Origin of the sequence: Micromonospora sp. NPDC048169 (assembly GCF_040652815.1) — a bacterium.
Lineage (GTDB): Bacteria > Actinomycetota > Actinomycetes > Mycobacteriales > Micromonosporaceae > Micromonospora.
Genome location: NZ_JBEZMS010000006.1, coordinates 168458 through 215354 on the forward strand (window position 1 = coordinate 168458; position 46897 = coordinate 215354).

The following is a 46897-nucleotide window of genomic DNA, read 5'->3' on the forward strand; positions in this document are numbered from 1 at the left end:
TGCTGCTGTCCGCCCTCGGCGCGGGGCTGGTCCTGGTCTACCGGTCGTACGCCCAGTTCTTCCGGCAGCACCGCACCCTCAGCGACCTGTACGACCTGACCCGTGCCGTGGTGGAGAGCGGGCAGAGCGGAACGCTCGCCGACGCCCTCCTCGGCCGGGTGCGGTCACTCATGCAGGCCGAGTACGCCACACTCTGGCTCCCGGCCCAGGGCCGGCACCCGGAGACGCTGCTGACCGCACGGGTCGACGACCCCGGCCTGCTCGACGAGGCACGTACGCCCCAGGCGTTGCGGGAGAAGGTGCGGTCGGCCCGTCGTACCGTGGCCGTCGGGCACGGCGTGACGACGGACGACGAGTTCCGCGCGGACCTCGCGGAGCGGCGGATCAAGGACGCGGTTGCCGTGCCGCTGCGGTCCGGGCCGGTGGTGATCGGCACCCTGGAGGTGGCCAACCGGCTCGGCGACGGCAACCACTTCACCCCGGCCGACATAGCGGTCTTCGAGACGGTGGCCGCCCACGCCGCGGTGGCCCTGGAGAACACCCGCCTGGTCGACCGGCTGCGGCACGACGCCGAGCACGACACGCTCACCAAGTTGCCCAACCGCCGGCGGATGACGGCGGCGGTGGCGGAGGCGGTCCGGATCGCGGCGCCCGGTGAGGTGGTGGCGCTGCTGCTGTTCGACGTCGACCGGCTCCGCGAGGTGAACGAGTCGCTTGGCCACGCGGCGGGCGACAAGGTGCTGGTCGAGGTGGCCGAGCGGCTGCGCGCCTGCGCGCCCTCCTCGGCGCTCGTCGGCCGGGCCGGCGGGGACGAGTTCCTGGTGACGCTCCGGCTGGAGAGCACCGAGGCGGCGCTGGACCTCGCCGCCCAGCTCCGGGAACAGATCCGCGACGAGATGGTCTTCGACGCGCTCACCCTGGACGTGGACACGGTCGTCGGCGTGGCCGTCCACCCCGACCACGGCAGTGACGCGGTGGCGCTGCTGCAACGCGTCGACCTGGCCGCCACCGCGGCCAAGTCGGTGCCGGGCAGCGTGCAGCTCTACAGTCCGGCGCTGGAGTCCCGGTCGCTGCGCCGGCTCGGCCTCGCCGGGGACCTGCAACGGGCGCTGGACGAGGGCGAGCTGGAGGTCTACTTCCAGCCCAAGGTCACGCTGCGGGACCGCCGCCTGGTGGGCGTGGAGTGCCTGGCCCGCTGGGAGCACCCGGCGCACGGCACGGTGGCGCCGGACGACTTCGTGGCGGTGGCCGAACACACCGGCCAGCTCGGCCGGCTCACCGAGTTCGTGCTCCGGGAGAGCCTGCGGCGCAGCCGCGACTGGAGCCACGGCGAACAGCCGCTGTCCGTCGCGGTCAACCTCGCCGCGCGTACGCTCACCGACCAGCACTTCCCGGCGCTGGTACGCGATCTGCTGGCCGAGTACGGCGTGCCGCCGCAGCAGCTGACGCTCGAGGTCACCGAGGCGGGCGTCCTGGACGGCACCGAACGTCCCATACCCACCCTGCGCAGCCTGCGGGACCTCGGTGTCCGGCTCTCGGTGGACGACTTCGGCACCGGTAACTCGTCGCTGGCGCAACTGCGCCGGCTGCCGGTGCACGAGGTGAAGGTGGACCGGTCGTTCGTGCAGGGCATGGCGACCGATCCGGGCGACCTGGCGATCGTCAACGCGGTGGTGACGCTGTCCCAGCAGTTCGGCCTGGCGGTGGTGGCCGAGGGTGTGGAGAGCGAGCTGACCCTGGAGCTGCTCCAGGACATCGGCTGTGAGATCGGCCAGGGCTTCCTGTTCAGCCGCCCGCTGCCGTACGAGCGGCTGGAGGCCTGGTTCGGTGCCCAGGTCGACCCGGAGACGGTGGTGGCGGGGGAGCTGCCGCGCCTGCGAGTGGTGCCCTGACCAGGGCGGACACTCACCTGGGGGATCCGATTTCACCTCCGCGACGCGGTCGTGTACTGTTTCCCCTGCGCGACACCCCCCAGGGGTGATCGGGCAGGCCCCCTTAGCTCAGTCGGCAGAGCGTCTCCATGGTAAGGAGAAGGTCTACGGTTCGATTCCGTAAGGGGGCTCAGAGGGTCCGGCTGGACCCGCCACGGCGGTGTAGCTCAGATGGCAGAGCAAGCGGCTCATAATCGCTGTGTCGCCGGTTCAAGTCCGGCCACCGCTACTCTCGTCCTCCGGGCCCAGCCCGGTGGCCGGTGGGATGGGCGCCACAGGCGCCCACTTTGCATGTCCGCGTCGTCAGCACGTAGGCTGACACGCCGTAGTTGTTATCCGTGAGCGAGGAAGGCACTCCGCCGTGGCGAAGGCGACCGATGTCCGGCCGAAGATCACTTTGGCGTGTGTGGAGTGCAAGGAGCGCAACTACATCACGCGCAAGAACCGCCGTAACGACCCGGACCGCATCGAGCTGAAGAAGTTCTGCCCCCGGGACGGCAAGCACACCGTCCACCGCGAGACCCGCTGATCGCGGCCGGCGCAGCCGGCACCGCACCAGCTTCTCGAACGCCGATCCACCTGACGGGTGGCCTCCGGGCCGCCCGACCGGGCGGATCGGCGTTCGTGTTTTCCGTGTAGGTTCGGCGGCATGTCCCTGGACCCGTCCTTCGTCGGCCGTACGTACCCGCCGACCGCCCCCTACCAGGTGGGCCGAGAAAAGATCCGCGAGTTCGCCACCGCCGTCGGCGCGACCGACCCGGCCCACCACGACCCGGAGGCGGCGCGGGCGCTCGGTCACCGCGACGTGGTGGCGCCGCCGACGTTCCCGGTGGTCGTCACCATGGCGGCCAACCGGCAGATCGTCGAGGATCCGGCGCTCGGTGTCGACTACAGCCGCGTGGTGCACGGCGACCAGCGGTTCGCGTACACCCGGCCGGTGGTGGCCGGGGACGAGCTGGTGTGCGTGAACACCATCGAGGAGGTCACCAGCCGGGGCGGGCACGGCTTCCTGACCACCCGCACGGACGTGAGCACCGTGGACGGTGAGCCGGTGGTCGCCGTCTGGTCCAAGATCGTCGTACGCGGGGAGGGCTGAGGACATGGAGCTGCCCACCCAGACGTACCGGGTGACCCGCGCGGATCTGGTCCGCTACGCGGGCGCCTCGGGCGACTTCAACCCGATCCACTGGAACGACCGCACCGCCACCGGCGTCGGGCTGCCGGGCGTCATCGCCCACGGCATGTTCACCATGGCCCTGGTCGGCCGGGCGGTGGCCGGCTGGGCCGGCGCGCCGGACGCGGTGGTCGACTTCGGCGTCCGGTTCACCCGCCCGGTGGTCGTCCCGGACACCGACGAGGGCACCGAGATCGAGGTGTCGGCGGTGGTCAAGGAGGTCACCGAAGACGGTCTGACCAGGCTGGACGTCACCGCCACCTGCCATGGTGAGAAGGTGCTGTCGCAGGCCCGGGCACTGATCCGCACGACGCGCTGAGGGTCCGCCCGACGCGCGAGGGGTAGACCGGTTGGGAAAGTCGCACGACTACCCGTACACTGGTCCGCCGTGGGGCAAGTGACCCCCGCTCGGCACAGCGTGTCCGGGTGGAGGTGAGTTGCCGCACAGGGGTGTAGCTCAATTGGCAGAGCAGCGGTCTCCAAAACCGCAGGCTGCAGGTTCAAGTCCTGTCACCCCTGCGCCTCAGGCCTGACCGTTCCGTGGGTCGCGCCGCCCTCACCGGCGGCGCTCGGCCCGTGGTGGTGGCATCGGTGGGGTGGCTCCGAGGCGTTCGGGACCTCCCGGCCGGTCCGCCGGCCGCGGCCCGTCGCGGGACGGTTGGTCCGGCCGGCGTGACCAACACGCCGCGCACGCCGCCCGGCGTGCGACCCCATATCCCGCACGGAGGGCGAAGTGGCCAAGAGCAAGCGCCGCGGCGAGGACGACGGCGACGAGCGTCTGGACGACGACGCGACCGTCGACGGCGTAGCCGACGACGACGTGGCCGACGACGACGCCACCGACGCGGACGAACCGGTCTCCCGGGGTGGCACCGCGACCCGTAAGCGGGCGCAGGCCGAGCCGGCCGAGGGCCGGAAGACCCGCAAGGACACCGAGCGGATCGGGCTGTTCGCCCGCATCGCGCGGTTCTTCCGCGAGGTCGTGGCAGAGCTGCGTAAGGTCATCTGGCCGACCCGCAAGGAGCTGCTGACCTACACGGCTGTGGTGGTCACCTTCGTCGCGGTGATGCTGGCGATCGTGGCCGGCCTGGACTACGGCTTCGCCAAGGCGGTGCTGTGGGTCTTCGGCGAGCCCAGCTGACCTGCGGACAGCGATACTGACGGAAGTGAGCGAGCGTGCCTGAGTACGACGAGACCGCCGGAACCCCGGACGAGCAGTCCACGGTGGCGACGGCGGCCAACAACGAGTCGGTCGAGGCCGCCAGCGAGCCGGAGTTCCCGACCACCGAGCCGGCCCCGGACGAGGACTTCGACCCGGTCGCCGAGCTGCGCCAGAAGCTGCGCTACGCGCCCGGCGACTGGTACGTGGTGCACTCGTACGCCGGCTACGAGAACAAGGTCAAGACCAACCTCGAGACCCGGATCACCTCCCTCGACATGGAGGACTTCATCTACCAGGTCGAGGTGCCGACCCGGGAAGAGGTCGAGGTCAAGAACGGCAAGCGGTCGCAGGTGCAGGCGAAGGTCTTTCCGGGCTACATCCTGGTCCGGATGGAGCTGACCGCCGAGTCCTACTCCTGCGTCCGGAACACCCCGGGGGTCACCGGCTTCGTCGGCGCGACCGACCGGGCCGACCGGCCGGCGCCGCTGAGCCTCGACGAGGTGCTCAAGTGGCTGGCTCCGGCGGTCGAGACCGAGCAGAAGAAGGCCAAGCCCGAGGTCAAGGTCCTCGACTTCGAGGTCGGCGACTCGGTCACCGTCACCGACGGCGCGTTCGCGTCGCTGCCGGCGACGATCAGCGAGATCAACGCCGACCAGCAGAAGCTCAAGGTGCTGGTGTCGATCTTCGGCCGGGAGACGCCGGTCGAGCTGAACTTCAACCAGGTCGCCAAGATCTGACGTACGTCGGCACCGGCGGCCCGCCCTCTCGGGGGTGGCCGCCGGTGCGCCGTTTCGCCGCCCGCCGACCTCGGCGCGGAGGGTGGCCGACGGCTGCGCTACCCTAGAACGTCGGCTGTCCGCACCGTGCTGACCGTGCGCGCCCGCGGACCGGCGAGAATCCCAGTTCCAAGCCCCAGGAAGAGACATGCCTCCGAAGAAGAAGCTCGTCAAGACGTTCACGCTTCAGCTCCCGGCGGGCCAGGCCACCCCGGCGCCGCCGGTCGGCCCCGCGCTCGGCCAGCACGGCGTGAACATCATGGAGTTCTGCAAGTCCTACAACGCGCAGACCGAGTCTCAGCGGGGCGACATCGTCCCCGCCGAGATCAGCGTCTACGAGGACCGCACGTTCACCTTCGTGCTGAAGACCCCGCCCGCCGCCCGGCTGCTGATCAAGGCCGCCGGTGTGCAGAAGGGCTCGGGCGTCCCGCACAAGGAGAAGGTCGGCTCGGTCACCCGCGCCCAGCTGCGCGAGATCGCCGAGAAGAAGATGGCGGATCTCAACGCCAACGACATCGACCAGGCCGAGAAGATCATCGCCGGCACCGCCCGGTCGATGGGCCTGACCGTCGCCGACTGACCTCGCTCCACCGCTCCACCCGATCTTTCTGTTCGTGGGAGGGCCGCGCACGCCGCGCGCCCGCCAGAGACCACAGGAGTCACCAGAAATGCAGCGCAGCAAGAGCTACCGCAAGGCCGCCGACGTCATCGACCGGTCGAAGCTCTACACCCCGGTCGAGGCCGTCAAGCTGGCCAAGGAGACCACCAACACCAAGTTCGACGCCACGGTCGAGGTCGCGATGCGCCTCGGCGTCGACCCCCGCAAGGCGGACCAGATGGTCCGCGGCACGGTCAACCTGCCGCACGGCACCGGTAAGACCGCCCGCGTGATCGTCTTCGCCGCCGGCGCGAAGGCCGAGGAGGCCGTCGCCGCGGGTGCGGACGAGGTGGGCACCGACGAGCTGGTCGCCCGTATCCAGGGTGGTTGGCTGGACTTCGACGCGGCGATCGCCACGCCCGACCAGATGGCCAAGATCGGCCGGATCGCGCGGATCCTGGGCCCGCGCGGTCTGATGCCGAACCCGAAGACCGGCACCGTGACCATGGACGTCACCAAGGCCGTCTCGGACATCAAGGGCGGCAAGATCACCTTCCGGGTGGACAAGCACTCCAACCTGCACCTGATCATCGGCAAGGCCTCCTTTTCGGAGAACCAGCTGGTGGACAACTACGCGGCGGTGCTGGACGAGGTGCTGCGGGCCAAGCCGTCCGCGGCCAAGGGCACCTACCTCAAGAAGGTCACCCTCACCACCACCATGGGCCCGGGCGTCCCGGTCGACCCGAAGGTCGTGAAGAACTTCCAGGAGGGCTCGGCCGAGGGCTGAGCACGCGTACTCCCGAACGGGGCCCCGCCACCACGCTGTGGCGGGGCCCCGTTCGTCCGTCCGGTGTGGCACTGTCGGCCGCATGAGGTTCGATGGCGTCTGGCTCCGCTACCACAGGCGCGGCCCGTGGGTGCTGCGGCAGGTCGACGTCGCGATCGGCCCGGGCGAGGCGGCTGTGGTGCTCGGCCGCAACGGCGCCGGCAAGTCCACGATCCTCCAGCTCGCCGCCGGGGTGCTGCGCCCGGGCCGGGGCCGAGTCGCCGACCGGCCGGCGGTCGTCGGCTGGGTGCCGGAGCGCTTCCCCGCCGACCAGCCGTTCACCGTCGGGGCCTACCTGTCCGGGATGGGCCGCGTCGCCGGCCTGTCCGGCGCCGCCGTCGACCGCGCGGTGCGCCACTGGGTGGAGCGGCTCGGCCTGACTCGCTTCCACGACGTGCGCCTGCCGCGGCTGTCCAAGGGCACCGCGCAGAAGGTCGGCCTGGCGCAGGCGCTGCTGCGCCCGCCCGGCCTGCTGGTGCTCGACGAGCCCTGGGAGGGGCTGGACGCCACCGCCCGCGAGTCGGTCCCCGAGATCATCGGCGAGGTGCTGGCCGACGGCGGCACGGTGCTGGTCAGCGACCACCGGGGTGAGACGGTCCGGCTGCCCGGCGCCCGGCACCTGTCGGTCGCCGACGGCTCGGTGACCGAGGCGGCGTCGTCGGGCGGCGCGGCCGTCGCCGTGGTCGAGCTGGCGGTGCCGGCCGCCGGGCTGTCCGCCGCCGTCGCCCGCCTGCGCGCCGACGGCCACCAGATCCTTCGGGTACGCGAACACGCCGTCCCGCCTCCCGCCACGCCCCCGGCGCCGGAGGTGGCCCGGTGATCGCGCTGACGCGGCTGCGGCTGACCGGCTTCGTGCGTACCGGACGGGCGCTGGCGCCGGTGCTGGCGGGTCTGCTCGTCCTCGGCGTCCTCTACGGCGGCGGCCGGGCGGAGCCGGCGGAGGCCTACGGCGTCTCCGCGGTGGTGCTGTTCCCGGTGCTGGCCTGGCAGACCAAGATCCTGCTGGACGTGGAACCCGACGTGCAGCGCCGGATGGCCCGGGTGGTGGCCGGGCCGGCCCGGGAACGGGCCGCCGGGCTGCTCGCGGCGCTGGTGGCGGGGCTCGTCGTGGTGCTCGTCGCGCTGGCGCTGCCGTGGCCGCTCGGTGGGTTGACCACGGCGGTCGAGCCGGGGGAGCGGCCGGTGCTCGTCGGGGTGGCCCTGGGGCTCTGGGCGCACCTGCTCGCGCTGCCGGCTGCGGTGGCGCTCGGCGCGCTCGCCAGCCGGGCGGTGACCCGCAGCGCCGGCTACGGGGTGGCGGTGCTGGTCACCGGCGCGGTCGGGGTCGTGGTGCTCGGGCTCTCCGGCTCGCTCGTGCCGTGGCTGGCCCCGCCGGTCATGGCGACCGCGCGGGCGGTCACCGGGCCGGTGGCGGCCGGCGAGGGGCTGCTGCTCACCGGCTGGGCGGCGCTCTGGGCGGCGGTGGCGTTGACCGGCTACGCCTGGGCACGGCGCACCCGGGCCTGAGCCGGGGTGACCGGGAGCACCCCGGGCGATTTGGTGCTGCGGCGCACGTCGCGTAACCTGGTGCGGTAGTTCCACCCAAAGACCGCTGGTCACCGTGCTCCGGCACGGTCGAAGGTCCCGCGACGACGGGCGACCCGCGCAGGGCGGTAAGCGAAACTCGGTGTCACGCACGGTCCGCCGACTGTGCCCGTGTCCCCGGCCCTCGCCCCGTGCGCCCTGCGCCGGGGCTTTTTCGTTGTCGTGATGCCTCCGCCGCCGTCGCCGAGCCCCGGCTCGCCGTCGGCGTACCAGCTCCGAGCAACGAGAGAGGAGGGACATGGCGGACAAGCCGATCCGGGCCGACAAGGCCACGGCCGTCGCCGAGCTGACCGAGAGCTTCCGCAACGCGGGAGCGACCGTGCTGACCGAGTACCGCGGGCTCACGGTCTCGCAGCTCACCCAGCTGCGGCGCTCGCTCGGCAAGGAGACCAGCTACACGGTCGCGAAGAACACGCTGGCCAAGCGTGCCGCGACCGATGCGGGCATCTCCGGCCTCGACGAGCTGTTCTCCGGTCCTACCGCGCTGACTTTCGTTTCGGGCGACGTCGTCGAGGCGGCGAAGGGGCTTCGTGACTTCGCGAAGGCCAACCCGAAGCTCGTCATCAAGGGCGGTGTCTTCGAGGGCAAGGCCATTTCCGCGGCCGAGGTCACGAAGCTCGCCGACCTGGAGTCCCGCGAGGTGCTGCTGGCCAAGCTGGCCGGCGCCATGAAGGGCAACCTGAGCAAGGCCGCGGCCCTGTTCCAGGCTCCGCTCTCCAAGGCCGCCCGCGCGGCGGCCGCCCTGGCGGACAAGAAGCGCGAGCAGGAGGGCGCCGAGGCGGCCTGAGGCCCTCCCGGCGCACCACGTTCTTAGTTTTCATTGCGAGAAAGGACGCCAGACATGGCGAAGCTCAGCACCGAAGAGCTGCTCGACGCGTTCAAGGAGATGACGCTGATCGAGCTCTCCGAGTTCGTGAAGCAGTTCGAGGACACCTTCGAGGTCACCGCCGCCGCTCCGGTCGCCGTGGCCGGCCCGGCCGGTCCGGGTGCCCCGGCCGCCGAGGCCGAGCCGGAGAAGGACGAGTTCGACGTCATCCTCGACGCCGACGGTGGCAAGAAGATCCAGGTCATCAAGGTCGTGCGTGAGCTGACCGGCCTGGGCCTCAAGGAGGCCAAGGACCTGGTCGAGGCCGCTCCGAAGGCCGTTCTGGAGAAGGCCAACAAGGAGACCGCCGAGAAGGCCAAGGCCAAGCTCGAGGGTGAGGGCGCCAAGGTCACCCTCAAGTGACCTTGCTCCACCTGACGCGCGTCCGGCTCACGTGAGCCGGGGCACACCGCGTCGCGGCGGGCGGTGATCCGGGAGACCGGGTCACCGCCCGCCGTGTTGGTGCCACCCGCGGGCGAACGGCGTGAGCAGGGCGTACAGCGTCCTCTCATCGGCCGGTCAGCGACGTCTGCCGGTAGCCCGTCGGTGGGAAAGACACCCCGAGCGGTAACCGGCCCTTGACGCGGCACCGGCCTGCCAGGCACGCTGAACATCAGCAAGACCTTCCGCGCTTGCAACGGCCGCCTCTCGGGTAAGGGCAACGGCAGCACCGCCGCCGCGGCACCCGAGCGGACCGGCAGGAGCGTCGCGTTCCGAGCGGCCCGGTCGACCCGGTTTTCCGAGGTCCCAGGGCTTGTTCCGCGACGACCTGCGGGTTGGGCTGGACAGCGGTTAGCCTCTCGGCTACACTGCTAGTTTGCGCTGCCTTCCGACTTGACCCCTGCTCGGAAATGTCCGATTGTGGATATTTCTGGTGGGGTCATTGGAGTGCACGCGTACCAGCCGTTCTGCAGCACCGGTCCTCGGAAGGACGCATCTTGGCAGCTTCCCGCCCTGCGAAGACCAGTCGTACGTCGAGCGCATTCGCGCCCCGCCGAGTTTCTTTCGGTCGGATCACCGAACACCTCGAGGTCCCCAACCTCCTCGCCATCCAGAACGAGTCCTTCGACTGGCTCGTCGGCAACGAGGCTTGGCAGGGCCGGTCGGCGGACGACCCGCACGCACGCTCGGGTCTCGCGGAGATCCTCGACGAGATCAGTCCCATTGAGGACTTCTCCGGCACCATGTCGCTCTCCTTCTCGGCTCCGCGCTTCGACGAGGTCAAGGCCTCGATCGAGGAGTGCAAGGAGAAGGACCTGACCTACTGCGCGCCGCTGTTCGTGACCGCGGAGTTCACCAACAACACCACTGGCGAGATCAAGAGCCAGACGGTGTTCATGGGTGACTTCCCGATGATGACGCCGAAGGGCACCTTCATCATCAACGGCACCGAGCGCGTCGTGGTCAGCCAGCTCGTCCGCTCGCCGGGCGTGTACTTCGACAAGCAGCCGGACAAGACCTCCGACCGCGACCTCTCCAGCGTCAAGGTCATCCCGAGCCGGGGTGCCTGGCTGGAGTTCGACATCGACAAGCGCGACACGGTCGGCGTTCGCATCGACCGCAAGCGCCGCCAGGCCGTCACCGTCCTGCTCAAGGCCATCGGGTGGTCCGCCGAGCGCATCCGTGAGAAGTTCGGCTGGTCCGAGCTCATGATGACCACGCTCGAGAAGGACCACATCGCCGGCCAGGACGAGGCCCTGCTCGACATCTACCGGAAGCTCCGCCCTGGCGAGCCGCCGACCCGTGAGAACGCCCAGACCCTGCTCGACAACCTCTTCTTCAACCCGAAGCGGTACGACGTCGCCAAGGTCGGGCGCTACAAGTTCAACAAGAAGCTCGAGCTGGACGTGCCGATCACCACCGGCACGCTCACCGAGGACGACATCGTCGCCACCGTGGAATACCTCTGCCGGCTGCACGCCGGTGAGGAGGGCTACGAGGCCGACGACATCGACCACTTCGGCAACCGTCGCCTGCGTACCGTGGGCGAGCTGATCCAGAACCAGGTCCGGGTGGGTCTCTCCCGGATGGAGCGGGTCGTCCGCGAGCGGATGACCACCCAGGACGTCGAGGCGATCACGCCGCAGACCCTGATCAACATCCGCCCGGTGGTGGCGGCGATCAAGGAGTTCTTCGGTACGTCGCAGCTGTCCCAGTTCATGGACCAGACCAACCCGCTGGCGGGCCTGACCCACCGGCGCCGGCTGAGCGCGCTCGGCCCGGGTGGTCTGTCCCGCGAGCGGGCCGGCTTCGAGGTCCGGGACGTGCACCCGTCCCACTACGGCCGGATGTGCCCGATCGAGACGCCGGAAGGCCCGAACATCGGCCTGATCGGCGCGCTGTCCACGTTCGCCCGGGTCAACCCGTTCGGCTTCATCGAGACGCCGTACCGGAAGGTCATCGACGGCCGGGTCACCGACCAGATCGACTACCTGACCGCGGACGAGGAGGACCGGTTCGTCAAGGCGCAGGCAAACGCCCCGCTGAAGTCGGACGGCACCTTCGCCGAGGATCGCGTCCTGGTCCGCCGTAAGGGCGGCGAGACCGAGGACGTCGCGCCGGGCGCCGTGGACTACATGGACGTGTCGCCGCGGCAGATGACCTCGGTCGCCACCGCGATGATCCCGTTCCTGGAGCACGACGACGCCAACCGCGCGCTCATGGGCGCGAACATGCAGCGTCAGGCGGTGCCGCTGGTCAAGGCCGAGGCCCCGCTGGTCGGTACGGGCATGGAGTACCGCGCCGCGGTGGACGCCGGCGACGTGGTCGTCGCCGAGGTCGGCGGTGTGGTCGAGGACCTGTGCGCGGACTACATCACGGTCCACCAGGACGACGGCCACCGCCGGACGTACCTGCTGCACAAGTTCCGCCGCTCCAACGCCGGCTCCTGCGTCAACCAGAAGCCGGTCGTCTTCGAGGGCGACCGCGTCGAGGCCGGCCAGGTCATCGCCGACGGTCCGTGCACCGACGAGGGCGAGATGGCGCTCGGGCGCAACCTGCTCGTGGCGTTCATGTGCTGGGAGGGCCACAACTACGAGGACGCGATCATCCTGTCGCAGCGCCTCGTGCAGCAGGACGTGCTCACCTCGATCCACATCGAGGAGCACGAGGTCGACGCCCGGGACACCAAGCTCGGCCCGGAGGAGATCACCCGCGACATCCCGAACGTCAGCGAGGAGATGCTCGCCGACCTCGACGAGCGCGGCATCATCCGGATCGGCGCCGAGGTCGTCCCCGGTGACATCCTGGTCGGCAAGGTCACCCCGAAGGGTGAGACCGAGCTGACCCCCGAGGAGCGGCTGCTCCGCGCGATCTTCGGTGAGAAGGCGCGCGAGGTCCGCGACACCTCGCTGAAGGTGCCGCACGGCGAGACCGGAACGGTCATCGGTGTGCGTACCTTCTCCCGCGAGGACGGCGACGAGCTGCCCCCGGGCGTGAACGAGCTGGTCCGGGTCTACGTGGCCCAGAAGCGCAAGATCCAGGACGGTGACAAGCTCGCGGGCCGCCACGGCAACAAGGGCGTCATCTCCAAGATCCTGCCGATCGAGGACATGCCGTTCCTGGAGGACGGCACCCCGGTCGACATCGTGCTGAACCCGCTCGGTGTGCCGTCCCGGATGAACATCGGCCAGGTCCTGGAGACCCACCTCGGGTGGGTGGCCAAGACCGGCTGGAGCGTGGACGGCGACGACGCCGAGTGGAAGCGCCAGCTCCGCTCGATCAACGCGCACGAGTCCGAGCCGGACACCAACGTGGCCACTCCGGTCTTCGACGGTGCCCGCGAGGAGGAGATCTCCGGTCTGCTGGCGTCGACCCTGCCCAACCGGGACGGCAACCAGCTCATCGGCGGCAGCGGCAAGGCGCAGCTGTTCGACGGTCGTTCCGGCGAGCCGCTGCCCGACCCGATCGCGGTCGGCTACGTCTACATCCTGAAGCTCAACCACCTGGTCGACGACAAGATCCACGCCCGGTCGACCGGCCCGTACTCGATGATCACGCAGCAGCCGCTGGGCGGTAAGGCGCAGTTCGGTGGCCAGCGCTTCGGTGAGATGGAGTGCTGGGCCATGCAGGCGTACGGCGCCGCCTACGCCCTGCAGGAGCTGCTGACCATCAAGTCCGACGACGTCCTGGGCCGGGTCAAGGTCTACGAGGCGATCGTCAAGGGCGAGAACATCCCCGAGCCGGGCATCCCGGAGTCGTTCAAGGTGCTGCTCAAGGAGCTGCAGTCGCTGTGCCTCAACGTCGAGGTGCTCTCCAGCGACGGTGTGGCCCTGGAGATGCGCGAGACCGACGACGAGGTGTTCCGGGCGGCGGAGGAGCTGGGCATCGACCTGTCCCGGCGCGAGCCGAGCTCGGTCGAAGAGGTCTGAGGTGGTGATCCGGGGCAGGGTGACCCTGCCCCGGATCCCACTCGTTAGCTAGCAGTACAGACGACGACATAGGGGACATAGTGCTCGACGTCAACTTCTTCGACGAGCTGCGCATCGGCCTCGCCACCGCTGACGACATCCGTCAGTGGTCCCACGGCGAGGTAAAGAAGCCCGAGACCATCAACTACCGCACCCTCAAGCCGGAGAAGGACGGGCTCTTCTGCGAGAAGATCTTCGGTCCGCAGCGGGACTGGGAGTGCTACTGCGGTAAGTACAAGCGGGTCCGATTCAAGGGCATCATCTGCGAGCGCTGTGGCGTCGAGGTGACCCGCTCCAAGGTTCGCCGGGAGCGGATGGGTCACATCGAGCTGGCCGCTCCGGTGACCCACATCTGGTACTTCAAGGGCGTGCCGAGCCGGCTGGGTTACCTGCTGGACCTCGCCCCGAAGGACCTCGAAAAGATCATCTACTTCGCCTCGTACGTCGTGACGAGCGTGGACGCCGAAGCGCGTCACCGCGACCTCTCGACCATCGAGAACGAGATCCTGGCCGAGAAGCGGCAGGCGGAGAACAGCCGCGACTCGGAGATCGAGAAGCGGGCCGCCAAGCTGGAGGCCGACCTGGCCGAGCTGGAGGCCGAGGGCGCGAAGGCGGACGTCCGGCGCAAGGTCAAGGAGGGCGGAGAGCGCGAGATGCGCCAGATCCGCGACCGGGCCCAGCGCGAGATCGACCGCCTCGACGAGGTCCTCGACACCTTCCGCAAGCTGGAGCCGAAGCAGCTGGTCACCGACGAGCTGCTCTACCGCGAGCTGCGCGACCGCTTCGGTGAGTACTTCACCGGCAGCATGGGCGCCGAGGCGATCAAGGCCCTGGTCCAGAACATGGACCTGGAGGCCGAGGCGGAGAACCTGCGCGAGACGATCCGCTCCGGCAAGGGCCAGCGGAAGATCCGGGCGCTCAAGCGGCTCAAGGTCGTCGCGGCGTTCCAGAACACCCGCAACTCGCCGCTCGGCATGGTGCTGGACTGCGTCCCGGTCATCCCGCCGGACCTGCGCCCGATGGTGCAGCTCGACGGTGGCCGCTTCGCGACCTCCGACCTGAACGACCTGTACCGGCGTGTGATCAACCGGAACAACCGCCTCAAGCGGCTGATCGACCTCGGCGCGCCCGAGATCATCGTCAACAACGAGAAGCGGATGCTCCAGGAGGCCGTCGACGCGCTGTTCGACAACGGCCGTCGTGGTCGTCCGGTCACCGGCCCGGGTAACCGGCCGCTGAAGTCGCTGTCCGACATGCTCAAGGGCAAGCAGGGCCGGTTCCGCCAGAACCTGCTGGGTAAGCGCGTCGACTACTCCGGCCGTTCGGTCATCGTGGTCGGCCCGAAGCTCAAGCTGCACCAGTGCGGCCTGCCCAAGCAGATGGCGCTGGAGCTGTTCAAGCCGTTCGTGATGAAGCGGCTGGTCGACCTCAACCACGCCCAGAACATCAAGTCCGCCAAGCGGATGGTCGAGCGGCAGCGGCCGGTCGTGTGGGACGTGCTGGAAGAGGTCATCGGCGAGCACCCGGTGCTGCTGAACCGTGCGCCGACCCTGCACCGTCTGGGCATCCAGGCCTTCGAGCCGCAGCTGGTCGAGGGCAAGGCCATCCAGATCCACCCGCTGGTCTGCACCGCGTTCAACGCCGACTTCGACGGTGACCAGATGGCGGTGCACGTGCCGCTGTCCGCCGAGGCCCAGGCCGAGGCGCGGATCCTGATGCTGTCGTCGAACAACATCCTCAAGCCGGCCGACGGCAAGCCGGTCACCATGCCCACCCAGGACATGGTCATCGGTCTCTACCACCTCACCCACCTCACCCCGGGTGGCAAGGGCGAGGGCCGGGCGTTCAGCTCGGACGCCGAGGCGCGGATGGCGTACGACAACGGCGAGCTGCACCTGCAGGCGCCGGTCCGGATCCGGCTGCGCGACGTGGTCGGCGTGGACAACGGCGCCGGCGCCGAGCCGTGGACCGCCCCCGAGGGGTGGACCGAGGGCGAGCCGGTGACCGTGGAGACCACGCTGGGCCGGGTCCTGTTCAACGAGACGCTGCCCCCGGGCTACCGCTTCGTGAACTACGAGATCCGCAAGGGCCAGCTCTCCGCGATCGTCAACGACCTCGCCGAGCGGTTCCCGAAGGTGGCCCTGGCGGCCACCCTGGACGGGCTCAAGGAGGCCGGTTTCCACTGGGCCACCTGGTCCGGCGTCACCATCGGCATGGAGGACGTCATCGCTCCGCCGCGCAAGCGGGAGATCCTGGAGCGGTACGAGAAGGAAGCCGACCGGATCGACAAGCAGTACCAGCGTGGTCTGATGACCGCCGAGGAGCGCCGCGGCGAGCTCATCGAGATCTGGACCAAGGCGACAAACGAGGTCGCCAAGGAGATGGACACCGCGCTGCCGCAGGAGAACCCGCTGTGGAAGATGATCAACTCGGGTGCCCGCGGTAACCTGCTCCAGCTCCGGCAGATCGCGGCGATCCGTGGTCTGGTGGCCAACCCCAAGGGCGAGATCATCCCGCGACCCATCAAGGCGTCGTACCGGGAGGGTCTGTCCGTGCTGGAGTACTTCATCTCCACGCACGGTGCCCGCAAGGGTCTCGCGGACACCGCCCTGCGTACCGCCGACTCGGGTTACCTGACCCGGCGTCTGGTGGACGTCTCGCAGGACGTCATCATCCGCGAGGAGGACTGCGGCACCGACCGCGCCATCCCGATGCAGGTCGGCGAGCGCATCGACGGCAAGCTGGTCGTGCACGAGCACGCCGAGACCAGCGTGCACGCCCGGACGCTGGCCGACGACATCAAGGGGCCGGACGGCACCGTGGTGGCGCACCGCGGCCAGGACATCAACTCGATCCTGGTGGACGCGATCGTCGCCGCCGGGACCGAGACGGTGCGGGTGCGCAGCGTGCTCACCTGCGAGTCGAAGCTGGGCGTCTGCGGTGCGTGCTACGGCCGCTCGCTGCCGACCGGCAAGACCGTGGACGTCGGCGAGGCGGTCGGCATCATCGCCGCCCAGTCGATCGGTGAGCCGGGTACGCAGCTGACGATGCGTACCTTCCACACCGGTGGTGTCGCGGGTGAGGACATCACCCAGGGTCTGCCCCGTGTCCAGGAGATCTTCGAGGCCCGGGTGCCGAAGGGTAAGGCGCCCATCGCCGACACCCCCGGCCGCATCCGGATCGAGGACGGCGAGCGGTCCCGCAAGATCGTGGTCATCCCGGACGACGGCAGCGACGAGATCGTCTACGACAAGATCTCGAAGCGGGTCCGGCTCCGGGCGCACGACGGCGACCACGTCGAGGTCGGCGAGAAGCTCACCGAGGGCACCATCGACCCGCACGAGCTGCTGCGCATCCTCGGCCCGCGCGCGGTCCAGGTCCACCTGACCCAGGAGGTCCAGGAGGTCTACCGCTCGCAGGGTGTGCTCATCCACGACAAGCACATCGAGATCATCATCCGCCAGATGCTCAAGCGGGTGACCGTGATCGACTCCGGCTCGACCGAGTTCCTGCCGGGCGTGCTTGTCGACCGGGCGCTGTTCGAGTCGGAGAACCGCCGGCTCGTCGGCGAGGGTGGCGAGCCCGCCGCCGGTCGCCCGGTGCTGATGGGTATCACCAAGGCCTCGCTGGCCACGGATTCCTGGCTGTCGGCGGCCTCCTTCCAGGAGACCACCCGGGTGCTGACGGACGCGGCGATCCACGCCCGCAGCGACTCGCTGATCGGCCTCAAGGAGAACGTGATCATCGGTAAGCTCATCCCGGCCGGTACGGGCATCAGCAAGTACCGCAACGTCCGGGTCGAGCCGACCGAGGAGGCGAAGGCCAAGGTCTACTCGATGACCGGCTACCCGGAGACCGACTACGGCTTCGGGCCGGCCAGCGGCCAGGCGGTTCCGCTGGACGACTTCGACTTCGGGTCGTACCGCTAAGCAATAGGAAACGACGAGGCCCCCGGCATCCGCCGGGGGCCTCGCCGCGTCCGCGGTGCCGGGACCGGTGCGCGGGATCCGGGGCATGATGGAGGGCATGACGACAGTGCCCGGGCCGGCGCCTGCCGTGCCGCAGGCGTACCGCCATCCGCACGATCCGGAGCCGGTCCGCTCCACCAAGGCCCGCGCCGTCTTCGCGCTCGGGCTGATCGGTGCGCTCACCGGGTTCTTCATCGGCGGCGCGGTGCCGGCGACCATCGCGCTCATGCTGGCCCGGCAGGCCCGCCGGGAGGCGTACGCCTCGGGTGGTTACCTCACCGGCGCGGACTGGCTGCGGCGCGGCGAGCAGATGGCGCGGACCGGCCTGGTGCTCACCGCCGCCGCGGTGGTCGCCGCGGTGGTGATCGGTGTGGTCCGGCACGCGGACGCCTCGTTCGGCCACGACTTCGCGCCGAACTTCGACTGACCCGGTGGGGGAGCGGGCCCGCGCCCGCCCACCCGGCCGTGATCGGCGACGGTAGCCTGGCCGGTGTCCGCCGCGCGGCGGGCGCGTGTGGACAGGAGGATCCCGTGACGGAACCGGCTGCGCCGGGAGGCGACCCGAACCGCCCCGGGCCGTACCCGCCGGGTCCCGCGTCCGCGCCCGCGCACCAACCGGCGTTCGGGGCGTACCCGGGGAGTCCGCCGGCGCACGGTGGCGGGTGGGCGGCGCCGGGGAGCGCGCCCGGCCACGGCGGCTGGGGTCCGCACGGCGGGCCGGCGCTTCCGCCGCCGCCGGCCGAGGCGCCCCGGCCGCCGAAGCGGGTCGACGCGGTGCCGGGTACGCCGTTCGGCGTGGTCCACCTCGACGTGCCGCCGGTCACCTCGGGCCTGGCCATCGGGTCGCTCGTCGCCGGGATCGCCGCGATCGGGGTGTCGCTGCTGGTGCTGTGTTTCGGCCTGGCCGGCCGAAATGTCGGCGGCGCCTGGGCGGCGGGCGCGTTCACGGTGCTCGGCGGGTTGATCGGCGTCGGTGCGGTGGTGGCCGGCCTGCTCGCCCGGCGGCAGGTCCGGCGGCAGCCGCCGCCACCGGCGGTCCGGTTCACCGGCGCCGGCCTGGCCGTGGCCGGGATCTCCTGCGGCGCGGCGGGCCTGTTGTTCGGCCTGATCGGGCTCGCGCTGGCTCTGGTGGTGCAGATCACCTGAGGTCGTGTCCGCGACGCCTGCGGCCGGTGGCCGGGGTTGAGCGGTATGTCCGGGTGCCCGAAGGCCGGGCGGTCCCGGGGCCGCCCGGCCGCGCGACGGACGAGCCGGTACACTTGTCACTGTAGGTGCCCATCACCGGCGCATCGGCGACCCGGAGGTCGGCGGCGGACCGCACAGCGGTCCTTCTCCGACCCATCCGTTTTGACCGGCGCGGCTGTGGTAGGTACTCTTTCCCCTTGTGCCCGGGCCCGCCCGGGCAATGCGTGCGTGCGCTGGAACCGGTCAGCCGGTGATCGCGCGATCGCACCACCAAGACCGAAGATCCGGTACGACGCCTCAGCGGCCGACACCGGGCCGTGACTCGGGCGACACGCCCGACCGCGGGTGCTGGGGTGCCGTCAGGCGGCCCTGGTTGGAATGTAGGAGAGCCGCCCATCCGGACGGCTGGAGCAGACGGCGCGGTCGCCTCGCAGCGGCCGAAGGGAGCGGAGAAACCCGGTGCCCACCATTCAGCAGTTGGTCCGAAAGGGCCGTCAGGCCAAGACGACCAAGACCAAGACCCCGGCGCTCAAGGGGTCTCCCCAGCGGCGCGGCGTGTGCACCCGCGTGTACACCACCACCCCGAAGAAGCCGAACTCGGCGCTGCGCAAGGTCGCTCGTGTCAAGCTCAGCAGCCAGATCGAGGTGACCGCCTACATCCCGGGCGTCGGCCACAACCTTCAGGAGCACTCGATCGTGCTCGTGCGCGGCGGTCGTGTGAAGGACCTGCCCGGCGTGCGGTACAAGATCGTGCGCGGCTCGCTGGACACCCAGGGTGTCCGCAACCGCAAGCAGGCTCGCAGCCGTTACGGCGCGAAGAAGGAGAAGAGCTGACATGCCGCGTAAGGGACCCGCTCCGCGGAAGCCGCTGGTCGCTGACCCGGTGTACAACTCGCCGCTGGTCACCCAGCTGGTGAACAAGATCCTGCTGCGCGGCAAGCGTCAGCTCGCCGAGCGCATCGTGTACGCCGCCCTGGAGGGCTGCCGCGAGAAGTCCGGCACCGACCCGGTCGTCACGCTCAAGCGCGCGATGGACAACGTCAAGCCGACCCTCGAGGTGCGCAGCCGCCGTGTCGGTGGCGCCACCTACCAGGTTCCGGTCGAGGTCCGGCCGTCCCGCGCGACCACGCTCGGTCTGCGCTGGCTGGTGACCTACTCCCGGGCCCGGCGCGAGAAGACCATGGTCGAGCGGCTGATGAACGAGCTGCTGGACGCGAGCAACGGCCTCGGCGCCGCCGTCAAGCGGCGTGAGGACACGCACAAGATGGCCGAGTCGAACAAGGCCTTCGCGCACTACCGCTGGTAACACCTGAGGTTCCGGCGCCCACCGGCGCCGGAACCGCCACCAGTTGTGTCGAGACGACGATAAGTAGGGATTGAAGTGGCCGCCGCAGACGCGCTCGCCAACGTACGCAACATCGGCATCATGGCCCACATCGATGCCGGTAAGACCACCACCACCGAGCGAATCCTGTTCTACACCGGCATCACGTACAAGATCGGTGAGGTCCACGAGGGCGCCGCCGTCATGGACTGGATGGAGCAGGAGCAGGAGCGCGGTATCACCATCACTTCCGCCGCCACCAAGTGCGAGTGGAAGGGCCACACGATCCAGATCATCGACACGCCCGGCCACGTCGACTTCACGGTCGAGGTCGAGCGGTCGCTGCGTGTTCTGGACGGTGCGGTCGCGGTCTACGACGGCGTGGCCGGCGTGGAGCCCCAGACGGAGAACGTCTGGCGGCAGGCGGACAAGTACAACGTCCCCCGGATGTGCTTCGTCAACAAGCTCGACCGGACCGGTGCCGACTTCTTCCGCTGCGTGCAGATGATGATCGACCGGCTCAACGCCACCCCGCTGGTCCTGCAGATCCCGATCGGCGCCGAGTCCGACTTCATCGGCGTGGTCGACCTGGTCGAGATGCGCGCGCTCACCTGGCGCGGCGAGACCCAGAAGGGTGAGGACTACGCGGTCGAGGAGATCCCGGCCGACCTCGCCGACTCCGCCGCCGAGTGGCGCGAGAAGCTGATGGAGACCCTCGCCGACGTCGACGACTCGGTGATGGAGAAGTACCTCGAGGGCGAGGAGATCTCGGTCGACGAGATCAAGGCCGCCATCCGCCGGGCCACCATCGCCGGCAAGGCCAACCCGGTCCTCACCGGTACCGCCTTCAAGAACAAGGGCATCCAGCCGATGCTGGACGCGGTCGTCGCGTACCTGCCCTCGCCGCTGGACATCCCGGCGATCGAGGGTACGGCCACCGACGGCGAGACCCCGCTGCAGCGGAAGCCCGCGGTCTCCGAGCCGTTCTCCGGCCTGGCCTTCAAGATCCAGACCGACAAGCACCTCGGCAAGCTGACGTACGTCCGGATCTACTCCGGCACGCTCGAGTCCGGTTCTCAGGTGATCAACTCCACCAAGGACCGCAAGGAGCGGATCGGCAAGATCTACCAGATGCACGCCAACAAGCGGGAGGAGCGCAGCTCCGCCCAGGCCGGCGACATCATCGCGGTGCAGGGTCTGAAGCAGACCACCACCGGTGACACCCTGTGCGACCCGGCGAACCCGGTCATCCTGGAGTCGATGACCTTCCCGGAGCCGGTCATCGAGGTGGCCATCGAGCCGAAGACCAAGGCCGACCAGGAGAAGCTCAGCACCGCCATCCAGCGGCTGGCCGAGGAGGACCCGACCTTCCGCGTCAAGCTGGACGACCAGACCGGTCAGACGGTCATCTCCGGCATGGGCGAGCTGCACCTGGACATCCTGGTCGACCGGATGCGCCGCGAGTTCAACGTCGAGGCGAACATCGGCAAGCCGCAGGTGGCGTACCGCGAGACCATCCGCCGCAAGGTGGAGAAGGTCGAGTACACCCACAAGAAGCAGACCGGTGGTTCCGGCCAGTACGCCCGCGTGATCATCAGCGTGGAGCCGCTGCCGCTCGGCAACGACGCCCCGACCTACGAGTTCGCCAACGCGGTGACCGGTGGCCGCATCCCCCGGGAGTTCATCCCCTCGGTGGACGCGGGTGCGCAGGACGCCATGCAGTACGGCATCCTCGCCGGCTTCCCCCTGGTGGGCGTCAAGCTCACCCTGGTGGACGGCCAGTACCACGAGGTCGACTCGTCGGAGATGGCGTTCAAGATCGCCGGCTCGATGGCGATGAAGGAGGCGGCCCGCAAGGCCGACCCCGCTCTCCTCGAGCCGATGATGGCCGTTGAAGTCACCACTCCTGAGGAGAACATGGGTGACGTCATCGGCGACCTCAACTCCCGGCGTGGCATCATCCAGGCGATGGAGGAGCGCAGCGGCGCTCGCGTCGTCCGGGCTCTGGTGCCGCTGTCGGAGATGTTCGGCTACGTCGGCGACCTGCGGTCGAAGACCCAGGGCCGGGCTAGCTACAGCATGCAGTTCGACTCCTACGCCGAGGTTCCGAACTCGGTGGCCAAGGAGATCATCGCCAAGGCGACGGGTGAGTGACACTCACCCTCGGCTGATCCGATGACACGGGGGCGGTCGCGGGAGGGTTCTCCCGCCCGCGGCCACCTCGATCGGATTGCGTGAGACCGGGCCTGTAGGCTTCATCGCCGCAGAACCCACAAAAGCTCTCCGGCCTTCCGGCCGGAAAGGCTGTCGACAGAGTCCTAAGCGCCGAACGGCGCGCCGGGGCGAACGAACCAAGAAAGTCCACAGGAGGACCCAGTGGCGAAGGCGAAGTTCGAGCGGACTAAGCCGCACGTCAACATCGGCACCATTGGTCACATCGACCACGGTAAGACGACGCTGACGGCGGCCATCACCAAGGTCCTGCACGACCAGTACCCGGACCTGAACCCGTACACGCCGTTCGACGAGATCGACAAGGCGCCGGAGGAGAAGGCCCGCGGCATCACGATCTCCATCGCGCACGTCGAGTACCAGACCGAGGCGCGTCACTACGCGCACGTCGACTGCCCCGGTCACGCCGACTACATCAAGAACATGATCACCGGTGCCGCGCAGATGGACGGCGCGATCCTGGTGGTGGCGGCGACCGACGGCCCGATGCCGCAGACCCGCGAGCACGTGCTGCTGGCCCGTCAGGTCGGTGTGCCGTACATCGTCGTGGCGCTCAACAAGAGCGACATGGTCGACGACGAGGAGCTCCTGGAGCTCGTCGAGCTCGAGGTCCGCGAGCTGCTCTCCTCGCAGGAGTACCCGGGTGACGACCTGCCGGTCGTGCGGGTCTCGGCGCTGAAGGCCCTGGAGGGCGACCCGGAGTGGACCGGGAAGCTCCTGGACCTGATGAACGCCGTGGACACCGCGATCCCGCAGCCGGAGCGCGAGACCGAGAAGCCGTTCCTCATGCCCATCGAGGACGTCTTCACGATCACCGGCCGCGGCACCGTGGTCACCGGTCGCGCCGAGCGCGGCATCCTCAAGCCGAACGAGGAGGTGGAGATCGTCGGCATCCGTGAGAAGTCGATGAAGACCACCTGCACCGGCATCGAGATGTTCCGCAAGCTGCTCGACGAGGCCCGCGCGGGTGAGAACGTCGGTCTGCTGCTGCGTGGCATCAAGCGCGAGGACGTCGAGCGCGGCATGGTCGTCATCAAGCCGGGCACCACGACCCCGCACACGGAGTTCGAGGCGACGGTCTACATCCTCTCCAAGGAGGAGGGCGGCCGGCACACCCCGTTCTTCCAGAACTACCGCCCGCAGTTCTACTTCCGGACCACGGACGTCACCGGCGTCGTCACGCTGCCCGAGGGCACCGAGATGGTCATGCCGGGCGACAACACCTCGATGACGGTGAAGCTGATCCAGCCCATCGCCATGGAGGAGAACCTGAAGTTCGCGATCCGCGAGGGTGGTCGTACGGTTGGCGCGGGTCGCGTCACCAAGATCATCAAGTGAGCTGGGTAACCCCGATTAGCGTCGCCGCCGGTAGTGCGGCATACTAGTCAGGTTGCGTAACGACAGTCGGTCGCCTGCGTCCGGTTAACGCTGGACCTCCGGGAGTCAGACTGTCTCGCGTAGGGTGGTTGATCGCCATCGGCGGTCAACCACCCTCGCGCGGCGTCCAGGTCGCGGTCCCCGCGATCGGCGCCATGACCCACCGCGTGGTCAGAGAATCGCTCCGGAGTCCCGGGGCGGAGCCTGGCCCACGGGCGCGACACGCCCGACCGCGGGGGTCGGCGGAAGTGGGCCTGTGCCAGCCGGTGCAGGCGCCCGCAACACAGCGGCATCGAGAGAAGGAACAGAAGCCACCATGGCGGGACAGAAGATCCGCATCCGGCTCAAGGCCTATGACCACGAGGTCGTCGACTCCTCGGCTCGGAAGATCGTCGAGACGGTGACGCGTACCGGGGCGCAGGTCGCTGGCCCGGTGCCGCTGCCCACGGAGATCAACCGTTTCTGCGTCATCCGCTCGCCGCACAAGTACAAGGACTCGCGCGAGCACTTCGAGATGCGTACGCACAAGCGTCTGATCGACATCATCGACCCGACCCCGAAGACGGTCGACTCGCTCATGCGCCTCGACCTGCCGGCTGGCGTCGACATCGAGATCAAGCTGTAGGGACCGGACAAATGGACAGGCAAGTCAAGGGGATCCTGGGCGCCAAGCTCGGCATGACCCAGGTCTGGGACAACAACAAGGTTGTGCCCGTGACCGTGGTTCAGGCCGGCCCGTGCGTCGTGAGCCAGGTTCGTAGCGCCGACAAGGACGGCTACTCCGCGGTCCAGCTGGCGTACGGGGTCATCGACCCGCGCAAGGTCAAGAAGCCGCTCGCCGGGCACTACGCCAAGGCGGACGTCGCGCCGCGCCGGCACATCGTCGAGCTGCGCACCTCCGACGCCGCGGACTACGCGCCGGGCCACGAGGTCACGGTCGAGGAGTTCCCGGCCGGCGTCGTGATCGACGTGACCGGAAAGACCAAGGGCAAGGGCTACGCCGGCCCGATGAAGCGGCACGGCTTCCACGGCCTGCGCGCCAGCCACGGTGTCGAGCGCAAGCACCGCTCGCCCGGCTCGATCGGCGCCTGCGCGACCCCGGGTCGCGTCTTCAAGGGCACCCGGATGGCGGGCCGGATGGGTGGCGTGCGCTACACCGTCCAGAACCTGACCGTCCAGGCGGTCGACACCGAGAACAACCTCCTGCTCGTCCGCGGTGCCATCCCCGGCCCGAAGGGCGCGCTGGTCCTGGTCCGCACCGCGGCCAAGGCGAAGGTGAAGAAGGGCGGTGCGGCCAAGTGACCACCGTTGACGTCATCAACGTCGAAGGCGCCAAGAGCGGCTCCGTCGAGCTGCCGGCCGACATCTTCGACGCGCAGGCCAACATCGCCCTGATGCACCAGGTCGTGGTGGCCCAGCTCGCGGCGGCCCGTCAGGGTACGCACAAGACGAAGACCCGCGGCGAGGTCTCCGGTGGAGGCAAGAAGCCGTACAAGCAGAAGGGCACCGGTCGTGCCCGCCAGGGCTCGACCCGCGCGCCGCAGTTCGCCGGCGGTGGCGTGGTCCACGGCCCGGTGCCGCGCGACTACAGCCAGCGCACCCCGAAGAAGATGAAGGCCGCCGCCCTGCGTGGCGCCCTCTCCGACCGGGCCCGCGCCGGCCAGGTGCACGTCGTCGAGGCGTTCGTCTCCGGCGAGAAGCCGTCCACCAAGGCGGCCCTGGCCACGCTGACCAAGCTCACCGAGGCCCGTCGGGTCCTGGTCGTGCTGAGCAGCACCGACGAGCTGAACTGGGTGTCGCTGCGGAACCTGCGCAACGCGCGGGACAGCCGGGTGCACCTGATCGAGGCCGGCCAGCTCAACACCTACGACGTGCTGGTGGCCGACGACGTGGTCTTCACGAAGGAGGCCCTGGACGAGTTCCTGGGCGTGCCCGCCGAGACCACCGAGGAGGATGGCAAGTGAGCACGATCGCCGATCCGCGTGACGTCATCGTCGCGCCGGTCGTCTCGGAGAAGAGCTACAGCGAGCTGAACCGCAACTGGTACACCTTCCTGGTGCACCCGGACGCCAACAAGACCGAGATCAAGATCGCTATCCAGCAGATCTTCAACGTCCGCGTCCTGACGGTCAACACGCTCAACCGCGAGGGCAAGCGCAAGCGGACCCGTACCGGGTTCGGCAAGCGCAAGGACACCAAGCGCGCGATGGTGAAGCTGGCTGACGGTGACCGTATCGAGGCCTTCGGCGGCCCGGTCAGCTGAGGGGTGTAGACAATGGCTATCCGTAAGTACAAGCCGACGACGCCGGGCCGGCGTGGCTCGAGCGTTGCCGACTTCGCCGAGATCACCCGGTCGACGCCGGAGAAGTCGCTGCTGGCTCCGCTGCCGAAGAAGGGCGGACGCAACGCCCACGGCCGGATCACCACGCGGCACCACGGTGGCGGCCACAAGCGCCAGTACCGTCTGATCGACTTCAAGCGGGTCGACAAGGACGGCGTGCCGGCGAAGGTCGCTCACATCGAGTACGACCCGAACCGCACCGCGCGCATCGCGCTGCTGCACTACGCCGACGGCGAGAAGCGCTACATCATCGCGCCGAAGGACCTGAAGCAGGGCGACCGCGTCGAGTCCGGTCCGGGCGCCGACATCAAGCCGGGCAACAACCTGCCGCTGCGCAACATCCCGGTCGGTACCACCATCCACAACGTGGAGCTGCGCCCGGGCGGCGGCGCCAAGCTGGCCCGCTCGGCCGGCGTCGGCATCCAGCTGCTCGGCCGTGAGGGCGCGTACGCGACCCTGCGTATGCCGTCCGGTGAGATCCGGCGTGTGGACGTGCGCTGCCGCGCCAGCATCGGCGAGATCGGCAACGCCGACCAGTCGAACATCAACTGGGGTAAGGCCGGCCGGATGCGGTGGAAGGGCAAGCGCCCGACCGTCCGTGGTGTCGCCATGAACCCGGTCGACCACCCGCACGGTGGTGGTGAGGGTAAGACCTCCGGTGGTCGCCACCCGGTCAACCCGCAGGGTAAGCCCGAGGGCCGCACCCGTCGTAAGGGCCAGCCGAGCGACCGGCTGATCGTCCGCCGCCGCTACGCCACGCGTAAGCGCGGCTGAGGGAGATAAGACATGCCTCGCAGCCTGAAGAAGGGCCCGTTCGTCGACGACCACCTGCTCAAGAAGGTGGAGACGCAGAACGACAAGGGCTCGAAGAACGTCATCAAGACCTGGTCGCGCCGCTCGACGATCATCCCGGAGATGCTGGGTCACACGATCGCCGTGCACGACGGACGTAAGCACGTCCCGGTCTTCGTGACCGAGGCCATGGTCGGGCACAAGCTCGGCGAGTTCGCGCTGACCCGCACGTTCAAGGGTCACGAGAAGGACGACCGGAAGAGCCGCCGGCGCTGACGCCGCGGGCATACGGATAGAGGAACAAGGGGTTACAGCGATGCCAGGAAAGGGCGACGCTCCGGTGCTTCCGGGCGCGCGGGCGGTTGCGCGGCACGTGCGCATCTCGCCGATGAAGGCGCGCCGGGTGGTCAACCTCGTCCGCGGCCTGCCCGCGAAGGAGGCGCTCACGGTGCTGCAGTTCGCGCCGCAGGCTGCGAGCGAGCAGGTGTACAAGGTGCTCGCGAGCGCGATCGCCAACGCGGAGAACAACGAGCGGCTGGACCCCGACGCGCTGCTCGTCAGCGAGGCGTTCGTCGACGAGGGCCCGACCATGAAGCGGTTCCGGCCGCGGGCGCAGGGCCGGGCGTACCGGATCCGCAAGCGCACGTGCCACATCACCGTGGCGGTCGAGGCGGTCGCGGCGGCCACGCCGAAGAAGTCGGCTAAGAAGGCCGCTCCGGCCAAGCCGGCGGCTGAGGAGCAGAGCACGACGGAGGGTGCCGAGTAATGGGTCAGAAGGTTCACCCGACCGGGTTCCGGCTCGGCATCTCGACCGACTGGAAGTCCCGCTGGTTCGCGGACAAGCTCTACAAGGACTACATCGGCGAGGACGTCAAGATCCGCCGGATGATGTCCAAGGGCCTTGAGCGCGCCGGCATCTCCAAGGTCGACATCGAGCGCACCCGCGACCGGGTCCGCGTCGACATCCACACCGCCCGGCCGGGCATCGTCATCGGCCGTAAGGGTGCGGAGGCCGACCGGATCCGCGGCGAGCTGGAGAAGCTCACCGGCAAGCAGGTCCAGCTGAACATCATCGAGGTCAAGAACCCCGAGTCGGACGCGCAGCTGGTCGCCCAGGGCGTCGCCGAGCAGCTCTCCAGCCGGGTCAGCTTCCGTCGGGCCATGCGCAAGGCGATGCAGTCCGCGATGAAGAACCCGGCCTGCAAGGGCATCCGGGTTCAGGTCTCGGGCCGTCTCGGCGGCGCCGAGATGAGCCGGACCGAGTTCTACCGCGAGGGCCGGGTTCCGCTGCACACGCTGCGGGCCAACATCGAGTACGGCTTCTTCGAGGCCCGTACCACCTTCGGCCGGATCGGCGTGAAGGTCTGGATCTACAAGGGCGACGCCGTCCCGGGCCGCGAGGCCCCGGCCGAGGCCGCCCCGTCGCGCGGCCCGCGCCGTGACCGTGGCGACCGGCCGGACCGGCCGCGCCGTGGCCGCTCGGGCTCGTCCGGTACGACCGCCGGTGGCACCGAGGCCGGCCGGGCTGCCGCGACCACCATCGCGCAGCAGGCGGAGACGCCGGCCGGTGACCCGGTCGACGCCGGCGCCGTGGCGGCAGCCGCGACCCAGCCGGCAGAACAGCAGCAGGAGGGCTGACAGATGCTGATGCCGCGCAAGCCCCCGAAGGGCTTCCGCAAGCCGCACCACCCGGACCGCAGTGGCGCGTCCAAGGGTGGTAACCGGGTGGTGTTCGGCGAGTTCGGGATCCAGGCTCTCGAGCCGGCGTACGTGACCAACCGCCAGATCGAGTCGGCGCGTATCGCGATGACCCGCCACATCAAGCGTGGTGGCAAGGTCTGGATCACGATCTTCCCGGACCAGGCCCTCACCAAGAAGCCGGCCGAGACCCGGATGGGTTCCGGTAAGGGTTCGCCCGAGTGGTGGGTCGCCAACGTCAAGCCGGGGCGGGTCCTCTTCGAGATGTCCTTCCCCAACGAGCAGATCGCGCGAGAGGCGATGCGTCGCGCGATCCACAAGCTCCCGATGAAGTGCCGCATTGTTACGCGCGAAGTGGGTGAATCCTGATGGCAGCGGGCGTCAAGTCCTCCGAGCTGCGTGAGCTCTCCGAAGAGGAGCTGGTCACGAAGCTGCGCGAGGCGAAGGCGGAGCTGTTCAACCTCCGCGTGCAGGCCGCAACCGGGCAGCTGGACAACAACCGGCGGCTGCAGGTCATCCGTCGGGAGATCGCCCGGATCTACACGATCATGCGTGAGCGTGAGCTGGGTCTCTCGGCCGCGCCGACTGAGGTGACTGCATCATGAGTGAGAACACCACCGCCCCCGCGCGGGCCCGCCGCAAGGTTCGTGAGGGCCTCGTGGTCAGCGACAAGATGGACAAGACCGTCGTGGTCGAGGTCGAGGACCGGGTCAAGCACGCGCTGTACGGCAAGATCATGCGTCGTACGCGCAAGCTGAAGGTCCACGACGAGCAGAACGCGGCCGGCATCGGCGACCGTGTCCTGATCATGGAGACCCGGCCGCTGTCCGCCACCAAGCGCTGGCGGATCGTGGAGATCCTCGAGAAGGCCAAGTAGCGAAGGCTCGAGCTCGGCCGGTCTCGGTCGGGCGCAGGTTCCGCCAGGCTCCGGCCGCCCCGAGCGGCCGGAGAACCGGCAGACATAGGAGATAGACGTGATTCAGCAGGAGTCGCGACTGCGCGTCGCCGACAACACGGGTGCCCGGGAGATCCTGTGCATCCGGGTGCTCGGCGGCTCCGGTCGGCGCTACGCGAGCATCGGCGACGTCATCGTGGCCACCGTCAAGGACGCGATCCCCGGTGCCGGTGTGAAGAAGGGCGACGTCGTCAAGGCCGTCGTCGTTCGGACCGCCAAGGAGAAGCGGCGGCCGGACGGGTCGTACATCCGCTTCGACGAGAACGCCGCCGTCATCATCAAGGACGGTGGGGACCCGCGCGGTACCCGCATCTTCGGCCCGGTGGGCCGGGAGCTGCGGGACAAGCGGTTCATGAAGATCATCTCTCTCGCGCCGGAGGTGTTGTGACCGTGAAGGTCAAGAAGGGCGACACGGTCGTCGTCATCGCCGGCAAGGACAAGGGTGCCAAGGGCAAGGTCATCGCGGCCTACCCGCGGCAGGACAAGGTCCTGGTCGAGGGCGTGAACCGGGTCAAGAAGCACACCCGCATCAGCACCACCCAGCGTGGCGCCAAGACCGGTGGCATCGTCACCCAGGAGGCCCCGATCCACGTCTCGAACGTGATGGTCCTGGACTCCGACGGCAAGCCGACCCGCGTCGGCTACCGGATCGACGACAACGGCCAGAAGGTCCGCATCGCGCGTAGCACCGGTAAGGACCTCTGATGACCACGGCTACCGAAACCAAGACCCTGCCGCGCCTCAAGGAGCGGTACCGCAACGAGATCGTGGGCGAGCTGCAGAAGCAGTTCGAGTTCGCCAACCCGATGCAGGTGCCGCGGCTGGTCAAGATCGTCGTCAACATGGGTGTCGGCGAGGCCGCTCGCGACGCCAAGCTGATCGACGGGGCCGTCCGCGACCTGGCCACCATCACCGGCCAGAAGCCGCAGGTCCGGCGGGCCACCAAGTCCATCGCGCAGTTCAAGCTCCGCGAGGGCATGCCGATCGGCGCGAAGGTCACCCTCCGCGGCGACCGGATGTGGGAGTTCCTGGACCGGCTGCTCTCGATCGCGCTGCCGCGTATCCGTGACTTCCGCGGCCTGGACGGGCGCAAGCTCGACGGGCACGGCAACTACACGTTCGGTCTGACCGAGCAGTCGGTGTTCCACGAGATCGACCAGGACAAGATCGATCGCCAGCGGGGCATGGACATCACGGTGGTCACGACCGCCACGACCGACGACGAGGGCCGGGCGCTGCTCAAGCTCCTGGGCTTCCCGTTCAAGGAGAACTGAGATGGCCAAGAAGGCGCTGATCCTCAAGGCGGCCGCGAAGCCGAAGTTCTCGGTTCGCGCGTACACCCGCTGCCAGCGGTGCGGGCGTCCGAAGGCGGTCTACCGCAAGTTCGGTCTCTGCCGGGTGTGCATCCGGGAGATGGCCCACCGCGGTGAGCTGCCCGGCGTGTCCAAGGCTTCCTGGTAATAGCCCGGCGCGCTCCGGCGCGTCAGCTGAACTGTCTCTTCGCCGTAGGCCCCGGGCCTGGCCCGGGGAACCCCGGCGAGAAAGGTTGACGAGTTTTCATGACGATGACCGACCCGATCGCAGACATGCTCACGCGTCTGCGTAACGCCAACCAGGCGTACCACGACCGGGTGACGATGCCGTACTCGAAGATCAAGGCGAACATCGCCGAGGTCCTCAAGGCCGAGGGCTACATCGCCACCTGGTCGGTCGAGGAGCCCGAGGAGGGCGCCGTCGGCAAGCGACTGGTCGTCGAGCTGAAGTACGGCCAGAACCGCGAGCGGAGCCTGGCCGGCATCAAGCGCGTGTCCAAGCCCGGCCTCCGGGTGTACGCCAAGTCGGACGGGCTCCCGCGGGTGCTCGGTGGACTGGGCGTGGCGATCATTTCGACGTCCCAGGGGCTGCTCACCGACCGGCAGGCCCGCAAGCGGAGCGTTGGCGGGGAAGTCCTCGCCTTCGTCTGGTAACGGGAGACAGGTAGAAATGTCGCGTATTGGACGTAAGTCGATCCCGGTACCTGCCGGCGTCGACATCACGATCGACGGCCGGACCGTCAAGGTCAAGGGCCCCAAGGGCGAGCTGAGCCACGTGCTGGCCGAGCCGATCACGGCGGAGCGGGGCGAGGACGGCGAGCTGCACGTCAACCGGCCCAACGACGAGCGCAAGGCCAAGGAGCTGCACGGCCTGAGCCGTACGCTGGTGGCCAACATGATCGTCGGGGTCACCGAGGGCTACCGCAAGAGCCTGGAGATCGCCGGCACCGGTTACCGCGTGACCGCCAAGGGCAAGGACCTGGAGTTCGCGCTCGGGTTCTCGCACCCGGTCCTCGTGCCGGCGCCGGACGGCATCACCTTCACCGTCGAGAAGCCGACGCTGTTCCACGTCGCCGGCATCGACAAGCAGCAGGTCGGTGAGGTCGCCGCCAACATCCGGAAGATCCGTCCGCCGGAGCCCTACAAGGGCAAGGGCGTGAAGTACCAGGGCGAGGTCATCCGCCGCAAGGCTGGAAAGGCAGGTAAGAAGTGAGCGCCACGCTGCTCAAGCGCCGCCGCGGCGTCGCCGCCAAGCGTGCCGTCGGGCGTGCGCGTCGGCACTTCCGGGTCCGCAAGAACGTCAGCGGCACCGCCGACCGTCCCCGCCTCGTCGTCACCCGCTCCCTGCGGCACATGGTGGCCCAGGTCGTGGACGACACCAAGGGTCACACCCTGGCGTCGGCCTCGACCATGGACGCCTCGCTGCGCGGCGCCGAGGGCGACAAGAGCGCCCTGGCCGGCAAGGTCGGCGCCCTGCTCGCCGAGCGTGCCAAGGCCGCCGGCGTCTCGAAGGTCGTCTTCGACCGCGGTGGCAACCGGTACGCGGGGCGTGTCGCCGCGCTCGCCGACGCCGCCCGCGAAGCCGGGCTCGAGTTCTAGAAACCCCGTCACGAGAGAGAAGGAAGGCTGCTGATGCCAGGTCAACAGCGCCGTGGCGGCGGGTCCGGTGGCAACGAGGGTGGTCGCCGCGACAACCGCCGTGAGGGCGGCCGCGGAAACGCGCCCGTCGAGAAGACCCCGCACCTCGAGCGGGTCGTCGCGATCAACCGCGTCGCCAAGGTCGTGAAGGGTGGTCGTCGCTTCAGCTTCACCGCCCTCGTGATCGTGGGCGACGGCGACGGCACCGTCGGTGTGGGCTACGGAAAGGCCAAGGAGGTGCCCGCGGCGATCGCCAAGGGTGTCGAGGAGGCCAAGAAGCACTTCTTCAAGGTGCCGCGGATCGGCCAGTCGATCCCGCACCCGGTCACGGGCGAGGACGCCGCCGGTGTGGTGCTGCTCAAGCCGGCCTCCGCCGGTACGGGTGTCATCGCCGGTGGCCCGGTGCGTGCCGTGCTGGAGTGCGCGGGCATCCACGACGTGCTCTCCAAGAGCCTCGGCTCGTCCAACCCGATCAACATCGTGCACGCCACGGTGGCGGCCCTGAAGGGGCTCGAGTCCCCGGAGCAGGTCGCGGCCCGTCGTGGTCTGCCGGTCGAGGACGTCGCGCCGGCCGCCATGCTGGCGTCGCGGGCGGGGGTGGCGTCCTGATGGCACGCCTGAAGGTCACCCAGGTCCGGTCCGAGATCGGGACCAAGAAGAACCAGCGTGACTCGCTGCGTTCGCTCGGTCTCAAGCGGATCAACGACGTGGTGGTCAAGGAGGACCGGCCGGAGATCCGCGGCATGATCTTCACGGTCAACCACCTCGTGAAGGTCGAGGAGGTCGAGTAATGACGATCAAGGTGCACCACCTGCGTCCGGCTCCGGGTGCCAAGACCGACAAGACCCGTGTGGGTCGCGGTGAGGGCTCGAAGGGCAAGACCGCCGGTCGCGGTACCAAGGGTTCCAAGGCCCGGAAGAACATCTCGCCGGCGTTCGAGGGTGGGCAGATGCCCATCCACATGCGCCTGCCGAAGATGAAGGGCTTCAAGAACAAGTTCAAGGTCGTGTTCCAGGTGGTCAACCTGGACCGGCTGGCCGAGCTGTTCCCGAACGGCGGCCAGGTCGGCCCGGTCGAGCTGGTCGAGGCCGGGGCGGTCCGCAAGGGTCACCCGGTCAAGGTGCTCGGCACGGGCGACCTCGGTGGCGTGTCTCTCCAGGTCTCGGCGCACGCGTTCAGCGCGTCGGCCAAGGAGAAGATCACCGCCGCCGGTGGCTCGGTCACGGAGCTGTAAGGCGATGTCCACGGCGCCCGCTCAGTTGTTCGCAACTGGGCGGGCGCCATGGTCTACCGGCCACGTGTGCGCCGGGTAACATCGGATTCGGTTTATGTAGCCGGGCACATCTGCCCGGACCGGGGCCGGGCTGTTAGAGTCCGTTCCCAGCCATGGATACCGGACACTCCGTCCGGCACCACCCCGCCCCGCCAGGGATTCGTCACCGGCGGCCCGCGTCGCGCAGGAGGAAGAAGTTGCTGTCCGCCTTTCTCAGTGCGTTCCGTACGCCTGACCTGCGCAAGAAGCTGCTGTTCACAGTAGGCATCATCGCGGTCTACCGGCTGGGCGCCACGCTGCCCAGCCCGGGCGTCTCGTACGGAAACGTGCAGAAGTGCCTCGACACGATCCAGGGCGGCAGCACTGGCGTGCTGAACCTGCTGGATCTCTTCTCCGGTGGCGCTCTGCTCCAGCTCTCGGTCTTCGCGCTGGGCATCATGCCCTACATCACCGCGTCGATCATCCTGCAGCTGCTGACGGTGGTGATCCCGCGCCTGGAGCAGCTCCGCAAGGAGGGCCAGGCCGGGCAGGCCAAGATCACGCAGTACACCCGCTACCTGACGCTGGGCCTGGGCATCCTCCAGTCCTCGGCGTTCGTGGCGCTGGCCCGCTCCGGGCAGCTGTTCAACAACCAGTGCGACCAGTTCCCGATCGTGCCCAAGGGCACCGGCATCCCGGACTGGCTGACGCTGACCATCCTGGTCATGACCATGACCGCCGGCACCGGCGTGGTGATGTGGCTGGGTGAGCTGATCACCGACCGGGGCGTCGGCAACGGCATGTCCGTGCTGATCTTCACCTCGATCGCGGCCCGGCTCCCCAGCGAGGGCTGGAAGATCAAGACCACGAAGGGCTGGGGGATGTTCCTCCTGGTCATCGCCCTGGTCCTGCTGGTCATCACCGCTGTCACCTTCATCGAGCAGGCACAGCGCCGGATCCCGGTGCAGTACGCCAAGCGCATGATCGGCCGGCGGATGTACGGCGGCACGTCCACCTACATCCCGCTCAAGGTGAACCAGGCCGGCGTCATCCCGGTCATCTTCGCCTCGTCGCTGCTCTACCTGCCTCAGCTCGCGCTGCAGTTCTTCGATCAGAACGACCCGGGCAAGGTCCAGGCGTGGATCCAGAACCACATCGTGAAGGCGAGCGCGCCGGAGCACATCGCGATCTACTTCCTGCTGATCATCTTCTTCACGTACTTCTACGTGTCGATCACGTTCAACCCGACCGAGGTCGCGGACAACATGAAGAAGTACGGCGGCTTCGTGCCGGGCATCCGCCCCGGCAAGCCGACCGCCGAGTACCTCGACTTCATCCTCAGCCGGATCACCCTGCCGGGTGCGCTCTACCTGGGCATCGTCGCTATCCTGCCGAACTTCTTCTTCATCTGGCTGGACAACCAGCAGTTCCAGAACTTCCCGTTCGGCGGCACCGCTGTGCTCATCATGGTCGGCGTCGGTCTGGAGACCGTGAAGCAGATCGAGAGCCAACTCATGCAGCGGAACTACGAAGGGTTCCTGCGGTAGATGCGACTCGTTCTGGTTGGCCCGCCGGGCGCGGGCAAAGGCACACAGGCGGAGTTCATCGCCGCGCACCTCTCGGTGCCGAAGATCTCGACCGGTGACATATTCCGGGCGAACGTCTCCCAGGGCACGCCGCTGGGCGTCGAGGCCAAGCGCTACATGGACGCGGGCAAGCTGGTCCCGGACGAGGTCACCATCAACATGGTGCGGGACCGGCTCGCCGAGCCGGACGCGAGCGAGGGCTTCCTGCTCGACGGCTTCCCGCGGACCACGCCGCAGGCCGCCGCGCTGGACAAGCTCCTCGCCGACCTCGGCACCGCGCTGGACCTGGTGCTGGAGCTCGTCGTCGACGACGACGAGGTGATCCGGCGGCTGTCCGGCCGGCGTACCTGCCGGGGCTGCGGCAAGATCTGGCACGTCGAGTTTGACGCGACCAGCCGGGAGGGCATCTGCGACCGCTGCGGCGCGGAGCTGTTCCAGCGGGACGACGACAAGCCGGAGACCATCGCGGCCCGGCTGCGGGAGTACGCCGAGAAGACCGCGCCGCTGGTCGACTACTACGGCGCCCAGGGCAAGCTGGTCGGCATCGACGCGACCGGCCCGGTGGAGGACGTCACCGTCCGCGCCATCGACGCGCTGCGTTCGTACGGCGGCTGAGGTCCCACCCACCACCCGACGGATAGAGTGCGAGCAGCGGGGTACGTGCGACGTGCCCCGCTGCTCCGCGTACGCGCGACGAAAGGTAATCACCACCATGCGCCGTCCCCAGCTGGACATCCAGCTGAAGACCCCCGAGCAGATCGAGCTGATGCGGGCCGCCGGTCTGGTCGTCGCCCGTGCCCTGCGCCGGATGCGGGAGGCGGTGGCGCCGGGCGTGTCGACGGCTGACCTGGACGCGATCGCCGAGTCGACCATCCGCGAGGCGGGTGCCGTGCCCTCGTTCAAGGGCTACCACGGCTTCCCGGCGTCGATCTGCTCCTCGGTCAACCAGCAGGTGGTGCACGCCATCCCGTCGCCCCAGCAGGTGCTGCGCGAGGGCGACCTGATCTCGATCGACTGCGGGGCGGTGCTGGACGGCTGGCACGGCGACGCGGCGGTCACGGTGCCGGTCGGCGAGGTCGACCCGGCCCTGCTGCGGATGACGGCGGTGGCCGAGGACGCCATGTGGGCCGGGATCGCCGCCGCGGCGCGTGGTGCGGCCTCCGGCAAGGGGCGGCTCACCGACATCTCCCACGCGGTCGAGAGCGCGGTCCGCAAGGGCGGCCGGTACGGCATCGTCGACGGCTACGGCGGCCACGGCATCGGCACCGAGATGCACCAGGACCCGCACGTGCTCAACCACGGGCGTCCCGGCAAGGGCCCGCGCCTCGTGCCGGGCATGGCGCTCGCGATCGAGCCGATGATCACGATGGGTTCGCCGCGTACCGTCGAACTGTCCGACGGCTGGACCGTGGTGACCCGGGACGGGTCGATGGCGGTGCACGTCGAGCACTCGATGGCGTTGCTGGACGACGGCGTGTGGGTGCTGACCGCCGAGGACGGCGGCCGGGCCCGCCTGGGCGACCTGGTGACCGCGCGGCAGACCTCCGTCGACTCCCCGGCCGCCTGACCGGCGGGTTTCGCCCGCCCGCGTGGCGGGGCACGCCGTGCCTGGCTGGCGGTCGGATGCCATGCTTGCTCCCATGGAGGAGCGCAACCGGATGCGAGCGGCCGACGTGGATCGGGAGGCCACCGCGGAGCAACTCCGGGCGGCGCTTAACGAGGGCCGGCTCGACCTGCACGAGTACGACGAGCGGCTGCGCCGGACGTACGCGTCGAAGACCTACGGCGAGCTGGACGAGCTGCTGACCGATCTGCCCGGCACCGGGCCGGCGGGGCGTCCCCTGCCGGTGCCCCGCGCGGCCGGGGAGAGCGCCGTGACGCCACCGCCGGCCGCCCCGGCCCCGGTGGACCCGGGCGGTGCGCGCGGCGCCTGGCTGCTGGGGCTCTGGGGGCCCTGGCTGAAGGTGGGCCTGATCCTCACCGCGATCTGGTTCGTATCCCAGCTCGGTGAGGGTGAGTTCGACGACTACTGGCCGCTCTGGGTGCTCGGCCCGTGGGGCGCCGTGGTGCTCTACCAGACCGCGCAGGGGCTCGCCACCGGGGTGCCGGAGCGGGACGCCGAGCGCAGGCGGCGCAAGCGGGTCGAACGGGATGCCCGGCGAGCGGCGAAGCGGGAGCTGCCCGACGCGTGACCTGCGTCATATCTGAGTCGTCCGGGTGACCGTCGCGCCGGTCGGTTTGGCGAGCGCGTGCGGGTCGGCGTACACTTTCAGATCGGCGCACAGCGTCCACTCCGCCATGCCCACCCTGCGCTTCGGTGGGAGTCGGAGCCGCGGCTGGCGCGGGTTTTCTGATCTTGGTCAGTTCACCCGTGTAAGACGTTGTGGGCCGTCCGGAGCAACCGACGTCAGGACAGCGGAGTACATGCCGAAAAAAGACGGAGCCATCGAGATCGAGGGTCGGGTCATCGAGCCCCTGCCGAACGCCATGTTCCGGGTGGAGCTCGCGAACGGCCACAAGGTGCTGGCTCACATCAGCGGCAAGATGCGGCAGCACTACATCCGCATCCTGCCGGAGGACCGGGTCGTCGTCGAACTCTCGCCGTACGACCTGACCCGCGGGCGCATCGTCTACCGCTACAAGTAAGCCTGACGGCGGCCGGGACGTTCCCGTGTCCGTCTTCGACGTCCGGGTCGCGCTGCGTCGCGTCTCCGGGCCAGATGGGAAGTAAGGCAACCGTGAAGGTCAAGCCGAGCGTCAAGAGGATCTGCAACAAGTGCCGGGTGATCCGCCGGCACGGCCGGGTCATGGTCATCTGCACCGACCCGCGCCACAAGCAGCGCCAGGGCTGACGCCCCACACATCACCAACTCGCCCCAGCCGCGGTTGGTACGCAGTGCGTACCCCTCGTGGTTGACCCCCGGTCGGAGGCCGGGGCCCGCTCGGGCAGCGACCGGTCCCGGTCGCCGGCGTCGTGGACGCCGGAAGGACAGGGACGGTCGGTAGCGGGGTGGGGCGGGTCCACACCTCCGCCACAACATCACGAGGAGTACGCCCGCACATGGCACGTCTAGTCGGCGTGGATCTCCCCCGCGAGAAGCGGATGGAGATCGCGCTCACCTACATCTTCGGGGTCGGTCGCACCCGCGCCCTGGAGACGCTCGCCGCGACCGGCATCTCGCCGGACAAGCGCGTTCGGGACCTCACGGACGAGGAGCTCGTCGAGCTCCGGAACCACATCGAGGGCAACTACAAGGTTGAGGGTGACCTGCGCCGCGAGGTCGCCGCTGACATCCGCCGCAAGGTCGAGATCGGCTGCTACGCCGGTATCCGGCACCGCCGTGGTCTGCCCGTGCGTGGCCAGCGCACCAAGACCAACGCGCGGACCCGGAAGGGCCCGAAGCGGACCGTGGCCGGCAAGAAGAAGCCCGGCAAGAAGTAACTAGGAGCGCACAGACTTATGCCACCGAAGGCTCGTGCCGGAGCCGCCGTCAAGAAGGTCCGGCGCAAGGAACGCAAGAACGTCGCCCACGGGCAGGCGCACATCAAGAGCACCTTCAACAACACCATCGTGTCCATCACGGACCCGACCGGTGCGGTCATCTCCTGGGCCTCGTCCGGCCAGGTGGGCTTCAAGGGCTCCCGCAAGTCGACTCCGTTCGCCGCGCAGCTCGCCGCCGAGGCCGCCGCGCGCCGCGCGATGGAGCACGGCATGCGCAAGGTCGACGTGTTCGTCAAGGGTCCCGGCTCCGGCCGGGAGACCGCCATCCGTTCGCTGCAGGCAGTTGGCCTCGAGGTCGGGCAGATCTCCGACGTCACGCCGCAGCCGCACAACGGTTGCCGTCCGCCGAAGCGTCGCCGGGTCTGAGAGGTTAGAGAGAGATGGCTCGTTACACCGGTGCTGACTGCCGCCGTTGCCGGCGGGAGAAGATGAAGCTGTTCCTCAAGGGCAGCAAGTGCGATGGTCCGAAGTGCCCGTTCGAGTCCCGGCCGTTCCCGCCCGGGCAGCACGGCCGCGGCCGCACGAAGGAGACGGAGTACCTGCTCCAGCTCCGTGAAAAGCAGAAGGCCCGTCGTGTCTACGGCGTGCTGGAGAAGCAGTTCCGCGGCTACTACGAAGAGGCCGTGAGCAAGGAAGCCAAGACCGGTGAGGTCCTGCTGCAGATCCTCGAGTCGCGGCTGGACAACGTGGTCTACCGGGCCGGCTACGCCAAGTCCCGGGACATGGCCCGTCAGCTGGTCAAGCACGGTCACTTCACGGTGAACGGCAAGAAGGTCGACATCCCGTCGTACCGCGTCAAGGAGCACGACATCGTCGAGGTGCGTGCGAAGAGCAAGGAGCTCACCCCGTTCCTCGTGGCGCAGGGTGAGGCCGGCTCGCGGACCGTTCCGGCGTGGCTGGAGGCGATCCCGAGCCAGATGAAGATCCTCGTGCACTCGCTCCCGGCCCGCCAGGTGATCGACACCCAGGTCCAGGAGCAGCTGATCGTCGAGCTCTACTCCAAGTAAGGGCTCGTTGCGGTGGCCCGTCCTCCGGGGCGGGCCACCGGAACAGTTGTGTCGTGGGCGTCAAATAGCGGGCGCCCCGGAAGAGAAGAGAAAAGATGCTCATCAGCCAGCGACCGTCTCTCTCCGAAGAGTCGATCAACGAGACCCGTTCCCGGTTCACCATCGAGCCGCTGGAGCCCGGCTTCGGTTACACCCTGGGCAACTCGCTGCGGCGTACGCTGCTGTCGTCCATCCCGGGTGCGGCTGTCACCTCGATCAAGATCGACGGTGTGCTGCACGAGTTCACCACGATCCCCGGGGTCAAGGAGGACGTGGTCGAGCTCGTCATGAACATCAAGGAGCTGTGCGTCAGCTCCGAGCACGACGAGCCGGTCAGCATGTACCTGCGCAAGCAGGGCCCGGGCGACGTGACCGCCGGTGACATCCAGCCCCCGGCCGGTGTCTCGGTGCACAACCCGGACCTGAAGCTCGCCACCCTCAACGGCAAGGGCCGGCTCGACATGGAGCTGACCGTCGAGCGGGGGCGCGGCTACGTCACGGCGGCGCAGAACAAGCAGGCGGGTGCCGAGATCGGCCGGATCCCGGTCGACTCGATCTACTCGCCGGTGCTCAAGGTGACGTACCGGGTCGAGGCGACCCGTGTCGAGCAGCGGACCGACTTCGACCGGCTGATCATCGACGTCGAGACCAAGCCGTCGATGGGCCCGCGTACCGCGCTGGCCTCGGCCGGCTCGACGCTGGTGGAGCTGTTCGGGCTCGCCCGCGAGCTGGACGAGACGGCCGAGGGCATCGACATCGGGCCGTCCCCGCAGGACGCCCAGCTGGCTGCGGACCTGGCCCTGCCGATCGAGGAGCTGGACCTGACCGTCCGCTCCTACAACTGCCTCAAGCGCGAGGGCATCAACTCCGTTGGTGAGCTCATCGGGCGTACCGAGGCCGACCTCCTCGACATCCGCAACTTCGGTCAGAAGTCGATCGACGAGGTCAAGATGAAGCTCGCCGGGATGGGCCTGGGGCTGAAGGACTCGGCTCCGAACTTCGACCCGGCGCACGTCGTGGACGCCTTCGGCGAGGCGGACTACGACACCGACGACTACCGCGAGACCGAGCAGCTCTAGTCCGCGCTGCCGCCACACCTGAGGAGCACCAAGCATGCCCACGCCCACCAAGGGCCCCCGCCTCGGCGGCAGCCCCGCGCACGAGCGGCTGATGCTGGCCAACCTGGCCACCGCGCTGTTCCAGCACGGCAAGATCCAGACCACCGAGACGAAGGCCCGGCGGCTGCGTCCGCTGGCCGAGCAGCTCATCACCAAGGCCAAGCGCGGCGACCTCGCCTCGCGCCGCCGGGTGCTGGGCGTCGTCAAGGACAAGGACGTGGTCTACGCCCTGTTCGACCAGATCGCGCCCCGGTACGCCAATCGCAACGGTGGCTACACCCGGATCGTGAAGACCGGTCCGCGCAAGGGTGACGCCGCTCCGATGGCGATCATCGAGCTGGTGGAGGAGCTTCAGGTCGCCGAGCCGAAGGCGAACAAGAAGACCGCCGCCCGCAAGGCCGCGCAGCAGGACAAGGTCGAGGCCCTGGCCCCGGCCGAGGAGACCCCGCGCTCCAGCGCCGGCGACCAGGACGCCGAGGCGCCGGTCTCGGCGTCCGGTGACACCGCCGCCGCCCGCGAGGACAGCGACGAGGCCACCGAGAACGACAAGGCCTGAGATCAGGCTCGACCGGGCCCGGCATCCCCTCGGGGGTGCCGGGCCCGTCGCCGTCGACAGGAGGTACGAGGTGGACGAGCGGATCCGGCTGCGGCTGGACGTCTCGTACGACGGCACGGACTTCTCCGGCTGGGCGCCCCAGCCGACCCGGCGCACAGTGGCCGGCGTGCTCATGCAGACGCTGGACCTGGTGCTCGGCGTGGGCACGGCGACCGGGCTGACAGTGGCCGGGCGCACCGACGCCGGGGTGCACGCCACCGGGCAGGTCTGCCATCTCGACCTGCCGACTCCCGTGTGGCGCGAGCACGAGGGGCGCCTGCTTCGCCGGCTGGCCCGGCTGCTGCCGCCGGACGTCCGGGTACGCGCGATGACCGAGGTGCCGGCCGACTTCGACGCCCGGTTCTCGGCCACGTTCCGGCGCTACGAGTACCGGGTCACCGACGCCCCGTGGGGGGCCGAGCCGCTGCGCCGCGGCGACACCCTCGCCTGGCCGAAGCCCCTGGACCTGGCGGCGCTGAACGCCTCCGCCGCCGGGCTGGTGGGCGAGCACGACTTCGCCGCGTACTGCCGTCGCAAGGAGAACGCGACCACACTGCGCGAGGTGACCCGGCTGGACTGGCGGCGTGACCCGGACGGCATCCTGGTCGCCACCGTGCAGGCCGACGCGTTCTGCCAGAACATGGTGCGCAGCCTGGTCGGGGCGATGCTGGTGGCCGGCGACGGGCGGCGGCCGGTTCAGTGGCCCGCCGGTCTGCTGACCCGCCGCGAACGCTCCAGCGAGGTGACTGTGGCGCCCGCGCACGGTCTCGCCCTGGTCGCTGTGGGCTACCCGGCCGACCCGGCCGAGTACGCCCGCCGCGCCGAGGAGACCCGCCGGTTGCGGGTGCCGGTGGCCGAGGGCTGAGCGCGGCTCAGTCGGTGCCCCGCTGACCGGCGCTGTCGTCGGCCGCGTCCGCGTCGGGCTGCCCGGCCGTTCCGGCTGCCGCGCGGCGATCCAGCACACCCCGGTTCAGGTGCAGCTCGACCAGGTCGTACATGATCTCGCGGGCGGTCGCGTCGTCACTCGGGATGCGCTCGCCGTCGGCGCGGGTGACCAGGCAGTAGGCGACGTAGTGTCCGCGTACCTGCCAGGCGACCCGGGCCGCGGCCTTCTCCACCGCCTCGGTGCCGTCGCCCGCCGCCATGCCACGGAACCGTCCCTGGCGTGCGTCGAGCAGCGGCCGGATGCGGTCGCGTACCCGCTGGGCGGTGGCCACGTCGGTGAGGTTGAACAGACCGGCGGTGATCAGGTGGTCGCCGTCGGGGGAGCGGAGCGTGCCCCGCACGACCTGGTTGCAGCCGAGCCGGACCAGCAGGTCGGCGATCTCGCCGGTGGCCGCGACCTGACACTTCGTGCTGGCCTGGGTCTTCAGCACCCGGTAGGCCGGCTTCTCGTCGGCGACCACCAGGTCCTTGACCGGGAAGACCTCCTTGGCGGTGAGCGACGCCTGGTCGGTGTCCCGGGAGTCCAGGTCGGTGCCGCCGGACGGCGTGCTCGACTCGGTCGGCTGCGGGGTGGGCTGGGCGGCGGGCGGCTCGGCGGTGCGCTCGTCCAGCAGCGCGGCGACGGCGAGCCCGGTGAGCGAGAGCAGCAGCAGCACGGCGGCGCCCCCGACGAGCGTCTGCCAGAACCGGCCGCCGCCACGGCGCTCGGCGCGCCGGGTCCGGGGCGGCTCGATGGCGGCGGCGCGGGCGGTCGGGCCGACCGGGATCGGCACTGTCTGCCGGTTCGCCGCGGCCGGTACGGGCGCCGGCATCGGCGGTGCGGGCTGCGGCACCGGGGAGGGCTCCCGTGGTGGCGCGGGCCGTCCGGGTGTGGGTGCCGGGGCGGGTGGCGCCGGCATCGGGGCACGGTCGTCGGCCGCCTGCTCGTCGGGGCTGCCCTGCTCGGCCGCGCCGGCCGGCGGCAGCGCGGGTTGCGCGGTGGGGCGCGGCGGCGGGGGCAGCGACGGCGTGGGGAAGCGGGAGCGTGACGGACCCGCGGGCGGGGGCGGCACGGCTGATGGCCCGTTCGGGGCCGACCCGGGCTTCGGGTACTCCAGGAAGGCGTCCTCATCGGACTCGTACCGGTACACCATGTGGCATAGAGTAGGACTGATTGTCCCTTTCAGGGGTAATATCGGAAAATTCTGGTGGAGTGGCGTCGAACCCTACCTGTGACACCGTCGCCGGAACCGCTGCGGCCCGGTGCGAGAATGCCCGCGTGACCGGCGACCACTACTTCACCGCTGAGCCCTCGACCCCGGCCCGCCCGCGCGAGGTCGAGTTCACAGTCGCCGGGCGCGACTACACACTCGGCTCGGCCGGCGGCGTCTTCTCCGCCGACCGGCTCGACCCGGGCACCGCCGTGCTGCTGCGCAAGGCCGACCTGCCGGCCGCCGACGTCACCGGCGCGTTGCTCGACATCGGCTGCGGCTTCGGCCCGATCACCTGCGTCCTCGCCACTGTCGCGCCGAAGGCCACCGTCTGGGCCGTGGACGTCAACGAACGGGCCCGCGCCCTCACCACCGCCAACGCGGCAAGGGTCGGCGCCGCCGACCGGGTACGCGCCGTCGCGCCGGACGACCTGCCGGACGACGTCACGTTCACCCAGATCTGGTCCAACCCGCCGATCCACATCGGCAAGCCGGAACTGCACGGCCTGCTGCGGCGCTGGCTGCCCCGGCTCGCCCCGGACGGCGTGGCCTGGCTCGTCGTCGCCCGTCACCTCGGCGGCGACTCGCTGCACCGCTGGCTGGTCGAGCAGGGCTGGTCGGTCGAACGGCACGCCAGCCAGAAGGGCTACCGGGTGCTACGGGTCACCCGGTAATCCGGTGTCGCCCACCGGTCCGGCTCGGGCAGGATGCCCGCGTGGGATACGTGGACGTGGCAGGGGCCGGGCACATCCTCCCGGACGGGCGTGAGCTGTTCAGCGACGTGTCGTTCCGGGTCGGTGAGGGCGCCAAGGTGGCACTCGTGGGCCCCAACGGCGCCGGCAAGACCACCCTGCTGCGGATGGTCGCCGGTGACCTGCCGGTGAAGACCGGCGCGATCGCCCGCTCCGGCGGGCTGGGCGTGATGCGCCAGTTCATCGGCATGATCGGGGACGAGTCCATGCTCGCCGACCTGGCGCTCTCCCTCGCCCCGCCGGCGCTGCGCGACGCCGGGCGGCGGCTCGCCGGGACCGAGGCGGCCATGCGGGCGGCCGAGGTTCGCGGCAAGTACAGCTCCGCCGCCGCCAAGACCCAGCTCGCGTACGCCGAGGCGCTCGCCGCCTGGGGTGAGACCGGCGGGTACGACGCGGAGGTCCTCTTCGACACCGTCGCCACCATCGTGCTCGACCTGCCGTGGGACAGCGCCCGGGAACGGCCCGTCCGCACGCTCTCCGGCGGCCAGCAGAAGCGCTTCGCGCTGGAGTTGCTGCTGCGCGGCCCCGACGAGGTGCTGCTGCTCGACGAGCCGGACAACTTCCTCGACGTACCCGGCAAACGCTGGCTGGAGGCGCGGCTGCGCGAGTCGGCCAAGTCCGTGCTCTACGTCTCGCACGACCGGGAACTGCTGGCGCAGACCGCCGACCGGGTCGTCGCGGTGGAGGGCGGCAGCGCCTGGGTGCACCCGGGCGGCTTCGCGAGCTGGCACTCCGCGCGGGTGGCCCGGCACGCCCGCCTCGACGAGCTGCGCAAACGCTGGGACGAGGAACACCAGAAGCTGCGCGAGCTGATGCTGATGTACAAGCAGAAGGCCGCGTACAACGACGGGATGGCGTCGCGCTACCAGGCCGCGCAGACCCGGTTGCGCAAGTTCGAGGAGGCCGGGCCGCCGCCCGTACCCCCGAAGGACCAGGACATCCGGATGCGCCTGACCGGCGGGCGGACCGGCAAGCGCGCGGTGATCGCCGAGCAGCTGGAGTTGGACGGCCTGACATACCCGTTCGACCTGGAACTCTGGTACGGCGACCGGGTGGCGGTGCTCGGTGCGAACGGCACCGGCAAGTCGCACTTCCTGCGGCTGCTGGCGCGCGGCGGCACCGACCCGGAGCCGGGCAACACGCCTGTCGACGGCGCGGGCGCGCTCGCGCCGGTCGCGCACGGCGGCGTGGTCCGGCTCGGCGCGCGGGTCCGGCCCGGGCACTTCTCGCAGACCCACGACCGGCCGGAGCTGATGGGCAAGACCCTCGTCGAGGTGCTGTGGCGCGGCGACGACCACCGGGCCGGCATGGACCGGCACGCCGCGATGGCGGCGCTGTCCCGGTACGAGCTGGCCGGTCAGGGCGACCAGCGGTTCGGCACGCTCTCCGGCGGGCAGCAGGCCCGCTTCCTGGTGCTGCTGCTGGAACTGTCCGGGGCGACGCTGCTGCTGCTCGACGAGCCGACGGACAACCTCGACCTGGCCTCGGCCGAGGCGTTGGAGGCCGGGCTGACCGCGTTCGAGGGAACGGTCGTCGCTGTCACCCACGACAGGTGGTTCACCCGTACCTTCGACCGGTTCGTGCTGTTCCGTGGCGACGGCGACGTGGTGGAGACACCGGAGCCGGTCTGGGACGTGGGCTGAGCTGCTACCCGAGGGTGGGCCCCGGGGAGCGGGCATAGGGTGGATCTCGTGAGTGAGATGACCTTCCGCCGGCTGGGCGACTCCGGGCTCGTGGTGTCCGTTGTCGGTATCGGCTGCAACAACTTCGGCCGCAAGCTCGACCTCGACGGCACCCGGGCGGTGGTGGACGCCGCGCTCGACGCCGGGATCAACTTCTTCGACACCGCCGACATCTACGGTGAGCCGCAGGGTGCCTCCGAGGAACTGCTCGGTCAGGCGCTCAAGGGCCGCCGCGACGACGTGGTGGTGGCCACCAAGTTCGGCATGGACATGAACGGCGCGAACGGGCCGGACCACGGCGCCCGGGGCGCTCGCCGCTACATCGCCCGCGCCGTCGAGGCGTCGCTGCGCCGGCTCGGCACCGACCACATCGACCTGTACCAGATGCACGAGCCCGACCCGGGCACCCCGATCGACGAGACGCTGGCCGCGCTGAACGACCTGGTGACCGCCGGCAAGGTGCGCTACCTGGGCAACTCCAACTTCGCCGGGTGGCAGATCGCCGACGCCGACTGGACCGCGTCGTCGCAGGGCCGTACCCGGTTCATCTCCGCGCAGAACCACTACTCGCTGCTGGAACGCGGCGTCGAGGACGAGGTCATCCCGGCCTGCGAGCGGTTCGGCCTGGGCATGCTGCCGTTCTTCCCGCTCGCAAACGGGCTGCTCACCGGCAAGTACAAGCGGGGCGAGGCGCCCCCGGCCGGCAGCCGGCTGGCCGGTGGCGGCCGGTACGCCGAACGGCTGGCCGCCGCGCGCTGGGACGTCATCGAGGCGATCGAGGCGTACGCGGCCGAGCGCGGCATCAGCATGCTCCAGGTGGCCATCGGCGGCCTGGCCGCCCGTCCCGCCGTGACCTCCGTGATCGCCGGCGCGACGACCCCAGAGCAGGTGAAGGCAAACGCCGAGGCGGGAACCTGGCAGCCCTCAGACGAGGACCTGGAGGCCCTGGACGCCATCCTCTGACGCCCGCTCCACCGTCCGCGCGTCGATCTGTGAGTGGGGGTTGTCAAGTGGTTCGGTGGTGGTTGGTGATGGTGCGGTAGAGCTGTCGGGCGATGTAGCGCTTGAGGCAGCGGGTGAT

The 46897-nt window shown here is 69.7% G+C and carries 57 protein-coding genes and 3 tRNA genes (1 of these 60 only partly in view); 59 read left to right on the plus strand and 1 reads right to left on the minus strand.

Annotation, left to right across the window (positions count from 1 at the left end; genetic code table 11):
- The 56 genes from AB0D28_RS08160 to truA form a co-directional block, all read left to right on the plus strand.
- Positions 1 to 1892, plus strand: the 3' portion of a protein-coding gene (locus AB0D28_RS08160; protein ID WP_357383514.1) for a bifunctional diguanylate cyclase/phosphodiesterase. It extends 637 nt beyond the left edge of the window; the window shows 1892 of its 2529 coding nt (coding positions 638-2529); the start codon falls outside the window, past its left edge; its stop codon occupies positions 1890 to 1892.
- 97 nt (positions 1893 to 1989) lie between these two features.
- Positions 1990 to 2062 (plus strand) — tRNA-Thr (locus AB0D28_RS08165).
- Positions 2063 to 2087: 25 nt separating this feature from the next.
- Positions 2088 to 2160: transfer RNA gene (locus AB0D28_RS08170), tRNA-Met, on the plus strand.
- A 132-nt stretch (positions 2161 to 2292) separates the two neighbouring features.
- Positions 2293 to 2460, plus strand: coding sequence for a 50S ribosomal protein L33 (gene rpmG, locus AB0D28_RS08175; protein ID WP_013288652.1), 168 nt, complete (start codon positions 2293 to 2295; stop codon positions 2458 to 2460).
- Between the two features lie 120 nt (positions 2461 to 2580).
- On the plus strand, positions 2581 to 3027 hold the full coding sequence (locus AB0D28_RS08180; RefSeq protein ID WP_357383516.1) for a MaoC family dehydratase N-terminal domain-containing protein: 447 nt from the start codon (positions 2581 to 2583) through the stop codon (positions 3025 to 3027).
- A 4-nt stretch (positions 3028 to 3031) separates the two neighbouring features.
- Entirely contained in the window at positions 3032 to 3424 is a 393-nt protein-coding gene (locus AB0D28_RS08185) for a MaoC family dehydratase (protein WP_357383518.1), read from the plus strand.
- Positions 3425 to 3551: 127 nt separating this feature from the next.
- Positions 3552 to 3624 (plus strand) — tRNA-Trp (locus AB0D28_RS08190).
- A 214-nt stretch (positions 3625 to 3838) separates the two neighbouring features.
- Entirely contained in the window at positions 3839 to 4246 is a 408-nt protein-coding gene (gene secE / locus AB0D28_RS08195) for a preprotein translocase subunit SecE (protein WP_357383520.1), read from the plus strand.
- 35 nt (positions 4247 to 4281) lie between these two features.
- Positions 4282 to 5004 carry a transcription termination/antitermination protein NusG gene (nusG, locus tag AB0D28_RS08200; protein WP_073828961.1) on the plus strand — a complete coding sequence of 241 codons (723 nt, stop codon included), beginning with the start codon at positions 4282 to 4284 and terminating at the stop codon, positions 5002 to 5004.
- A 187-nt stretch (positions 5005 to 5191) separates the two neighbouring features.
- Complete coding sequence (gene rplK / locus AB0D28_RS08205) at positions 5192 to 5623, plus strand: 50S ribosomal protein L11 (RefSeq protein ID WP_013288647.1); 432 nt, start codon at positions 5192 to 5194, stop codon at positions 5621 to 5623.
- 88 nt (positions 5624 to 5711) lie between these two features.
- Complete coding sequence (gene rplA / locus AB0D28_RS08210; protein WP_357383523.1) at positions 5712 to 6428, plus strand: 50S ribosomal protein L1; 717 nt, start codon at positions 5712 to 5714, stop codon at positions 6426 to 6428.
- Positions 6429 to 6510: 82 nt separating this feature from the next.
- Positions 6511 to 7287: an ATP-binding cassette domain-containing protein gene (locus AB0D28_RS08215; RefSeq protein ID WP_357383525.1), complete on the plus strand. Its 777-nt coding sequence runs from the start codon at positions 6511 to 6513 to the stop codon at positions 7285 to 7287.
- Positions 7284 to 7973, plus strand: coding sequence for a hypothetical protein (locus AB0D28_RS08220; protein WP_357383527.1), 690 nt, complete (start codon positions 7284 to 7286; stop codon positions 7971 to 7973). The genes AB0D28_RS08215 and AB0D28_RS08220 overlap by 4 nt, the downstream gene beginning before the upstream one ends.
- Before the next feature lie 316 nt (positions 7974 to 8289).
- Positions 8290 to 8838, plus strand: coding sequence for a 50S ribosomal protein L10 (gene rplJ, locus AB0D28_RS08225; RefSeq protein WP_120573081.1), 549 nt, complete (start codon positions 8290 to 8292; stop codon positions 8836 to 8838).
- A gap of 54 nt (positions 8839 to 8892) precedes the next feature.
- Entirely contained in the window at positions 8893 to 9279 is a 387-nt protein-coding gene (rplL, locus tag AB0D28_RS08230) for a 50S ribosomal protein L7/L12 (protein ID WP_357383530.1), read from the plus strand.
- A gap of 575 nt (positions 9280 to 9854) precedes the next feature.
- Positions 9855 to 13286 (plus strand): DNA-directed RNA polymerase subunit beta, encoded by a 3432-nt coding sequence (locus AB0D28_RS08235; protein ID WP_013288641.1) that lies wholly within the window; start codon positions 9855 to 9857, stop codon positions 13284 to 13286.
- Positions 13287 to 13366: 80 nt separating this feature from the next.
- Complete coding sequence (locus tag AB0D28_RS08240; protein ID WP_043328234.1) at positions 13367 to 17254, plus strand: DNA-directed RNA polymerase subunit beta'; 3888 nt, start codon at positions 13367 to 13369, stop codon at positions 17252 to 17254.
- A gap of 97 nt (positions 17255 to 17351) precedes the next feature.
- The gene (locus AB0D28_RS08245; protein ID WP_357383532.1) at positions 17352 to 17720 is read left to right on the plus strand and encodes a hypothetical protein; all 369 of its coding nucleotides are present in this window, start codon (positions 17352 to 17354) and stop codon (positions 17718 to 17720) included.
- Between the two features lie 347 nt (positions 17721 to 18067).
- Positions 18068 to 18439, plus strand: a complete 372-nt coding sequence (locus AB0D28_RS08250) for a hypothetical protein (protein ID WP_357383579.1) — start codon at positions 18068 to 18070, stop codon at positions 18437 to 18439.
- Positions 18440 to 18937: 498 nt separating this feature from the next.
- Positions 18938 to 19312 (plus strand): 30S ribosomal protein S12, encoded by a 375-nt coding sequence (rpsL, locus tag AB0D28_RS08255; RefSeq protein WP_007465318.1) that lies wholly within the window; start codon positions 18938 to 18940, stop codon positions 19310 to 19312.
- A gap of 1 nt (position 19313) precedes the next feature.
- Complete coding sequence (gene rpsG / locus AB0D28_RS08260) at positions 19314 to 19784, plus strand: 30S ribosomal protein S7 (protein ID WP_013288637.1); 471 nt, start codon at positions 19314 to 19316, stop codon at positions 19782 to 19784.
- A 75-nt stretch (positions 19785 to 19859) separates the two neighbouring features.
- Positions 19860 to 21956, plus strand: a complete 2097-nt coding sequence (gene fusA / locus AB0D28_RS08265) for an elongation factor G (RefSeq protein WP_357383535.1) — start codon at positions 19860 to 19862, stop codon at positions 21954 to 21956.
- Positions 21957 to 22178: 222 nt separating this feature from the next.
- Positions 22179 to 23372 (plus strand): elongation factor Tu, encoded by a 1194-nt coding sequence (gene tuf / locus AB0D28_RS08270; RefSeq protein WP_013288635.1) that lies wholly within the window; start codon positions 22179 to 22181, stop codon positions 23370 to 23372.
- Between the two features lie 355 nt (positions 23373 to 23727).
- The gene (rpsJ, locus tag AB0D28_RS08275) at positions 23728 to 24036 is read left to right on the plus strand and encodes a 30S ribosomal protein S10 (protein ID WP_007073037.1); all 309 of its coding nucleotides are present in this window, start codon (positions 23728 to 23730) and stop codon (positions 24034 to 24036) included.
- A gap of 11 nt (positions 24037 to 24047) precedes the next feature.
- Entirely contained in the window at positions 24048 to 24713 is a 666-nt protein-coding gene (gene rplC, locus AB0D28_RS08280; RefSeq protein WP_357383537.1) for a 50S ribosomal protein L3, read from the plus strand.
- Positions 24710 to 25375, plus strand: coding sequence for a 50S ribosomal protein L4 (gene rplD / locus AB0D28_RS08285; RefSeq protein WP_135242074.1), 666 nt, complete (start codon positions 24710 to 24712; stop codon positions 25373 to 25375). Before rplC ends, rplD begins: the two co-directional genes overlap by 4 nt.
- On the plus strand, positions 25372 to 25674 hold the full coding sequence (gene rplW, locus AB0D28_RS08290; RefSeq protein ID WP_013288632.1) for a 50S ribosomal protein L23: 303 nt from the start codon (positions 25372 to 25374) through the stop codon (positions 25672 to 25674). Before rplD ends, rplW begins: the two co-directional genes overlap by 4 nt.
- Before the next feature lie 12 nt (positions 25675 to 25686).
- A complete protein-coding gene (gene rplB / locus AB0D28_RS08295) occupies positions 25687 to 26526 on the plus strand; it encodes a 50S ribosomal protein L2 (RefSeq protein WP_013288631.1) in 840 nt (279 codons plus the stop codon).
- A gap of 12 nt (positions 26527 to 26538) precedes the next feature.
- Positions 26539 to 26820, plus strand: a complete 282-nt coding sequence (gene rpsS, locus AB0D28_RS08300) for a 30S ribosomal protein S19 (RefSeq protein ID WP_007073032.1) — start codon at positions 26539 to 26541, stop codon at positions 26818 to 26820.
- 40 nt (positions 26821 to 26860) lie between these two features.
- Positions 26861 to 27310: a 50S ribosomal protein L22 gene (gene rplV, locus AB0D28_RS08305; protein WP_013288630.1), complete on the plus strand. Its 450-nt coding sequence runs from the start codon at positions 26861 to 26863 to the stop codon at positions 27308 to 27310.
- Positions 27310 to 28182, plus strand: a complete 873-nt coding sequence (gene rpsC / locus AB0D28_RS08310) for a 30S ribosomal protein S3 (RefSeq protein WP_318335719.1) — start codon at positions 27310 to 27312, stop codon at positions 28180 to 28182. Before rplV ends, rpsC begins: the two co-directional genes overlap by 1 nt.
- Before the next feature lie 3 nt (positions 28183 to 28185).
- Positions 28186 to 28611, plus strand: coding sequence for a 50S ribosomal protein L16 (gene rplP / locus AB0D28_RS08315; RefSeq protein WP_007465292.1), 426 nt, complete (start codon positions 28186 to 28188; stop codon positions 28609 to 28611).
- Positions 28611 to 28847, plus strand: a complete 237-nt coding sequence (gene rpmC, locus AB0D28_RS08320) for a 50S ribosomal protein L29 (protein WP_357383541.1) — start codon at positions 28611 to 28613, stop codon at positions 28845 to 28847. Before rplP ends, rpmC begins: the two co-directional genes overlap by 1 nt.
- Positions 28844 to 29119, plus strand: coding sequence for a 30S ribosomal protein S17 (gene rpsQ / locus AB0D28_RS08325; protein ID WP_357383543.1), 276 nt, complete (start codon positions 28844 to 28846; stop codon positions 29117 to 29119). Before rpmC ends, rpsQ begins: the two co-directional genes overlap by 4 nt.
- 97 nt (positions 29120 to 29216) lie before the next feature.
- Positions 29217 to 29585 carry a 50S ribosomal protein L14 gene (gene rplN, locus AB0D28_RS08330; RefSeq protein WP_007073026.1) on the plus strand — a complete coding sequence of 123 codons (369 nt, stop codon included), beginning with the start codon at positions 29217 to 29219 and terminating at the stop codon, positions 29583 to 29585.
- Positions 29582 to 29902 carry a 50S ribosomal protein L24 gene (gene rplX, locus AB0D28_RS08335; protein ID WP_013288626.1) on the plus strand — a complete coding sequence of 107 codons (321 nt, stop codon included), beginning with the start codon at positions 29582 to 29584 and terminating at the stop codon, positions 29900 to 29902. Before rplN ends, rplX begins: the two co-directional genes overlap by 4 nt.
- Positions 29902 to 30471 (plus strand): 50S ribosomal protein L5, encoded by a 570-nt coding sequence (rplE, locus tag AB0D28_RS08340; protein WP_013288625.1) that lies wholly within the window; start codon positions 29902 to 29904, stop codon positions 30469 to 30471. Before rplX ends, rplE begins: the two co-directional genes overlap by 1 nt.
- Before the next feature lies 1 nt (position 30472).
- Positions 30473 to 30658 (plus strand): type Z 30S ribosomal protein S14, encoded by a 186-nt coding sequence (locus AB0D28_RS08345; protein ID WP_007073023.1) that lies wholly within the window; start codon positions 30473 to 30475, stop codon positions 30656 to 30658.
- Between the two features lie 98 nt (positions 30659 to 30756).
- Complete coding sequence (gene rpsH, locus AB0D28_RS08350) at positions 30757 to 31164, plus strand: 30S ribosomal protein S8 (protein WP_013288624.1); 408 nt, start codon at positions 30757 to 30759, stop codon at positions 31162 to 31164.
- A 16-nt stretch (positions 31165 to 31180) separates the two neighbouring features.
- Positions 31181 to 31723, plus strand: a complete 543-nt coding sequence (gene rplF, locus AB0D28_RS08355) for a 50S ribosomal protein L6 (protein ID WP_018784558.1) — start codon at positions 31181 to 31183, stop codon at positions 31721 to 31723.
- Positions 31720 to 32109: a 50S ribosomal protein L18 gene (gene rplR, locus AB0D28_RS08360; RefSeq protein WP_357383547.1), complete on the plus strand. Its 390-nt coding sequence runs from the start codon at positions 31720 to 31722 to the stop codon at positions 32107 to 32109. Before rplF ends, rplR begins: the two co-directional genes overlap by 4 nt.
- 33 nt (positions 32110 to 32142) lie before the next feature.
- Positions 32143 to 32757, plus strand: a complete 615-nt coding sequence (gene rpsE / locus AB0D28_RS08365) for a 30S ribosomal protein S5 (protein ID WP_013288621.1) — start codon at positions 32143 to 32145, stop codon at positions 32755 to 32757.
- The gene (gene rpmD, locus AB0D28_RS08370; protein ID WP_013473693.1) at positions 32757 to 32939 is read left to right on the plus strand and encodes a 50S ribosomal protein L30; all 183 of its coding nucleotides are present in this window, start codon (positions 32757 to 32759) and stop codon (positions 32937 to 32939) included. Before rpsE ends, rpmD begins: the two co-directional genes overlap by 1 nt.
- Entirely contained in the window at positions 32939 to 33382 is a 444-nt protein-coding gene (gene rplO, locus AB0D28_RS08375; RefSeq protein WP_018784561.1) for a 50S ribosomal protein L15, read from the plus strand. Before rpmD ends, rplO begins: the two co-directional genes overlap by 1 nt.
- A gap of 236 nt (positions 33383 to 33618) precedes the next feature.
- A complete protein-coding gene (gene secY, locus AB0D28_RS08380) occupies positions 33619 to 34947 on the plus strand; it encodes a preprotein translocase subunit SecY (protein WP_357383550.1) in 1329 nt (442 codons plus the stop codon).
- A complete protein-coding gene (locus AB0D28_RS08385; protein WP_030501603.1) occupies positions 34948 to 35601 on the plus strand; it encodes an adenylate kinase in 654 nt (217 codons plus the stop codon).
- Between the two features lie 97 nt (positions 35602 to 35698).
- The gene (gene map / locus AB0D28_RS08390) at positions 35699 to 36553 is read left to right on the plus strand and encodes a type I methionyl aminopeptidase (protein WP_357383552.1); all 855 of its coding nucleotides are present in this window, start codon (positions 35699 to 35701) and stop codon (positions 36551 to 36553) included.
- Positions 36554 to 36644: 91 nt separating this feature from the next.
- A complete protein-coding gene (locus tag AB0D28_RS08395) occupies positions 36645 to 37178 on the plus strand; it encodes a DUF1707 domain-containing protein (protein ID WP_357383581.1) in 534 nt (177 codons plus the stop codon).
- Between the two features lie 232 nt (positions 37179 to 37410).
- A complete protein-coding gene (gene infA, locus AB0D28_RS08400; protein ID WP_007073013.1) occupies positions 37411 to 37632 on the plus strand; it encodes a translation initiation factor IF-1 in 222 nt (73 codons plus the stop codon).
- Positions 37633 to 37724: 92 nt separating this feature from the next.
- On the plus strand, positions 37725 to 37838 hold the full coding sequence (rpmJ, locus tag AB0D28_RS08405) for a 50S ribosomal protein L36 (protein WP_012184307.1): 114 nt from the start codon (positions 37725 to 37727) through the stop codon (positions 37836 to 37838).
- Positions 37839 to 38047: 209 nt separating this feature from the next.
- Positions 38048 to 38428 carry a 30S ribosomal protein S13 gene (gene rpsM, locus AB0D28_RS08410; RefSeq protein ID WP_013288614.1) on the plus strand — a complete coding sequence of 127 codons (381 nt, stop codon included), beginning with the start codon at positions 38048 to 38050 and terminating at the stop codon, positions 38426 to 38428.
- An 18-nt stretch (positions 38429 to 38446) separates the two neighbouring features.
- A complete protein-coding gene (gene rpsK / locus AB0D28_RS08415; RefSeq protein ID WP_013288613.1) occupies positions 38447 to 38854 on the plus strand; it encodes a 30S ribosomal protein S11 in 408 nt (135 codons plus the stop codon).
- A 14-nt stretch (positions 38855 to 38868) separates the two neighbouring features.
- On the plus strand, positions 38869 to 39495 hold the full coding sequence (gene rpsD, locus AB0D28_RS08420; protein WP_073828936.1) for a 30S ribosomal protein S4: 627 nt from the start codon (positions 38869 to 38871) through the stop codon (positions 39493 to 39495).
- A 95-nt stretch (positions 39496 to 39590) separates the two neighbouring features.
- The gene (locus AB0D28_RS08425) at positions 39591 to 40613 is read left to right on the plus strand and encodes a DNA-directed RNA polymerase subunit alpha (protein ID WP_007073009.1); all 1023 of its coding nucleotides are present in this window, start codon (positions 39591 to 39593) and stop codon (positions 40611 to 40613) included.
- A 34-nt stretch (positions 40614 to 40647) separates the two neighbouring features.
- Positions 40648 to 41208 (plus strand): 50S ribosomal protein L17, encoded by a 561-nt coding sequence (gene rplQ, locus AB0D28_RS08430; protein ID WP_013288611.1) that lies wholly within the window; start codon positions 40648 to 40650, stop codon positions 41206 to 41208.
- A gap of 70 nt (positions 41209 to 41278) precedes the next feature.
- The gene (gene truA / locus AB0D28_RS08435) at positions 41279 to 42112 is read left to right on the plus strand and encodes a tRNA pseudouridine(38-40) synthase TruA (RefSeq protein WP_357383556.1); all 834 of its coding nucleotides are present in this window, start codon (positions 41279 to 41281) and stop codon (positions 42110 to 42112) included.
- A gap of 7 nt (positions 42113 to 42119) precedes the next feature.
- On the opposite strand, the gene AB0D28_RS08440 is transcribed toward truA, so the two are convergent.
- On the minus strand, positions 42120 to 43325 hold the full coding sequence (locus tag AB0D28_RS08440; RefSeq protein WP_357383558.1) for a hypothetical protein: 1206 nt from the start codon (positions 43323 to 43325) through the stop codon (positions 42120 to 42122).
- Positions 43326 to 43450: 125 nt separating this feature from the next.
- Here AB0D28_RS08440 and AB0D28_RS08445 point away from each other — a divergent pair, with 125 nt between their 5' ends.
- From AB0D28_RS08445 to AB0D28_RS08455, 3 genes are read left to right on the plus strand one after another with little or no spacing between them, the layout of a single operon-like run.
- Positions 43451 to 44056 (plus strand): methyltransferase, encoded by a 606-nt coding sequence (locus AB0D28_RS08445; RefSeq protein ID WP_357383560.1) that lies wholly within the window; start codon positions 43451 to 43453, stop codon positions 44054 to 44056.
- 41 nt (positions 44057 to 44097) lie between these two features.
- Positions 44098 to 45777 (plus strand): ATP-binding cassette domain-containing protein, encoded by a 1680-nt coding sequence (locus tag AB0D28_RS08450; protein WP_357383562.1) that lies wholly within the window; start codon positions 44098 to 44100, stop codon positions 45775 to 45777.
- A 39-nt stretch (positions 45778 to 45816) separates the two neighbouring features.
- On the plus strand, positions 45817 to 46779 hold the full coding sequence (locus AB0D28_RS08455; RefSeq protein ID WP_357383564.1) for an aldo/keto reductase: 963 nt from the start codon (positions 45817 to 45819) through the stop codon (positions 46777 to 46779).
- Positions 46780 to 46897: the final 118 nt, after the last annotated feature.

Bases quoted from the DNA above. Each gene is read 5' to 3' on its own strand.
- rplA (WP_357383523.1), top strand. From the start codon at position 5,712: ATGCAGCGCAGCAAGAGCTACCGCAAGGCCGCCGACGTCATCGACCGG.
- AB0D28_RS08395 (WP_357383581.1), top strand. From the start codon at position 36,645: ATGCGAGCGGCCGACGTGGATCGGGAGGCCACCGCGGAGCAACTCCGG.
- rpsD (WP_073828936.1), top strand. From the start codon at position 38,869: ATGGCTCGTTACACCGGTGCTGACTGCCGCCGTTGCCGGCGGGAGAAG.
- AB0D28_RS08245 (WP_357383532.1), top strand. From the start codon at position 17,352: ATGACGACAGTGCCCGGGCCGGCGCCTGCCGTGCCGCAGGCGTACCGC.
- rpsS (WP_007073032.1), top strand. From the start codon at position 26,539: ATGCCTCGCAGCCTGAAGAAGGGCCCGTTCGTCGACGACCACCTGCTC.
- AB0D28_RS08385 (WP_030501603.1), top strand. From the start codon at position 34,948: ATGCGACTCGTTCTGGTTGGCCCGCCGGGCGCGGGCAAAGGCACACAG.
- rplC (WP_357383537.1), top strand. From the start codon at position 24,048: ATGGACAGGCAAGTCAAGGGGATCCTGGGCGCCAAGCTCGGCATGACC.
- AB0D28_RS08440 (WP_357383558.1), bottom strand. From the start codon at position 43,325: ATGGTGTACCGGTACGAGTCCGATGAGGACGCCTTCCTGGAGTACCCG.
- rpsH (WP_013288624.1), top strand. From the start codon at position 30,757: ATGACGATGACCGACCCGATCGCAGACATGCTCACGCGTCTGCGTAAC.
- rplO (WP_018784561.1), top strand. From the start codon at position 32,939: ATGACGATCAAGGTGCACCACCTGCGTCCGGCTCCGGGTGCCAAGACC.
- rplE (WP_013288625.1), top strand. From the start codon at position 29,902: ATGACCACGGCTACCGAAACCAAGACCCTGCCGCGCCTCAAGGAGCGG.
- rpsG (WP_013288637.1), top strand. From the start codon at position 19,314: ATGCCGCGTAAGGGACCCGCTCCGCGGAAGCCGCTGGTCGCTGACCCG.
- AB0D28_RS08345 (WP_007073023.1), top strand. From the start codon at position 30,473: ATGGCCAAGAAGGCGCTGATCCTCAAGGCGGCCGCGAAGCCGAAGTTC.
- rpsJ (WP_007073037.1), top strand. From the start codon at position 23,728: ATGGCGGGACAGAAGATCCGCATCCGGCTCAAGGCCTATGACCACGAG.
- rplL (WP_357383530.1), top strand. From the start codon at position 8,893: ATGGCGAAGCTCAGCACCGAAGAGCTGCTCGACGCGTTCAAGGAGATG.
- AB0D28_RS08185 (WP_357383518.1), top strand. From the start codon at position 3,032: ATGGAGCTGCCCACCCAGACGTACCGGGTGACCCGCGCGGATCTGGTC.
- infA (WP_007073013.1), top strand. From the start codon at position 37,411: ATGCCGAAAAAAGACGGAGCCATCGAGATCGAGGGTCGGGTCATCGAG.
- rplV (WP_013288630.1), top strand. From the start codon at position 26,861: ATGCCAGGAAAGGGCGACGCTCCGGTGCTTCCGGGCGCGCGGGCGGTT.
- AB0D28_RS08180 (WP_357383516.1), top strand. From the start codon at position 2,581: ATGTCCCTGGACCCGTCCTTCGTCGGCCGTACGTACCCGCCGACCGCC.
- rpsC (WP_318335719.1), top strand. From the start codon at position 27,310: ATGGGTCAGAAGGTTCACCCGACCGGGTTCCGGCTCGGCATCTCGACC.
- rplQ (WP_013288611.1), top strand. From the start codon at position 40,648: ATGCCCACGCCCACCAAGGGCCCCCGCCTCGGCGGCAGCCCCGCGCAC.
- rplJ (WP_120573081.1), top strand. From the start codon at position 8,290: ATGGCGGACAAGCCGATCCGGGCCGACAAGGCCACGGCCGTCGCCGAG.
- AB0D28_RS08215 (WP_357383525.1), top strand. From the start codon at position 6,511: ATGAGGTTCGATGGCGTCTGGCTCCGCTACCACAGGCGCGGCCCGTGG.
- rplF (WP_018784558.1), top strand. From the start codon at position 31,181: ATGTCGCGTATTGGACGTAAGTCGATCCCGGTACCTGCCGGCGTCGAC.
- rpsE (WP_013288621.1), top strand. From the start codon at position 32,143: ATGCCAGGTCAACAGCGCCGTGGCGGCGGGTCCGGTGGCAACGAGGGT.
- rplK (WP_013288647.1), top strand. From the start codon at position 5,192: ATGCCTCCGAAGAAGAAGCTCGTCAAGACGTTCACGCTTCAGCTCCCG.
- map (WP_357383552.1), top strand. From the start codon at position 35,699: ATGCGCCGTCCCCAGCTGGACATCCAGCTGAAGACCCCCGAGCAGATC.
- rpsM (WP_013288614.1), top strand. From the start codon at position 38,048: ATGGCACGTCTAGTCGGCGTGGATCTCCCCCGCGAGAAGCGGATGGAG.
- rplP (WP_007465292.1), top strand. From the start codon at position 28,186: ATGCTGATGCCGCGCAAGCCCCCGAAGGGCTTCCGCAAGCCGCACCAC.
- rpsQ (WP_357383543.1), top strand. From the start codon at position 28,844: ATGAGTGAGAACACCACCGCCCCCGCGCGGGCCCGCCGCAAGGTTCGT.
- rplB (WP_013288631.1), top strand. From the start codon at position 25,687: ATGGCTATCCGTAAGTACAAGCCGACGACGCCGGGCCGGCGTGGCTCG.
- rpsK (WP_013288613.1), top strand. From the start codon at position 38,447: ATGCCACCGAAGGCTCGTGCCGGAGCCGCCGTCAAGAAGGTCCGGCGC.
- rpmD (WP_013473693.1), top strand. From the start codon at position 32,757: ATGGCACGCCTGAAGGTCACCCAGGTCCGGTCCGAGATCGGGACCAAG.
- rpmC (WP_357383541.1), top strand. From the start codon at position 28,611: ATGGCAGCGGGCGTCAAGTCCTCCGAGCTGCGTGAGCTCTCCGAAGAG.
- AB0D28_RS08425 (WP_007073009.1), top strand. From the start codon at position 39,591: ATGCTCATCAGCCAGCGACCGTCTCTCTCCGAAGAGTCGATCAACGAG.